Genomic DNA, 57,671 nt, shown 5'->3' with positions numbered 1-57,671 from the left:
CGACGGCGTGGCCGCCTACTCGCGCGTCCACTACAGCACGGCGTACGTCAACGCCTTCTGGGACGACGACTGTTTCTGCATGACGTACGGCGACGGTGACGGCGGCACGAAGGCGCTCACCTCGCTCGACATCGCCGGGCACGAGATGACGCACGGTGTGACCTCCAACACCGCGAACCTCAACTACTCCGGTGAATCAGGCGGGTTGAACGAGGCGACCTCCGATATCTTCGGCACTGGCGTCGAGTTCTACGCGGCCAACTCGTCCGACGTCGGCGACTACCTGGTCGGCGAGGAAGTCGACATCAACGGCGACGGTACGCCGCTGCGTTACATGGACGAGCCCGACAAGGACGGCTCCTCCTACGACAGTTGGTACTCCGGCATCGGCAACGTGGACGTCCACTACTCCTCGGGCCCGGCGAACCACATGTTCTACCTGCTCTCCGAGGGCAGCGGCTCCAAGACCATCAACGGCGTCACCTACAACAGCCCGACCTCCGACGGTGTCGCCGTCGCGGGCATCGGCCGGGCCGCCGCGCTGCAGATCTGGTACCGGGCGCTGACGACGTACATGACGTCCAGCACGACGTACGCCCAGGCGCGCACCGCCGCGCTGAACGCCGCCGCGGACCTCTACGGCAGCAGCTCCGCGCAGTACGCGGGTGTCGGCAACGCCTTCGCAGGCGTCAACGTCGGCTCCCACATCACCGTGCCGACGACCGGCGTGACGGTCACCAACCCGGGCAGCCAGTCCTCGACGGTGGGCACTGCGGTGAGCCTGTCGATCACGGCGAGCAGCACGAACTCCGGCTCGCTGACGTACGCGGCCACCGGCCTGCCGACGGGCCTGTCGATCAGCAGCTCCACGGGTGTCATTTCCGGCACCCCGACCACGGCAGGCACGTACAGCAGCGTGGTCACGGTGACCGACAGCACGGGTGCGACCGGTACGGCGTCCTTCACCTGGACGGTCAGCGCGACCGGCGGCGGCTCCTGCACCTCGGCGCAGCTGCTGGGCAACCAGGGCTTCGAGTCCGGCAACACCACATGGACCGCGACCAGCGGTGTCATCACCAGCTCCAGCAGCCAGGCGGCGCGTACCGGCTCCTACAAGGCCTGGCTCGACGGCTACGGCTCGACGCACACCGACACGCTCTCCCAGTCGGTGACGATCCCGAGCGGCTGCACGGGCACGACGTTCACGTTCTACATCCACATCGACACGGCCGAGACCACCACCAGCACGCAGTACGACAAGCTGACGGTGACGGCCGGTTCGACAACCCTGGCCACCTACTCCAACCTCAACGCGGCCAGCGGGTATGTCGCGAAGTCGCTGAGCCTGTCGGCCTACGCGGGGACCACGGTCGCCCTGAAGTTCACGGGCGTCGAGGACTCCTCGCTCCAGACGAGCTTCGTGATCGACGACACGGCGGTCACGACCAGCTGAGCCACCCCCCACGGGTAACGACAGTGGCACCCGGCGCGTTTCCGGCGCCGGGTGCCACTCGCTTCCCCAACATGATCGTGCACGATCTAATATTGCGAGAGTTACTTGTGAGCGATTAAGTGGCGGGCTACTCTTCCCGTGTCCTGACGACGACAACGTCGACGACGCCAAGGAGCAGCCGCATGTCCTCCCACTCCCGCAAGCCCTTCACGCGCCGCAAGGCAGCGATCGGCGTGGTTCTCCCCCTGACCCTGTGCTCGGCCCTCGCGTTAGCCGTCAACGGGTTCGCGACCACGTCGTCCAAACCCGAGCGGTCCGCGTCCGACGCGGCCGGGAAGAACGCCGTGGTGCTCGAGAAGGACGCTCAGGCGTTCCTCGACGCCACCGTCGGCCTCCCGCCCTTCCGCGACCTCTCCGCCGCCGAAGCCCGCAAGATCCTGGAGGACGCGCAGTCCGGACCGGTCGACAAGCTCCCCGCGGACATCTCCGAGCGCACCCTGCCCGTCGGTCCCACGGGCGAGGTGTCCATCCGGATCGTCCGGCCCGAGGGGGCCAAGGGGAAGCTCCCCGCGGTGATGTACCTCCACGGCGGGGGCTGGGTCCTGGGCGACGCCGACACCCATGACCGCCTGGTGCGGCAGATCGCGAACGGCGCCCACGCGGCCGTGGTGTTCGTCAACTACAGCCGCTCGCCCGAGGCCCGCTTCCCGATCGCCATCGAGCAGGCCTATGCCGCGACGCGGTGGGTGTCCCAGCACGGGGACGAGATCGGCGTCGACGGGGAGCGGCTCGCGGTCGCCGGTGACAGCGTCGGCGGCAACATGTCCGCGGCCGTCACGCTGATGGCCAAGCAGCGCGGCGGCCCCGCACTGCGCCAGCAGGTCCTCTTCTACCCCGTCACCGACGCGAAGTTCGACACACCCTCGTACAAGCAGTTCGCGAACGGCTTCTTCCTCACCCGCGACAACATGCAGTTCTTCTGGGACTCCTACGCCCCGGACCCCAAGGTCCGCAACGACATCCTCGCCTCCCCGCTGCGGGCGAGCCTCGACCAGCTCAAGGGGCTCCCGAAGGCGCTGGTCGTCACCGGTGAGGCGGACGTCCTGCGTGACGAGGGCGAGGCCTATGCGGCCAAACTGCGCGCCGCCGGCAACGACGTCACCACCATCCGCAACGCGGGCATCACCCACGACTACGTCATGCTCGACGCCCTGAGCAAGACCAACGCCGCGAGGGTGGCCGTCGACCAGGCCACCGCCGCCCTGCGCACCGCGTTCGACACCGAATCCTGACCGCGAGCAGTGCCCAGCCGCACGCCTGGTCCGCTCAGCGGTCAGGCGTGCGGCTCCATCCGGTCGTCACGGTCCAGGTGAAGGGTTTCGCACGATGCCCTCGCGCCGCTTCAGGTGACACGAACCGGATCACGAGACACTATGCCTCCGCGTTGCCCCTCATGTCCCGTTCCATTTCCAGGAGTTGCTCATTCGGGACCGCGCCGCCGAACCGCCGGTCGCGGGAGGCGAATTCGACGCAGGCGCGCCAGAGGTCACGCCGGTCGAAGTCGGGCCACAGGACATCCTGGAACACCATTTCGGCATAACTCGACTGCCAGATCAGGTAGTTGGAGGTGCGCTGCTCGCCACTCGGCCGGAGAAACAGATCCACGTCCGGCATGTCCGGGTAGTAGAGGTACTTCTGGACGGTCTTCTCGGAGACCTTCTCCGGGTCGAGCTTGCCGGCGGCGACATCGCGGGCCATCGCCTTCGCGGCGTCGGCGAGTTCGGCGCGACCGCCGTAATTGACGCAGAAGTAGAGCGTCATGGCGTCGTTGTTCTTGGTCTGCTCCTGGGCGATCTGGAGTTCCTGTACGACGGACTTCCACATCTTGGGCATCCGCCCGACCCACCGGATCCGGATACCGAGTTCGTCCATTTCGTCCCGTCGCCGCCGGATGACGTCACGGTTGAAGTTCATGAGGAAGCGGACCTCTTCCGGGGACCGCTTCCAGTTCTCGGTGGAGAAGGCGTAGAGGGAGAGATTCCTGACGCCGAGTTCCAGGCAACCCTTGAGGACATCGAGGACGACGCCCTCACCGACCTTGTGCCCTTCCGTACGCGGCAGCCCGCGCTCCTTGGCCCACCGTCCGTTGCCGTCCATGACGCACGCCACATGGTTCGGTACGAGCTCGCCGGGGAGCTTCGGCGCGGTGGCGCCGGAGGGGTGCGGTTCCGGCGTCTTGTACTCGCGGCGCTGGCGCCCCAGGATCCCGCGTACGGCCATGTGCTTCTCGTCTCCCTCAGTGCTTGCTTCTAGTTCTTCTCTACGTAGCGCAGGGAGCGCAGGCCGCGCTCCAGGTGCCAGTGCAGGTAGGCGGACACCAGTCCGCTGCCCTCCCGGACATAGCGCGGTTCGCACGCGTCCGCGGTCTCCCAGTCGCCCGTCAGCAGCGCGCCGAGCAGTTCGAGGGCCTGGGGAGAGGGTACGACGCTGCCGGCCACCCGGCAGTCGACGCAGACGGAGCCCCCGGCGGACACCGAGAAGAACCGGTTCGGGCCCGCCATGCCGCAGCGCGCGCAGTCACTGAAGGTGGGCGCGTAGCCGTTGACGGCGAGGGAGCGCAGCAGGAACGCGTCGAGGATGAGATGGGGCTCGTGCTCGGCGCGGGCGAGGGTGCGCAGGGCGCCGACGAGCAGCAGATACTGCTGTACGGCGGGCTCGCCCTCGTGGTCCGTGAACCGCTCCGCCGTCTCCAGCATGGCCGTACCGGCGGTGTAGCGGGCGTAGTCGGTGACGATGCCGCCACCGTACGGAGCGATGGTCTCGCTCTGTGTGCACAGCGGCAGCCCGCGCCCGACCAGCTCACTCCCCCGCGAGAAGAACTGCACGTCGACATGGGAGAAGGGTTCGAGCCGGGCCCCGAACTTGGACTTGGTCCGGCGTACCCCCCGGGCCACGGTCCGTACGCGCCCGTGACCGCGTGTGAGCAGCGTGATGATCCGGTCGGCCTCACCCAGCTTCTGGGTGCGCAGCACGACACCGTCGTCACGGAACAGGCTCATGGGGTCATTGTCGCGTACGGAACGGCAACCTCTGGCGGTGCCGTCCTTCTTACCGGTGAACGGGGTGGATTCAGCTGGCGCGGGACCTCCACGACCAGTAAGACTTTCAGTATGAGCCTTGAGCGCGTCACCATCACCATCCCCAGCGAGACACTCGAAGCCGTCAGATCGGCCGCCGAACGGGACGGGCTGAGCGTCTCGGCCTGGCTGTCGCGCGCGGCGGAGCGCGCGGCGAAGATCGAGGCGGGTCTCGCGGCGGCGGAGGAGGCCATGGCCCATGTGCCTCCCCCGACGCCGGAGCAGCAGGCGTGGGTGGACGACTTCATGGAGCGCGTCACCCACCCCGCCTCGTCGGACGAGCAGTCACGAGGTGCCGCATGAGCATCCTGAAGTCCGTGGTGTACGACGCCGGAGCCCTGATCGCCGCCGAGCGGAACGACCCCACATTCTGGCGAGCCCATCGCTCCTACCTCACTGCTGGAGGCGTGCCGTTAGCGCCCGCACCGGTCGTGGCGCAGGTGTGGCGGGACGGCGCCCGCCAGGCCCAGGTCGCCCGTGTCCTCAACGGATGCGATGTCCAGGACCTGAATCACACTCTGGCCCGGCGGGTCGGAGAACTGCTCGGGCGGGCCGGTACATCGGACCCGGTCGACGGCGCCGTCGCGGTACTGGCGGCGGACACCTCTGCCCTGATCGTCACCTCGGACCCCAAGGACATCCAGCACCTCCTGGACCACCTGGGCCCGGCCGGTAGGCATGCCGAGGTCAACTCACTGAACTGACCCCGCCCCACCAACCCCCTCAAGGAACCTCACCGCGGCTGCGTGCGTTGGCGTACGCCGTGGCCGCGCTCAGGCGTTCCGCCGGGGTCGCCGGCCGCAGGCCGTCCGGGGCCGCGTCCCACTCCCTGCCGCCGCCGTACGATCTCAGCTGGACATAGGGGCCCTCGTGCCCCATGACCAGGCCCACCTTCCCGGTGCGGGTGTCCATGACGTACGAGCCGATGTCCGGCCGCCCCGGCTTCCCCGGATTCCCCGATTTCGCCCGCACGTCGTTCATCGCAGGGCCGCCGCGATCCGGGCCGCCGTCTCGACGCTGCAGCGCCCCAATTCGATGAGCGGACGGGGTACTTCCCGGGCGACACTCGCCGCGTCCAATCGGAGCGTCGGCAAGGTAATCCCGGCGCTTTCCAACGCCGTCCGCAATTCCTTCACAGTTTCCTCCGCTTCTTCGACGCAGTCCGTCGAGCGTGCCGTCTGACGTGCCGTCACCGTGCTCCCCTTGCTAATCGAGTTTCACTCTTCGCACTTCTACGGTGACGTGTTGTGCCTACACTCGGAAGGCTCTGGGCGCAGCAACGACGGTGCAGTTGAAGGGGGTTCGGTTCGGTTATGGCCAATGGTTCACAGCGGCAGGCTGCTTGGGAGTTCTTCGGGGCCGAGTTGAAGCGGCGACGGGAGGAGGCGGGGTTAACGCAAGTGGAGTTGGGGGCGATGGTCTTCGTCTCGGGTGGTTACATCGGACAGTTCGAGCAGGCCATTCGTAAGCCGCAGCTGGATGTCGCGATGCGGATTGACGACGTCCTACAAACCGCAGGTTTTTTCGAGCGTACCTGGCGCAAGCTCATCGACGACAAACGCTACGCGGATTACTTCGCGGAGGTTGTGGAGCTTGAGCGGACGGCGACGAAGATCTGTGAGTTCGCCCCGACGGTGATCCCGGGGCTGCTACAGACGGCCGCGTACGCGCAGGCGGTCACGCTCGCGGCCAACCCGTTCGTCACGGACGACTACGTGGCCGAGAAGGTCGGAGCCCGACTGGAACGCGCGCGCATCCTCAAGGACGCTACAAGGCCCGAGTATTGGACGATCCTGCACGAGAACACCCTGTGTACGCCTGTCGGCGGGCCGGCGGCCATGGCCGAGCAACTGGAGCACATCGCGGCGCTCATGCGGGAGCGAACGGTGCTGGTACAGGTACTGCCGTACTCGGCTGGGGCATACGCAGTCATGACTGGTGATCTGCGGCTCATGGAGTTCGAGGACGCGCCACCAACGCTCTATACAGAGACGGCGTTTACGGGTGGCCTGCTCGACGATCCAGCGGTGGTGAAGCGAGCACAGCGCGCATACGATCTGCTCAGGGGCGCCGCACTGTCGCCGGAGGCGTCCCTCGCCCTGATCGAGTCGGCGGCTGAGGACTACAGACGATGCGCGAGTTCGACCTGAGCAACGCCCGCTGGCACAAGAGCAGCTACAGCAACGGCGAGGGCGGCAACTGCGTCGAGGTCGCGTACGACTTCATCAGCTCCGCCCGTTGGCGTAAGAGCACCTACAGCGACGACAACGGCGGAAGCTGCCTCGAAGTAGCCGACGGAGTCATCGGCATCGTGCCCGTCCGAGACAGCAAGGTCTCGGACGGGCCCGTACTGCTCATTGACGCGCTTGCCTGGACCGAGTTTCTCGGTGGGGTCAGGGAGTGAGCTGCCACCGCTGGATGTAGCCGACGTCGATCGCCGCCCGGTCCTGCACGCGGAGCGTCCACGTGCCGTTGAGGGGCTGGGCCGAGGCGTCGATCGTGAAGGTCTGGTCGACGTTGTCGGCGCCGCCGCCACTCCGGTTGAGGAGTGAGTAGACGGTGCCGTTGGGGCCGACCAGGTCGACGGTCAGGTCACCGCGGTAGGTGTGGACGATGTTGACGTAGACCGAGGCGGTGGCGGAGGCGTTGCCCTCGCGGCCCTCGATGGTGATCGGGGACTCCACGGCGGCACCGACGTCGGGGATGTCGACGCGGGTGGTGCTGGCGTAGATGTACGCGATCCGCCAGCTGAAGGTGTCCGTGACGGACGAGCCCGTGTCATCGGTGACCGTGAGGGTGACATCGCCGGTGCCGAGGGTGGTCGGCGTCCCGGAGATCAGGCCGCTCGCGCTGAGGGTGAGGCCGTCGGGCAGGCCGGTGGCCTCGTAGGTCAGCCCCGAACCGGAGTTGGTGGTGAAGGCGTCCACCTGGAGGCTGACCGCCTGGCCGATGCCGCTGGCCTGGTCGGCGACCGGGGCGACGTTGACGCCGAGGGCTATCCGGCCGCCGACGTTGATGGCGGCCCAGGCGTCGGCGACGGCGAGGTAGGTGGGGCTGTAGGCGCCGAACAGGTCACCGGCCGCCTGGAGGGTGGCGGTGCGGGCGCCCGCGTAGTTGGTCGACGACGTCATGTACGTCGTCAGCGCCCGGTACCAGATGGCGGCGGCGTTCTCGATGCCGATGCCGGTGACGGCCTGACCGTCGTAGGTCGGGCTGTCGTAGGCGACGCCGTTGACGGTCTTGGCGCCGCTGCCCTCGGAGAGCAGGTAGAAGAAGTGGTTCGCCGGGCCCGAGGAGTAGTGGACGTCGACGCTGCCCAGGGTGGAGCTCCAACTGTCGCGCGAGGCGCCGTCCTTGGAGGGCTTGTCCATGTAACGCAGCGGCGTGCCGTCGCCGTTGATGTCGATCTTCTCGCCGACGAGGTAGTCGCCGGGATCGGCGGCGAGGTCCGAGTGGAACTCGACGGCCGCGGCGAAGATGTCGGACGTCGCCTCGTTGAGACCGCCGGACTCGCCCGAGTAGGTCAGGTTGGCGGTGGCGGCGGTGACGCCGTGGCTCATCTCGTGGGCGGCCACGTCGAGGGCGGTCAGCGGGTGCGTGTTGCCCGAGCCGTCGCCGTACGTCATGCAGAAGCAGCTGTCCTGCCAGAAGGCGTTGACGTAGTTGTTCCCGTAGTGGGCCCGGCTGTAGGCGGCGACACCGTCGTTGCGGATGCCGTTACGGCCGTACACGTCCTTGTAGTAGTCCCAGGTGGCTGCCGCGCCGAAGGCCACGTCGACACCGGCGGTCTGGCGGTTGGACGGCAGACCGTCGCCCCAGACATCGTTGTCGTCGGTGAAGAGCGTGCCGGTGCCGGAGGTGCCCTGGTTCAGGTCGTACGTCTTCTGCCCGGCGCGGTCGGGGTCGCTGAGCTGGTACGTCGATCCCGAGAGCGTGCTGCCGACGGCGACCGGGCCGACGTACTGGCCGGTGCCTTCGCCGGTGTGCACCTTCTCGGCGGCGAGGAGCTGCTTGCCGGTGCTGGCGTCGGTGACGACCTGCAGTTCGCTGGGCGTGCCGTCGGGCTGGACGCCCTCGACCAGCGTCTCCCAGGCCAGGACGGGCTTGGTGGCACCGGCCCAGACGACGAGGCGGGCCGCGCGCTCGGCCTCGGCGCCGGTGACCTCGGCGCCCTTCGCCGCCGCGAGGGCCTTGCCGGTGGCGTTGGCGGCTGAGAGCTTCGGGGCGAGGGACGGCAGGGCAAGGGTCGCGCCGCTCGCCTTGGAAACGGTGGTGCGGTTGGCCTTCAGGTGGACGACCAGGTCGCCGCCGAGGACGGGCAGACCGGCGTAGGTGCGCTCGTAGCGGGTGTGGACGGTGCCGTCGGCGTCCTGGACGACGTCCTTGACGACGAGCTTCTCCTGCGCGCCGAGGGCGAGTTGACGGGCCGTGGTGCCGGCCGTGGTCTGCGCGCTCTTGATCAGCGAGGCGCGCCGGGTCGCCGTCAGGGGCACGGCGGCGGCTCCCGCGCGAGGCTCGGCGGTGATCTTCGCCGGGGCGGGGCCCGGGTCGGCCGGGGCCGCGGTCGCGGTGCCGACGGGGGCTCCCATGGCGAGCAGGGTCCCGATGGCGGTCAGCGCGAGGGCGGTGGCGCGTCTGCGCCGGAGGGTGGTGCGAAGTCGCCGGGGCAACGTGTTCTCCTTCTGCGGCGGTCGGCCCGTGGTGGGGGCCGAGGTGGGGGCGGACCGACATGGATGTGGCCGGTCCGGAGCGCTGCACGGCAGGCGGGTGGAAGGAGGTGGGGGGTGAGTGAAGTACATGAAGAAATGGTGAACTTCGGCAAGCAGCGTGGCACCGCGTGCCTCACCTTGTCATGTGAAGGCCAAAACAACGGCTTGAAATGAGCATGCTCAACTGGGAATCGTCCTGCTGGGCGCGCGTTTTCAGCCGCGGGAGCAACCAGTTCAGCTGGAGCGGCCGCTGAGTTCAGGCGGTACCGGTGCTGCCCGTCAGCAGGGCCCGCGCCACCTTCCGGAAGGCGGCGAGCAGACGGCTGCGGTCGTCCACGCGGGTGGCGAGGACGACATGGCTCGGTTCGATGCCGTGCAGGGGAACGGTGGTGAGGTCTGGCCGCAGCCGGCCCGCGCCCGTACCCCCCGGACGATGGCCACGGCCTGCCCGGCGGCGATGAGTTCGAACTTGTCCTCCAGCGCCCGGACGAGCGGCCCCTCCGGCGCCCGGCTGCCGTCCGGACGCGGATCGATACGCCAGAAGGCGTTCCAGGCCGCGTCCTCGCTCACCCGGGGCAGGGGTTCGTCGGCGATGTCGTCGAGGGTGACGGACTCCTTCCCGACGAGACGGTGATCGAGCGGAACGACCAGGACCCGGGGCTCTTCATAGAGGACGGTCACCTCCAACTCGTCGGTGGAGAGCGGGAGTCGGGCGATCACGACGTCGACCCGGTGGTCGAAGAGCGCTGTGCGGGGTTCGTTCCAGTCGAGGTGCACGGCCCGTACGTCGGCGTCGGGATACCGGTGGCGCAGCTCCCGTACGGCCGGGGTGACGATGAGATTCGACGTGTAGCCGATGACGAACCGGCTGGGCTCGGCGGCGGCGCGGGTCTGGGAGGCGGCCCGGGTGGCCGTCCGGAGCAACGCCCTGGCATGCGGCAGAAAGACCTCACCGGCCTCGGTGAGCCGACTCCCCTGCGGAGTCCTGTCCAGCAGCCGAGCCCCCAACTCCTTCTCCAGCCGCCGAATCTGCCGACTGAGGGAGGGCTGGGCGATCCGCAGGACCTCGGCGGCACGACCGAAGTGCAGCTGCTCGGCGACCACGACGAAGTACCGCACGAGGCGCAGATCGAGATCGGGGTCTGTCATGTGCCAAGCGTATCGGGCGAGTTGGCCACCTGAACCACGCACACCAGGACTGACCTGAGGTGATGCCTGATACGCATTGCCCATTCCGGAACAGGTCTTGGACCGGGAGGAGACCCGACACGCACGCTGAAAGCACACCGGCCAACACCAAGAGGCCGGTAGTGAGAGGGAGTTCACCATGCGTGTGTTCGTCACCGGGGCGAGCGGGTTCGTCGGGTCCGCCGTCGTACGGGAGTTGCTCGGCGCGGGTCACGAGGTGGTCGGGATGGCCCGCTCGGAGGAGTCGGCAGCGTCGCTGAAGGAAGCCGGGGCGGAGGTACACCGAGGCACCCTGGACGACCTCGACAGTCTGCGGGCCGGGGCGGCGGCCTCGGAGGGCGTGATCCACACCGCGTACGTCCATGACTTCCGCGACATGGCGGAGGCGGCGCGGACCGACCGGCGGGCCGTGGAGACGATGGGCGAGGCGCTGGCCGGCTCCGGCCGCCCCCTCCTCATCTGCTCCGGCACGGCGTTCTCGCCGGGTGTGCTGGCGACGGAGGACAACCCGGGCGACCCGTCGAGGTCCCACATGTACCGGCTCGCCTCGGAGACGGCGGTGATGCGGCTCGCGGAGCGCGGGGTGCGGGCATCGGTCGTACGGCTGCCGCCGTCCGTACACGGCCAGGGGGACCACGGCTTCGTACCCCGCCTCATCGACATAGCCCGCGCCAAGGGCGTCTCGGCCTACCCGGCCGACGGCACCAACCGTTGGGCCGCCGCCCACCGCTTCGACGTGGCCCGCCTGTTCCGACTGGCCCTGGAGTCGGCCCCGCCGGGGACCCGCCTGCACGCGGTCGCCGAGCAGGGCGTCCCGGTGCGGGAGATCGCCGAGGCGATCGGGCGGGGGCTGGGGGTGCCGGTGACGTCGGTACCGGCCGAGGAGACCCAGGACCACTTCGGCTGGCTGGGCAACTTCTTCGCCCTCGACCTGCCGGCGTCGAGCGCGGTGACGCGGGAGGGGTTGGGGTGGGAGCCGGTGGAGACGGGGCTGCTGGCGGACTTGGGGGCGGGGTACTACTTCGCCTCGGCGGCGGACGGAGACACGACGGCTCCCTAGGCGCAGGCGCAAAGGGTCCGGCATCGCTCAACCGACCTTGCGCAGCTCGCCATCCGCGAACACGGCGACCATCACCAGGCTGCCGCCCAGCGCCTCGACGTACCGCGCCACGACATCCGTACCGGAGACCTGACCGCTCTCGATCTGCGAGACGCGTCCCTTGGTGACGCCCATCCGCTCTGCCACCTGGGCCTGGGTGAAGCCGCGTTCCTGGCGCATCTCGACGAGTCGCCAGGCCCGCGCCTCGGCGAGCATGCGCTGGGCGCCTTCGAGGAACGCGTCCCGGTCACCCGCCAGTTCCTCCGCCCGCTCACGGTGCCCACTCGCCGACCACCTGACATGTCCGCTCACTGCCCCAGCTCCTTCTTCCGGTCGGCGACGTACTCCGCGTACCGCAACTCTGCCAACGGGATCGCCTCGTCGTACCAGGCGTGCCAGTTCCCGGACTTGTCTCCGGCCACCAGAAGGATCGCGGAGCGCCACGGGTCGAACATGAACAGGACCCGCACCTCGCTCCGCCCGGCCGAACCCGGGCGTAACTCCTTGAGGTTGTGGAGGGACGATCCCTTGATCCGATCGACCAGGGGACGTCCCTCGGCGGGCCCATGGCAGGCAAGGATCCAGATGGCCTGGTTCACGAGCACGTACGAGGCCGGATCGGCCTTCTCCAGGTCGTTCAGCCAATGATCCACCTCGTCGGTCAGGTAGACGTCCCACTGCTCTCCCACCTTCAACCCTTTCGCAAGTTTAGCATTCACTAAACCAACGGGAGTGGGACCCGCAAGCCTGAACCCGGGAGCTTCACCCGTACGGGACCACCGGGCATACCGTTCCTCGCCCCCGCCGCCCCTACCCGTCCCATCCCTGGGGGCTGCGCCCCCAGACCCCCGCTGTCGCGCTGAACGCGCTCGTCCTCAAACGCCGGACGGGCTGGAGATGGCCAGCCTGGGTGGGCGGGTAGAGGCGGGCTGAACAGGCCTCGTCTTCGAACACCGGCCGGGGTTGGTCTTTCAGCCCGTCCGGCGTTTGAGGACGAGGCCGTTCAGGCCGAAAGGGGGGTCTGGGGGCGCAGCCCCCAGGGATGGGACGGGTAAGGGCGGCGGGGGCGAAGAGCTCACCCGGTGCCGAGCGCCTCGGTCAGCCGGGTGCCCAGGGCCGGTGCGACCGCCTCCGCATACGCGTCCGCGATATGGCTGTCGTCGCGGTACACAACCGTGTCGCCCACCAGAACAGGGCAGTCACCCCCCTCCGTGCACAGCCACGGAACGGGGTCGATCACCGCCGTGCCCGACACCTTCGCCGCGTCGAGCGTCGCCCTCCTCCGGGCCCCGTCCCTGATCGCCCCGGGCAGACGGTTCGTACAGCGGTCCAGCCGGAGGGAGTACAGCGCCGCGCAGTCCACCGCATCCGTCTTCGGCCACGGAGTGTCCAGCAGCGCTACGACCTTCGCGCCCGAGACACCGAGCGCCTCGTACGTCGTACGGAGGCCGTTCGTCCACTGCTGGACCGGGTCGGGTTCCGGGTGGAGCGGGTCGCCCGCGTCCGAGGACGAGACAATCACCAGGTCGGGGCTCAGCGCAGCGATCCTCTCGATCGCCCGCGCCCGCCAGACATCACACTCCGCATACGGCCCGTCGAACCGCCGCAGAGTCACCTTCGCCGCCTTGCACGACGACTTCGTCCACGACACCAGCTTCCAACCACGCTCCCGCGCAAGCCGGTTGAGCGCCGGGAACCACTGGGCGGCATGGGAGTCGCCGAACAGGACCACGACCTTGTCGGAGGCCGGGTCGCCGTACTCGCACGGCGGGGTGCTCGTGCTGTCGTACGCCACATGGCAGCCGTCCCGATAGACCGCCGACCGCGCCGACTTGATCTCGGTGAGGGGCGGGGAGAGGTTGCTGGGCAGGCGACTCGACCGTGCCTCCAGCAGTTGGCGCAGGCGTAGTTGGGGGTCCGGTGCTTTCGCCACCTCCTGCCTCAACTCAACTGCCGGTTTACCCGAGTTGATCGGCGGCGGGAACGCGTACGCCGTCATCGCGATCACCGCCGCCCCCGCCGACAGCACCGCCCCGAGCCGCAACGCACGCCCCGGGCGGCCCCGGAACGCCGAGTGGAAACGTACCGGGTTCTCCACTACGCGCAGGGTCACCCAGGCCAGCAGCAGGGCGATCGCGCAGAACAGCAAAGCGAGCCAGACACTCGTAGTCTCCGGGAGTCTGCCCAGCGCCACGGGGCCGATCAGCAGCAGCGGCCAGTGCCACAGGTACCAGCCGTACGACAGGCCGCCCAGCCATACCAACGGCCGCCTGGAGAGGAGTAGTTGGGAGTCCCAGCGCGACGGGGCGCAGCCTCCTGCCAGGACCAGGACCGACCCCAGCACCGGCAGGAGTGCGTAATAGCCGGGGAACGGGGTGGAGTTGCCGTAGAGGATCGCCGCCACGAGGATGCAGGCCAGGCCCGTCCACGTCATCGGTGCCGCCAACTTCGGTGGCAGGCCGCGAAGTTGGTCGGCGGACAGGGCCAGCAGCGCACCTGCGCCCAGTTCCCAGAAGCGGGTGTGCGAACCGAAGTACGCCCAGGACGGGGCGCTCTCCGTCACGGTCACGCTCAGCCCGAACGACAGCAGGCACAGCACCGCGAGCGGCACCGCCACCAGCCCGCGCCGCCGGCGCGCTAGCCGCCAACTCACCAGGAGGAGCAGCGGCCAGAGGAGGTAGAACTGTTCCTCCACCGCCAGCGACCAGAAGTGCTGGAAGGGGGACGGCGGGCTCCCCTCCGCCAGGTAGTCCGTGCCGCCCGCCGCCAACCGGAGGTTCACCGCGTAGAGCGCGCTGCTCAGCGCGTCCCCGGCGTACTCCTCGAAGCGGACCCTCGACAGGAACAGCCAGGAACCGGCGAGGGTGACGAGGACGACTAGCGTCGACGCGGGGAGGAGGCGGAGTGCGCGGCGGGCGTAGAAACGGCGGATCGATATCCCGCCCCATGCCCCACCACCGCCTTCGCTCGTGGCCAACTCGCGTATCAGCAATGAGGTGATGAGGAAGCCCGAGATGACGAAGAAGACGTCGACTCCGACATAGCCACCGGCGAACCCGCGCACCCCGGCATGGCCGAGGACGACGAGCGACACGGCCACGGCCCGCAGGCCTTGGATGTCGAGCCGCAGTCCGGGGTTCTCGCTCGGCTGCGGGGTGGCCGGTCGCGTGGTCGGTCGCGTGGTCGGTCGTGTAGCTGCTCGGATCTTCACGCTCATCAGAGACGGTCGGTCCACTCGAACGGTTGTGGCCGTTTCCGTTCGGTCACCAGAAATTTTCCGCCCGGCCGCAAGCCTGGTCCACGAGAACACGACATAGGGGGACCCGCGGGAATTGGCCGGTCCGGCGCGTTTGCTACGCTCGCCGACGCGTCCCGTGGGGGAAGTCCGGTGAGACTCCGGCGCTGACCCGCAACGGTATGCACGCCCCCGGCAGGTGGGCGTGCGAGCCCGATCACCCAAGGTGCGCGTGCCCATGTGACTGCTCGCCGCGGACTGCGAGCCGAGGCGAAGGACGCCGCCCGTGCGCCGAATACCCGTCGTGCCGTTGGCCGTTGGGCTGATACTGCTCCTGCTCCTCTCCCTGCTGTGCGGGGTCGGTCTCGGCGCCTCCGGCATCGGCTGGGGGCAGGTCTTCCGCTTCCTCGGCGACGGGCTCACCGGCGGCACCATCCGCGCCGAGGACGTCGCCGCGTACACCATCGTGTGGGAGTTGCGGCTGCCCCGGGTGGTGCTCGCCGCCGTGGTCGGCGCCGGGCTCGCGGCCGTCGGGGTGGCCGTGCAGGCCATGGTCCGCAACGCGCTCGCCGACCCGTTCGTGCTGGGTATCTCGTCCGGCGCGGCCGTGGGGGCCAACGCCGTGATCCTACTGGGGGCCTTCGCCGGGCTCGGGGTCTGGGCGCTGTCCGTGTCCGCCTTCGTCTCCGCACTCGCCGCCATGGTCCTCGTCTACGCCGTGGCTCGCTCCGCCACGCACGGGCTCACGCCGCTGCGGCTGATCCTCACCGGTACGGCACTGGCGTACGGCTTCGAGGCCGTGACCACCGTGATGGTGTTCGGGGCCGCCCGGGGTGAGGCGGCCAGGTCCGCGATGATGTGGCTGCTCGGGAGTCTGGGCGGGGCGACCTGGGCGCAGGTGCCGATCGCCGCCGTGACCGTCCTCGCCGGGTGGGCGTGGCTGGCCCGGCGCGCCGAGTCGCTCAACGCCCTCGCCATGGGTGACGAGACCGCCGCCGCCCTCGGGGTCCAACCCACCAGACTCCGGCGGGAGTTGTTCCTCGTCACCGCTGCCGTGACCGGCACGGTCGTCGCCGTCAGCGGGGCCATCGGCTTCGTCGGGCTGATGGTCCCGCATGTCGTACGGATGCTCGTCGGCGCCGATCACCGGCGGGTGCTGGCGGTCGCGCCGCTCGCCGGGGCCGTACTGCTGGTGTGGGCCGACGTACTGTCCCGGCTGCTGCTCGCCCCGGCCGAACTGCCCGTCGGGGTGATCACGGCCGTGGTCGGCGTACCGGCGTTCCTGCTGCTGATGCGGCGCGGCGGCTACGCGTTCGGGGGGCGGTGACGGCATGCGGCTCGATGTGGAGGGTGTGTCGGTCGACGCGGGGGCGGTCCGGCTCGTCGAGGACATCACGATGCGCGTGGACAGCGGGGCCTTCGTGGGGCTCGTCGGGCCCAACGGGAGCGGGAAGTCGACCCTGTTGCGGTGCGTGTACCGGGCGCTGCGGCCGGCGGGGGGTGTGGTTCGCCTGGACGGGGACGACGTCCATGGCATGGATCCCCGAGGCGCCGCCCGCGTCCTGGCCGCGCTGCCCCAGGAGTCGTCCTCCGAGTTCGACTTCACCGTCGCGGAGGTGGTCGCGATGGGGCGGCTGCCGCATCAGGGGCGTACGGCGGCCGGGGACCGGGAGATCTGCGGCGCCGCCCTGGAGCGGACCGGCATCGCCCATCTCTCCGACCGCGGGTTCCTCGCCCTGTCCGGCGGCGAGAAGCAACGCGTGCTCATCGCACGGGCGTTGGCCCAGCAGCCCCGGGTCCTGGTCCTCGACGAACCCACCAACCACCTGGACATCGCCCACCAGTTGGACGTCCTGTCCCTGGTCCGCACGAGCGGCCTGACCGTCCTGGCCGCCCTGCACGACCTCAACCTCGCCGCCGCCCACTGCGATCTGCTGTACGTCATCGCCGGGGGCCGCCTCGTCGCGTCGGGCCCGCCGCACGACGTGCTCCAACCGGCGCTGCTGGCCGAGGTGTTCGGGGTCCGCGCCCATCCCGTACGGCATCCGGAGACCGGTGCGGTGCAGCTGCTCTTCGATCTGCTTCCCAAGCCGTCCCTGTAAGGGACCGCCTCCCTGTAAGGAACTCTCCTTATGCGCAAGCCAGTTGTCGCCGCTGCCCTGCTCGCGGTCAGCTCCCTCCTCGCCGCCGGATGCGGCGCGACGGTCGAAAAGCCCTCGGCGAAGGCCACAGCGTCCCCGTCCTCCGTCACCCTCACCAACTGCGGCCAGAAGGTGACGTACGACAAGGTGCCCGAGCGGGTCGTCACGAACGACGTCGGAATCACCGAGCTGATGTTCGCGCTCGGTCTGGAGGACCGGATGGCCGGGTTCGCCATGCCCGACGACAAGGGCGATCTGACCGGCGTGCCCTGGAAGGACGGCTACGCAAAGGTGAAGTGGCTGTCCAAGGACCAGCTGACCAAGGAGAACGTCCTGGACGTCCGCGGCGACTGGGTCTTCGCCGGCTGGAACTACGGCTTCCGTGACGACAACGGCTTCACCCCGGACACGCTGAAGAAGCTCGGCATCCCCTCGTACGTCCTCACCGAGTCCTGCCGCAACGGCCGTACGAAGACCTCGCGGGGGATCATGCCGCCGCTGGACGCCCTCTACACCGACCTCACCAACCTCGGAAAGCTCTTCGGCGTCGAGCAGCGCGCGGCCACCCTGATCGCGGACTTCAGGAAGCAGGTCGCGGCGGTGGCGGCCAAGGCGCCGACCGGGAGCGCGCGTCCGAAGGTGTTCCTCTACGACAGCGGCACGGACTCGCCCTTCACCTCCGGGCGGTACGCGGCCCCCGAGGAGGTCATCAGCAAGGCCGGTGGCGTCAACGTCATGAACGACGTCGACGACTCCTGGACGACGGTCGGCTGGGAGACGGTGGTCGAGCGCGACCCCGACGTCATCGTCATCTGCGACTACGGGGACGTCAGCGCGGAACAGAAGCGCGAGTTCCTGCTGTCGTACGCCCCGTTGAAGAACGTGTCGGCGGTCAAGCACAAGCGCATCTTCGTCCTCGACTACGTGGACCTCGTCGAGAGCCCGCGCAACCCGTCGGCGATCGCCCGGCTCGGTGCCTATCTGCGCTCGGTGGCGGACACGGACACCAAGCCCGCCTCGTAGGCGATGATCACGAGCTGGACGCGGTCACGGGCGTCCAGCTTGGCGAGCAGACGCGTGATGTACGTCTTCGCCGTGGCCACGCTGATGCACAGTTCGGCGGCGATCTCCGTGTTGGACAGCCCTCGACCGACGAGCGTGAGCACCTCGCGCTCACGGTCGGTGATAGCCGTCAACTCTCTTTGCTGGCCTTGCTGTTGGGGATTGGCGGCGAAGTCCTGGATCAGCCGACGTGTGACACTGGGAGCGATCAGGGCGTCTCCGGAGGCCACGATCCGAATGGCGGCGAGGATGTCGTCCAGGGCCATGTCCTTGACCAGAAACCCGGACGCGCCCGCGCGCAGCGCCCCGTACACGTGATCGTCGTCGTCGAAGGTGGTGAGGACGAGGATCCGGGTGCCGGTGCGAGTGCCTTGTGCCCCCGTCCCCCTGGTGATGCGACGGGTCGCCTCGATGCCGTCCATGCCCGGCATGCGCAGGTCCATCACCACGACGTCCGGGGCGAGTTGGGCGACGAGAGCGACCGCTTCCGCCCCGTCGGCGGCCTCGCCCACGACGTCGATGTCCGGCAGGTCGGCGATGACCATGCTGAGTGCCGTACGGATGAGTTGCTGGTCGTCGACGAGCAGCACCCGGACAGCCGACGTCGTCACTGGACCACCGCACTGAGCGGGATGGGCAGCCGGGCGGCGACCCGGAACCCGCCCTCGGGACGCCGCCCGGCCGTGAACTCCCCGTCCAGCAGGGCGACTCGCTCCCGCATCCCGGCCAGCCCGAACCCGGTGTCGGTGGCGCTCCCCCGGCCCCGCCCGTCGTCGGTGACCTCGATGGCGAGGGCGTCGCCGGCGCGGTAGTCGAGGGTGACCCGGCAGGACTGGGCACCGGCATGCCGTACGACGTTGGTCACCGACTCCTGCACGATACGGAACGCCGACAGGTCGACGTCCGGGGGCAGTTCGCGCCGTTCGCCCGCCCAGTGCAGGTGTACGCGCACCCCGGCGGCGCTCGTCACGGCGGCGAGCCGCTCGACGTCCGCCAACCCGACTGCGAGGGAGTCTTGTTGGTCTACGTTCTGATCCGCGTGCCGTAGCGCGACGAGCATGCGGCGCAGGCCCGCCAGGGTCTCGCGCCCCTCGTGCTCGACCGCCGACATCGCCTCGCGCGCGGCCTCGGGCCTGGTCGCGGCGACCCTGGCCGCCGCGCCCGCCTGGAGGGCGATGATGCCGATGCTGTGGGCGACCGTGTCGTGCATCTCCCTTGCTATGCGCAGGCGTTCGGCGGTGACGGCCTGCTCTGCGGTACGGGCGGCGAGCTGTTCGGCGTGCGTACGGCTGCGGTGGGCGGCGTCGCCGAGCAGCCACGCGATCAACGTGATGAGGGCGACGGCCAGTTCGGCCGAGGTGCCGACGACCCAGCCGTACAGGATCCGTACGGCCATGTAGCCCACGAGCAGCGCGAGCGAGAGGGAGACGGCGATGACTCCGGTACGGCGGGGGCGGCCGGCGGCGATGAAGTACACGGCGGTCTGCACGGCGAGGAACTGGGCGAGCGGAATCTCGACCGCGGCCAGGGTGGTCGTCTCGACGACGGCGGCCGTCAGCAGCAGACCTATGGCTGTCAGCGGACGACGGGACAGCAGGACGGCGGCGGTGAGCGCCAGGCCGGTGGACACGAGGAGGAACACCACACCGTCCCAGCGGTAGAGCTGGATGGCGGGCCAGTGATCGGGTTCCATCTCGCCGGGCAGCCGGACACGCGTGAGGTACGTGAACACCGTGCCCGCGCTCCAGGCGAACGCCGTCCAGACACCCGGCGGGACGCTCTTGAGGAGGGGCGGCGGCGGGTTGGCGGGCATGTGCCGATCGTAGGACGGCTGTTGGCGTGGGGCATCGCCCCGGGGACGTACAACCCTGGTTGACAGCGGGCGAGTTGGAGTGTCTGCCGCAGGCGGATGCCCGGACAGGTCCTGCGGCGGGACGGTGTTGCCGTGATTGAAGTCGAAGAACTGACGAAGCGTTACGGGACGACCACCGCCGTCGATCATCTCTCCTTCACCGTCCGTCCGGGGCACGTCACGGGCTTTCTCGGTCCGAACGGCGCCGGGAAGTCCACGACCCTGCGGCTGGTGCTCGGGCTGAACACCCCCACCGGCGGTGCCGTCACCGTCGACGGCCGGCCGTTCGCCGAGCGCGCACGGGGTCTGCGGCACATCGGCGCACTGCTGGACGCCCACGACGTGCACGGCGGCCGTACCGCCCGCGCGCACCTGTCGATGCTGGCCACGGGCAACGGCCTGCCTCGACGGCGGGTGGCCGAGGTCCTGGCGGAGGTGGGCCTGTCCGAGGCGGCGGGCCGCAGGATAGGCGGGTTCTCGCTGGGGATGAAACAGCGCCTGGGCATCGCGGCCGCACTGCTCGGCGATCCCCCGGTGCTGCTCTTCGACGAACCCCTCAACGGGCTTGATCCGGAAGGGGTGTTGTGGGTGCGCGGGCTGTTCCGGCGGCTGGCCGCCGAGGGGCGCACGGTGCTGGTGTCCAGCCACCTCATGCGGGAGATGGAGCAGACCGCCGAGGATCTCGTCGTCATCGGACGGGGTCGGCTGATCGCGGCGGAGAGCCTCGGGGACTTCGCCGCCCGCGCGACCGGACAGCGCGTGTCCCTCCGTACGCCCGACGCCGGTGCCCTTCCGTCGCTGCTGGCGGAGGAGGGTGCGGCGGTACGGGCGGAGCCCGACGGCTCGTACACCGTGACCGGTCTGCCCGCCGAACGCATCGGCGAGCTGGCCTTCGCCCATCGTGTACGGCTGCACGAACTGAGCCCGAAGGTGGCCTCCCTGGAGGAGGCGTTCATCGAACTCACCGCCGACAGCGTCGAGTTCACGACCTCGGCGGGAGCCGCCCCATGAGCACCGACACTGCCGGGGACACCGGCACGGCCACGGCCACGGCCGCTCCCCCGGCCCGCTTCCGGCATCTGCTCGCCGCCGAGTGGATCAAGTTCTGGTCGCTGCGCTCCACCGCCCTGGTGCTGGCGGCGGGTGCGCTGACCACCCTCGGGATCTGTGTGAACGCCGCCAGGGTCAACGCCGACCGGCTCGCCGACCAGCCGGAACTGCCACCGGCGCCGCCCGGCGGAAAGCCGGAACTGCCGCAGATGGTCTTCGACCCGCTGATCACCGCGTATGTGTTCCCGGCGTGGGCCCTGTTGATGGTCGTCGTGGCGGCGCTCGGGGCGAGCGTGGTCTTCGGCGAGTACACCAGCGGGCTGATCCGGACGACCTTCGCGGCCGTGCCCGCCCGCCGCGCGGTCGTCGCCGCCAAGGTCACCGTCGTCGGGGCGGTGACGCTCGTCCTCGGCGCGGCCGTCTCGGGCGGCTCCTTCGGTGTGACACAGGCGATCCTGCGCGACCATCACGGCATGTCCCTCGCCGATCCGGGGGCGCTGCGTGCGGTGACGGCGTCCGCGCTGCTGCTGCCGCTGTGCGCGGTCATCGGCATGGCGGTGGGCGCCCTGATCCGGCATGCGGCGGGCGCGGTCGTGTCGGTCATCGCCCTGCTGATCCTGGTGCCGCAGTTCTTCGGCGGGGAGCAGTACCGCTGGGTCGCGGAGACCGGCAACGCCATGCCGCTGACCGCCTTTTACCGGCTGGTCCTCAACCCGGCCCGGGACTACGACCTGGGCAAGTACCCATTGACGGTCACGGAGGCGTGGTGCGTGTACGGCGCGTGGGCGGGGGTGGCGGTGGCGGTCGGGGTGGTTGTGGTGGGCCGGCGGGATGTCTGAACGTCGCGTCTACCCGTCCCATCCTCGGGGGCTCCGCCCCCGAGCCCCCTTGTCCTCAAACGCCGGACGGGCTGAGTTAGTCAGCCCGTCCGGCGTTTGAGGACAAGGCCCGTTCAGGGCCGGAGGGGGGTCTGGGGGCGCAGCCCCCAGGGGATGGGAACGGGTAGGGGCGGCGGGGGCGAGAACAATGGACCCTCACCCCCGCACCGGAAAGTACTGCCGAGGCGTAATCCCCGTAATCCTCCGAAACGCCGCCACGAACGAACTCGCCGACCCATACCCCACCCGCCCCGCCACCACCTCCACAGTCAACCCCCGCTCCAGCAACGGCATCGCCGCCTGCATCCGCACCCGCTCCCGCCACTGCCCAAACGCCAACCCGGTCTCCGCAACGAACAACCGAGCCAACGTCCGCGCCCCAGCACCGACTTCGACCCCCCACTCGGCCAACGGCCGACCATCCGCAGGATCGGCGGCCAACGCACGAGCGACAGCAAGCGCACGCCCATCCCTGGGCTCGGTCACCGCGATACTCGTCACCGCCACCGGATGCAGCACATCGAGCAGCACAGCCTCCGCCCGCGAACGAGCGTCCGCAGAAAGCCCGTTGAGGGCCAGATGGTCGATGAGGGCACGCAGCAGAGGCCCGGCCGAGACCACAGTCGGCTCCACCCACGCCACCCGCCGACTCTGCCCAGGATCGACATACGCACTGCGCATGACGACATCCCCCACCGACTCCGTGGCATGCCGCACCCCGGCCGGAATCCACAGGGCGAGCGAGGGCGGCAACAGCCAGGTCCCGTGCTCGCTCCGGATCCGCAGCAACCCCCGCGCGGACCAGGCGAGTTGATGAAAGCCATGCCAGTGCGTGGTGAACGCCGTACCGCGAGGCATAGCGAAGTGCCCCACGAATATCGCGGTACCGGGGCCGACGTCATACCGCTGTCCGTCCCCCGACTGCCGCCCATCCCCCGACTGTCCGTCTCGCGACATGGCACGGCAGCCTAGGCCCTGTCGGCCACACCGGCACCTCCATAGCGTCGACGTATGCCGATGAACCGAATGCACCGCCGCCTGTGCAGCTCCGAGAAGTGGGCCCTGGCCGTACGGGACCGTCTGCTCCCGTGGGCCCTCCACGACGTCGAACTGGGCGACGACCTCCTGGAGATCGGGCCGGGATACGGCGCGAATCTGCGCGTCCTGGTCGAACAGGTGCCGCGTCTGACCGCCGTGGAGATCGACGCGGACACCGTCCGACTGCTGGAGGCCGCCGGCTGGGGCGACCGGGCCCGCGTCCTGCACGGCGACGGGGCCGAACTGCCGCTCCCCGACACCTCGTACGACTCCGTCGTCTGCTTCACGATGCTGCACCACGTACCCACCGACACCCACCAGGACCGCATCTTCGCGGAGGCCTTCCGGGTACTGCGCCCGGGCGGCACCTTCGCGGGCAGCGACAGCCTCCCCAGTTTCATGTTCCGGGTCCTGCACTTCAGGGACACGATGAACACCCTCGACCCGACAACACTCCCGATCCGCCTGGCGAAGGCGGGCTTCACGGACGTATCCGTGGACCGGCATCCGGAGGCCCGAGGGCTGCGATTCAGGGCGCGCAGGCCGTCATAACACACGGCAGGGCAGGCCACAACTTACCGACGAAACCGGCCAGTTGTGATGCATCATGACCGTCTACAGCACCCTGGCCTTGACCTTGAGCTGAACGAAACGGACGGACATGGCTGCATGGTCCACCCGGGCGGCCTGCCCTGCCGATCTGCCCCGGCTCCGCTCCCTGCTGACCGATTCGTTCGAAGCGGCGGCCATGCCGTCGGCGGCAGCGCTCCTCGCCGATGCCATCGACCGCGACCTGGTCCAAGTGGCCGAGTCCGAGGGCGAGTTGGTGGGCTGCATCGCCGCGGAGATGCCGTCAGCGGGGCACGCGCGTCTGTCGGTGATCGCGGTCCGGGCGGATGCGCGTCGGCAGGGCGTGGCCTCGCGGCTCCTGGCCGAGTTGGTGAAGGAGCTTCCCCGGAGATCGAGCGAGGCGCCTCTGATATCCGCCGTGGCGAGGACGGAGGAGCTGGCGGTGACCCGCCTCCTGCTGGCGTGTGGCTTCATAGGAACCCGGGTCATGCGCGTCGGCAGCACCGGCGGCAGCGGCGCTCTCCACATCCACTATCAGCACAAGGCGCGAGTCGAGTACGTGGATCCCGACGCACGGCATCTGGTGCCCGCCCACGCACGGGAGCAGCTCACGGAGTCCCTGACACCGTCCGACCAAGCCGTGACGGCGCTGGTGACCCTGGGCGGCAAACCCGCCTTCGAGATCGCCCGGTTCGTGCAGGACGACCCCGCGACCCTCCAGTCCGGCGAGGCCGCGGCCGGCATAGCCTTCTCCGGCTCCATACTCGCGGCGATCACCTTCCTCCTGGGGTTCGCCTTCTCGTCGTCCCGGTTCCCCAACGACGTACGGCTGCTCCTCATCGGAGCGACGTTCAGCACCGTGCTCTCCCTGATCATCTACGCGAGCGCCTCCGGCGAGCTGGCCCGGATCCGCTCGAACGCGTTCGGCAAGATCATGAAGTGGGGAAACGTACTGTCCGAGTACGGCGGTGTGTTCCCCTTCCTGATCTCGCTCCCCGTCACCTACGCACAAGCCAGCGGCGATCCGTGGTCGACCATGATCCTGGCCGTCGTACTCAGCGCCGCCATCGGCTGGTACGAGCACTCCGAGTTCTCGATAGCCCACCGGTTCCGGCGGTCCCGGCCCGAACTCGCGCTGATGGTGCTCACGGCGGCTTCGCCGGCGGTCGGCGCGGCGCTGGTGGTGGCGGATGCCACCAGCTGGCCGTGGACCACCGCCCTGACCGCCACACTCGCGGCCCGGACCTGGCTCTATCTCTTTCGCCGAGGCGCGGAGGCAGACGTCGAGGAGCGCCGGCAGTGGCAGATCAGGGAGTAGGTCCGGTAGATCCGGTAGATCCCACCGCCGTACGGATCCGCTCCGCGATCTCGCGGGCGCACCCCCACGACAGCGTCAGCCCGGCTCCGCCATGACCGTAGTTGTGCAGCAGCAGCGTGCCCGTGTCCCCGCATCGCTCCCGCTCAAGCCTGACCTGCTTCCGTACCGGCCGCAGCCCCACCCGCTGTTCGATCACCCGGGCTCCGGCGATCGACGGTTCGATGGCGGCACAGCGGCGGATGATCTCCTGGGCCGCCGCCTCGTCGGGCCGGCGTTCCCAGTTGCCCCGGTCCGCTGTTCCTCCCAGGACCAGCCAGTCGGCGTGCGGATAGATGTAGGTGAGGTCCTCGGCCCCCGGGGTGTCGTCACAGAAGAAGGACCGGATTCCGGGGTTCTCCACCACGACCAGCTGGCCGCGCACCGCCTCGACCGAGGCGTCGGCCGCCAGTGAACGGGCTCCGGCACCCGAGCAGTTGACGACGACCGGCGCTTCCCGCATTGCTTGCTCAAGCGTGTCGTAGCGGTGCCGTCGGATCGATCCGCCGGCCTGTTCGAGCCGTCGGACGAGGTGGTCGAGGTATCGGGGCATGTCGACGAGGGGTGCGCGGTAGTGCCACCCAGCCACGAACCCCTGCCGGAGTTCGTCCGGTGCGCACATACGCGCGCCCACCAGGCTGCCCCAAGTCGGCATGTCACAGGGAACTCTGGACTCCTGGGTACCTTCCACCAGCCGGATTCCGGTGTCCGCGTCGGTGCTCAGCGCGGTCAGCGCCGACAGGGTCTCCCGGCTCCAGCGCTCGACCAGGTGGCGGGGCTCGGCCAGATAGGGATCCCACATCGCGCCGGCGGCCGCCGAGGTCGTCGCCCCGGGGAACTGATCGGCGTCCACCCGGACATCCATCCCGGACTCCGCCAGACACACCGCCGTGGTGAGCCCTGACACTCCGGCACCGATCACCACCGCACTGGCCGACACGCTCGCCTCCACAACGTTGTCATCCGGGACTTTCGAGGCTAGCCGAACCGGCAACCAACGAAAGACCCACCGCGTCGATCACAGGAGAGATCGTCAACGGACAGAGATCGTCAACGGACCCCGAACGAAAGAGAGCAGAACCGTGAGATTCGAGCCGCCTCGCCGCACGGTGCTCGCGACAGCCGCCGCCACACTCCTCGCCACGGCCACCCCGGCCGCCGCCAACTCGACCCGTTCCACAGATTCCACAGATTCCACCGATTCCTACGACTCCAGCGTCACCGCACGCCTGCGCGCGCTGGAGAAGCGGTACGGGGCGCGCTTAGGCGTGTTGGCCCACCACCTCGCCACCCGGCGAACCGTCCGGCACCGCGCCGACGAACTGTTCCCGATGTGCTCCCTGTTCAAGACGCTCGCGTCCGCGGCCGTCCTGCGCGACCTCGACCGGAGCGGCGAGTTCCTGGCCCGCCGTATCCATTACACGGAGGCCGACCTCCCGGCGACGGGTTCCGACCGGACCAGGGAACACCTGGCCGAGGGCATGACCGTCGCCGAACTCTCCGAGGTGGCCATCACCTACAGCGACAACGGCGCGGGCAACCTCCTCCTGCGTGAACTCGGCGGCCCCACCGCGATCACCCGCTTCGCCCGCTCCCTCGGCGACCGGGTGACCCGCCTCGACCGCTGGGAGACCGACCTCAACTCGGCCGAGCCGTGGCGGAAGACGGACACGACGAGCCCGCGAGCGATCGGCCGCACCTATTCCCGCCTCGTCCTCGGCGACGCGCTGAACCGGCGCGACCGCGAACTCCTCACCCACTGGCTGCTGAACAACACCACCAGCGGCAAACGCTTCCGCGCGGGTCTCCCACCGACCTGGACCCTCGCCGACAAGACGGGCTCCGGCTCCTACGGCACCGCCAACGACGTGGGTATCGCCTGGACCGACACCGGCGCCCCCGTCGTCCTGTCCGTGCTCTCCACGATGCCCGACCAGGACGCGGTACGGGACGACGCGCTGATCGCGGAGACGGCGGCGCTGCTCGCGGAAACCCTCAACTGACCCGGAAGCACTGCCTCGGCCTCGGTGTCACCCCCACCGGCCGGTGAAACGCGGCGGGCCACCGACTGGCCCGGCAGGCCCGCCGCCTCACCCGAACCGCCGCACATACCGCCGCTGCCAGGGCGTCTCCACCGCCCGCCGGTCATACCCCGCCCGCACAAACGCCACCGCCTCCCCCGCCGGCACCCCGTCCAGCACCGCAAGACACGCCAAGGCCGTCCCCGTACGCCCCCGCCCACCCCCGCACGCGACCTCCACCCGCTCCCCCGCCGCCCGTTCCCACACCTCGCCCAGGACCGCGCGAGCCTCCACGTGGTCCTTGGGAAGGCGGAAGTCGGGCCAGGGGAGCCAGCGGAACTCCCAGGGAACTTGCGGGGGTTGGCTACCGAGGAGATAGACGGCGTACGAGGGGACAGGCGCCGTCGGGTCGAGGGGCCGGCGCAGGCCGCGTCCCCTGATCAGGCGGCCGGAGGGCAGCCGCAGTACACCTTGAGCCCGCTCGTCCCACAAACCAGCCACTGGCTCATCCACCCATCCATTCGAACCCGACCCCGTCCCCCGGGCAACCGATTCCGGGGAAACGGTGGTCTGGTGGGCGAGAGGGTGCTCGATGCAGGCCGAACCAGAGGCCCAGTTCCATGATTTCGTCAGAGCGCGGTGGTCCCATCTGGTGCGCACCGCGTATCTGCTGACCGGCGACGCCCATCACGCCGAGGACCTGACGCAGACGGCGCTGGCGAAGGCGTACCGCTCCTGGCGGCGGGTCTCGCGCAGCGACAACCCGGAGGCGTACGTCCGTCGGATGCTGGTCAGTTGCAACAGCGACCGGTTCCGCAAGCGGCGCGCACGGGAGTCGCTCACCGACGCACCGCCCGAGACGGCGGGCCACGACGGGGCCATCTCCTGGGCCGACGAGCACAGCGCGCTACTCGGCGCGCTTGCCCAACTGCCGCCCAAGCAGCAGGCGGTGGTGGTCCTGCGCTACTGGGAGCACCTCTCCCAGGGAGAGGTCACCGACACGCTCGGCTGCTCCCAGGGCACGGTCAAGAGCCAGGCGTCCAAGGGGCTCGCGATATGAGGGTGAAGGGGCACCGCACAGAGGACGGCGCCCCCTTTCATGTACCTGCGCCGGTCCCCAGTACCCGCGTACGCCGCACCCACCCTCACCCCACCCCCCGCGACTCCTGCGCCGCCCGCGCCTCGATCCCCCGGAAGTGCACCGCCAGTGCCCGCTGCGCGCCCTCCACGTCATGGGCACGCAACGCCGTGACGATGTCCCGGTGCCGGCGGGCCGTCAGTTCCGGTGCCGGGTCGTCGTGCCAGCCCCGGGCGCCCGAGACACGGCGGAACACCGTCCAGAAGGCGCCGAGCAGCTGCGGTACGAGGGCGTTGCCGAGGGGGCCGTACAGCGCCTCGTGGAACTCGCGGTCGAGTTCGGGGAAGCGCCGGCCCGCGCGGCCCGCCTCCTCCATCCGGGTGACTACCGAATCCAGCCGGTCCAGTTCCGCGTCGGACAGCACGGCCGCGACCCGGCGGATCATCCCGTCCTCCAGCACCTCCCTGACCTGGAGTATCTCGGCGAGCGCGGCTCCGTCCCCGTCGTGCCGGGCGAGCGTACGGAACGTCAGTCCGTCAACCAGCGGGGTCAACGAGGCCTGTCCGACGTACGTCCCGTAGCCGTGTCTGATCTCGACGATGTCGAGGGCCTGGAGCGCCTTGAGCGCCTCGCGGACGGAGTTGCGGCTGACCCCCAGGGACTCCATCAGCTCGACCTCGGTGGGCAGCGGTGCGCCCGCCCGGAGTTTGCGGTCGAGAATCAACTGCATGACCTCGCGCTGGACCTGGCCGCTCACCCGCCGCTCGGGCCGGCGCCGCTTCCCGGACTCCTGAGACATGCGGCGCATCGTACGCTCGCCGGACATCCCACGTCCCACCTCCAGGCATATCAAAATCCAACCACCCAGAATTCGCAGCTGTCTTGATACGCCGTCGGCCGAATTTCATATCGCCATTGGTCGCACCTCTGGCAGATACGCCATTCGTGTGCGATCTCTTGACCGGCCCCACCGCCCCTCTTATGGTCACGCTGCCCCCTATGACGTAGGACGTCGTATCTCCTCACCTTTTCGGACCCCACCCCGCAGGAGGAATCGTGCGCGACGTGACCCGCGGAACAGCCCGCGACGTATCGACCGCCCCGCACCGCCGGTCGTTCCTGAAGTACACCGGCGCGCTGGGTGCCGCCGCCGCCATTTCCTCCTCGCTGTCGGCCTGTTCGTCCGGGCCGGAGTCCACCAACGACACCGGGGGCGGCGCCGGGGGCGCGAACAGCACGCTCACGGCCGTGATCGGCTACGGCAACGACGGCAGCTGGGACCCCACGCAGACGGCCTCCGCCTTCTCCATGGCCGCCAACAACCACATCTACGAGGGTCTGCTCGACACCGATCCCATCTCCCGCGAGCCGTACGCCGCGCTCGCCACAGCGGTCCCCGGCGATCTCTCCAGCACCTCCTGGAAGTTCACGTTGCGGGCCGGGGCGACCTTCCACGACGGAAAGCCGGTCACCGCCGACGACGTGGTCTTCGTATTCGATCGAATCCTTGATCCGAACACGCAGACGCTCGCCAAGGGCTTTTTCGCCAGTTGGCTGAAAGAAGTGAGAAAGGTCGACGCGCAGAATGTCGAGCTCGTGCTGAAGTTCCCCTTCCCGGAAGGGGTTTCCCGGCTGACGCTCGCGAAGATCATGCCGAAGCACGTCTTCTCCCAGCCGGGTGCCTGGGACGACGCGATCAAGGGAAAGGCGATCGGCTCGGGGCCGTACCGGCAGACCGCGCACCACCCGAAGTCGAACACGACGTTCGAGGCGTTCGCTGCCTACAACGGTCCGCGCAAAGCGGCGTTCAAGAAAATGAACTGGATGACGATAGTGGATGCCGCGCCCCGCGTCGCCAAGATCTCGGGGTCCAGTGCCGGCGCGCAGATCGCCGACAACATCCCGTACGCCAACATCGAGCAGCTGAAGAGCGGGGGGATGGACGTCCAGGGCGGGGCGGGGATGAACAACCTGTTCCTGATGTTCAACACCAAGCGCAAGCCCTTCGACGACGTACGGGTCCGCCAGGCGCTGCACTACGCCATCGACACGGAGAAGATGGTGGAGGTGGCGCTCAAGGGCCACGGCAAGCCGTCGTCGTCCTTCCTCAACGAGGCCAACCCCAGCTACCGGGCAGCAAAGGTGGTCTACGACTACGACCCGGAGAAAGCGAAGGCGCTCCTGAAGGAGGCCGGGGTCAGCGGGCTGAAGATCGAGATCCTGTCCGTGAACGTCAGCTGGATCGTCGACTGCCTGCCCACCATCAAGGCGTCCTGGGACGCGATCGGCGTCGAGACGACCCTCAACCCCCAGGAAACCACCGCGGTGTTCACGAAGATGGACCAGAAGCAGGACTACCAGGTCGTGTCGGCCGCCTCGAACCCCAACCAGTTCGGCCTCGACGCGGACCTGATCATGCACTACAACTACGGCCCGCAGAACCTCTGGATGGGCTACGCCCGTTGGGCCGACAACTCCGTGGCCAAGCAGCTCTTCAAGGACATGGACCAGGCCACGCAGGAGCCGGACCCGGACAAGAAGAAGACGATGATCCAGGACTACATCGACATCGTCGCCGAGGAGGCCGTGCTCTACCCGGTCGTCCACAACGAGCTGATGACGGCCTGGGACCCGAAGAAGCTCGCGGGGATAAGGGCACAGCCGTATCCGGGCATCAACCTCCTCCAGGCCAAGTGGGTCTAGGCCCTCTTCGGGCTGCCGCCAAACACCGCTAGCTGTACGGGAGTTCGTACGTGGTCGCCATCGCCAGAATCCTGGCCCGCAGGATCATCCTGCTCGTCCCGCTGATGCTCGGCATCGTGCTGTTCGTGTTCCTCGTCATGCGGTTCTCGGACGTCGACCCGGCCTCCGCGTTCTTCCAGGGCGCCAATCCGACCCCGCAGCAACTGCACGACTTCCGTGAACAGAACGGCCTGTTGGACCCGTTCCCCGTCCGCTACTTCCACTTCATCGGCGACCTGCTCCAGGGCGACATGGGTACCAGCGCGCTGACCCGCGCGCCGGTGCTCGAACAGGTCGCCACCGCCCTGCCGCTCACCGTCCAGCTCACCTTCCTGGGCCTGACCATCGCGGTGGTCCTGGCCCTGCTGGGCGGCGTCACGGCGGCGATCTACCGCGACCGTCTCCCCGACCAGATCATCCGCGTCGTATCGCTCACGGGCGTCGCAGCCCCCGGCTTCTGGCTGGCGCTGCTGATGATCCAGTACCTGGCCGTCGACCTGGGCTGGTTCCCGACGGGTGGCTACATCAACCCGGCCGACTCCTTCACCGGCTGGCTGAAGACGATGACGCTTCCGGCCCTCGCGCTCTCCCTCCCGGTCGCGGCACAGCTCACGCGCATCGTCCGTACGGCGGTGGTCGAGGAGTTGGACAAGGACTACGTCCGTACGGCGATCGGCAGCGGCCTGCCCCCGAGGGTGGTGGTGGGCCGGAACGTCCTCCGCAACGCGCTCATCAACCCGCTCACGGTCCTGGGCCTGCGCGTCGGCTACCTGCTCGGCGGCGCGGTCGTCATCGAGACGATCTTCTCGCTCCCCGGGATGGGCAAGCTGATGATCGACGCCGTGAAGAACGGCGACCCGGCGGTCGTCCAGGGCGTGGTCCTGACGACGGCGACCGGTTTCGTGGTCGTGAACCTGGTCATCGACATCCTCTATCTCCTGGTCAACCCGCGTTTGAGGGATGCGACCTGATGTTCCTCCTGTTCACGTTCACGCGAACGAAGGGTGCGGCCGGATGTTCATGATGTTCGAACGGGGGCGCCTGGCCGCCCTCCTCTCCCGCCCCGGCATCCGCCTGCGCGGCTGGCGCCGCCTCCCGGTCCTCTCCCGGATCGCGGTCTGCTTCCTGGCGCTGGTGGTGTTCGTGGCGGTCTTCGCCCCGTACATCGCCCCCGACGACCCCCTGGACCAACAGCCCCTGACCGGCGGCACGGGAGCCCCCTCCGCCGAGCACTGGATGGGCCAGGACAGTCTGGGCCGCGACATCATGAGCCGGCTGATGTACGGCGCCCGCTGGTCGCTGGCGATCGGCCTGGGCGCGACAGCACTTGCTCTCACAGTGGGCGCACTGATCGGCGCGATCGCGGCGACGTCACGCAAGGCGGTCGACGAGACGCTGATGCGCTGCCTGGACGTGGTGATGGCGTTCCCCGGCATCGCGCTGGCGGCCGTACTCGTCGCGGTCTTCGGCGGCGGCATCACGGTCCTGATCTGCGCGATCGCGTTCCTGTTCACCCCGCCGGTGGCAAGGGTGGTGCGGGCGAACGTACTTGACCAGTACGGCGAGGACTACGTCACGGCGGAACGGGTGATCGGCGCGCGCACGCCGCACATCGTCCTGAAGCACGTGGCGATCAACTGCGCAGCCCCCGTCCTGGTGTTCTGCACGGTGCAGGTGGCGGAGGCGATCGTCTTCGAGGCGTCGCTGTCGTTCATCGGCGCGGGTGTGCGTCCGCCGGACCCGTCCTGGGGAAGCGTCATCGCGGACGGCAAGAACATGGTCCTGACGGGCGGTTGGTGGGCGACGGTATTCCCTGGCCTGCTGATGTTGATCACGGTCCTGTCGCTGAACGTCCTCTCGGAGGGCGTGTCGGACGCGTGGGCAGCTCCGGCGGCGAGGGACGTGGAGGTCCGTGAGGAGGAGGACCCCCTGGAGGCCCCCGAGCCGGGCACGGGCAAGGTGCTGGCCCTGCCGGGCCTGACGGAAGCGGCGCAGAGACTTCGGGGGCGGGCCCGCCCGGTCCCCACGGGCCAACCGGTCCTGGCGGTAGAGAACTTGACGATCGGCTTCGCCGCGCGCCACTCGGGCGTGAACATCGTCGACGGCATCAGCTTCGAGGTCCACCCGGGCGAAGTCCTGGGCCTGGTGGGCGAGTCGGGCTGCGGCAAGTCGCTGACAGCACTGACGGTGATGGGCCTGGAGCCGAAGGGCGCGCGGGTGACCGGCCAAGTCCGCTTCAACCAGCGGGACTTGCTGACGGAGCCGATGCGCGTACGCCGCAAACTGCTGGGCCACGAGATGGCGATGATCTACCAGGACGCGCTGTCGTCCCTGAACCCGGCGATGACGATCCGCTCGCAACTGAAGCAGGTCGTACGAAGGGGAGGCCACCGCACACCGGAGGAACTCCTGGGCCTGGTGGGCCTGGACCCGGACCGCACCCTCCGCAGCTACCCGCACGAACTGTCGGGCGGCCAGCGCCAGCGGGTCCTGATCGCGATGGCCCTGTCCCGGGACCCGAAACTGATCGTGGCGGACGAGCCGACAACAGCGCTGGACGTGACGGTCCAGGCGCAGATCATCGAGCTACTGCTGCGCCTGCGCTCGGAGTTGGACTTCGCCCTGATCCTGGTCTCGCACGACCTGGCCCTGGTGGCGGACGTGACGGACCGGGTGGTCGTGATGTACGGCGGCCAGATCGTCGAAACAGGCGTGACGGCGGACCTGGTCGGCTCCCCGTCCCACCACTACACCCGGGGCCTGCTGGGCAGCGTGCTGTCGCTGGAGTCGGCGGCGGTCCGCATGACCCAGATCAAGGGCACGGTCCCCTCCCCCGCCGACTTCCCCAAGGGCTGCCGTTTCGCGGACCGTTGCCCGATGGCGACGGAGGCGTGCCGTACGACGGCCCCCGATCTCCTGGGCGTAGCCACGCACTTGGCGGCCTGCCACCACCCGGCGATCGACCTGACGACGCCGGAGCCGACGGGAAGCGAGAGCGTGAAGTGAGCACCACGACAGCTACTTCTGTTACGTCCGTATCGACTCCGTTGGTGGAACTGTCGGACACGCACGTGGTCCACAAGGCCCGCAGCGGCGGCCTGTTCACCCGGGACCGCGTATACGCCCTGACAGGCGCCGACTTCAGGGTCGCGCCCGGCGAAACGGTGGGCGTGGTGGGCGAGTCGGGCTGCGGCAAGTCGACGCTGGCGAAGGTACTGGTGGGCGTACAGCCACCGACGTACGGCCAAGTCTCCTTCCGGGGCGCCGACTTGTGGACGATGAAGCCGGCGGAGCGCAGATCAGCCATCGGCACAGGCACGGGCATGATCTTCCAGGACCCGTCGACGGCACTGAACCGCCGCCTGACGATCCGCCAGATCCTCAGGGACCCGCTGGACGTGCACAGGCGGGGCACGACGAAGGAACGGGAGGAGCGGGTAAGGGAGTTGATGGGTTTGGTGGGCCTGCCGCGAGCACTGGCGGACGGCTTGCCGGGCCAGTTGTCGGGCGGCCAGCGCCAACGGGTGGCGATCGCACGTGCGTTGGCCTTGAACCCGGACCTGGTGGTGGCGGACGAACCAACAAGCGCCCTGGACGTATCGGTGCGCGCCCAGATCCTGAACCTCCTCCTCGACCTGAAGGAGCGGCTGGGCCTGGCGCTCGTCTTCGTGTCGCACGACATCCAGACGGTACGGCGGATGAGCGACCGGGTGATCACGATGTACCTGGGCCGGATCGTGGAGGAGTCCCCGGCGGACGAGGTGACGGACAGAGCGCGTCACCCGTACACAAGGGCACTCTTCTCGGCGACACCGGGCCTGCTGGACCCGATCGACCCGATTCCGTTGGTCGGCCCCGTCCCATCGGCGACACATCCCCCGTCCGGCTGCCCATTCCGTACGCGATGCTGGAAGGCGAGCGATGTGTGCGCGGAGGGGATGCCGGAGTTCACGGCCGCGTCAATCCCGGGTCACCGTTTCCGTTGCCATCACCCTGTGGAGGAGGGCCGGGCGACGCGGGATCTGGTCACCCAGGCGGTAGCCGCCGTGCCCGACATGGCCTCTGACCTGCGGAACACCTCCGCAGCACCACCGCCCACCCCGAAAGACCCCAGGGAGCCCTGATGACCTTCCCCACCCCCCTGACCGGTGTCGTCCCTCCCGTCTGCACTCCCCTGACACCGGACCGCGGGGTGGACGTACGCTCACTCGTCAGGCTGGTCGACCACCTGGTGGAGGCGGGCGTGGACGGCCTGTTCGTGCTCGGTTCGTCGTCGGAGGCGGCGTATCTGACGGACGATCAGCGCAGGCTGGTGGTGGAGACGGTGGTGGGCCATGTCGCCGGGGCGCTACCGGTCCTGGCGGGCGCGATCGACATGACGACACCCCGGGTACTGGACCACGTACGGTCGGTCTCGGCGGCGGGCGCGGACGCGGTGGTGGTAACGGCCCCCTTCTACACACGCACCCACCCCTCGGAGATCGCCCGCCACTTCCGCCTGGTGGCGTCGGGCAGCCCGGTCCCGGTGGTGGCGTACGACCTCCCGGCGTCGGTCCACAGCAAACTGCCGGCCGGCCTGGTGCTGGAACTGGCGGCGGACGGTGTCCTGGCAGGCCTGAAGGATTCGAGCGGCGACATGGCGTCGTTCAGGGCGGTGGTGACGGGGGCGCGGACCCACCCCGGGATCGGCGACTTCAGCGTGCTGACGGGGAGCGAGCTGCTGGTCGACTCGGCGCTGGCGATGGGGGCGGACGGAGCGGTACCGGGGCTCGCGAACGTCGACCCGGACGGTTACGTCCGCCTGTACCGGTTCTGCCGGGCTGGTGACTGGGAGCGGGCCAGGGCTGAGCAGGAACGGTTGTGCGTGCTGTTCGGGATGGTGGGGGCGGGGGATCCGGTGCGGATGGGGGGTAGCTCGGCAGGGTTGGGGGCGTTCAAGGCGGCGCTTTATTTGCGGGGGGTGATTGACTGCCCGGTTACCGCTGATCCACAGATTCCGTTGTCGGAGGACGAGGTGGAGCGGGTGGGGAAGTTTTTGGCGGGGGCGGGGTTGTTGTAGGGCGTGCTGAAGGCGTTTCTGCAGCCCGCCTCCGCTTTTGGGGAAGTGGTTATGCAATGGCGCACCACCTCCACGCCATGGTCTAGACCTATCGCGCTCTCCCGTGCTTTCCGTATGCCTCTTCGCCGCCGCCCAGACATCCGTACTCTTGAGGCATGAGTACATTGCGGGACGAGCTGCACAACCTGATCGACCGGCTACCCGAGGACCAGGTGGCGCCGATACTGGCCATCGTGCGGGAGAGCACACCGTCCGAGGACGGCGGCGAGGAGTGGCCCCTGCCTGATTTCGCCGGCACGCTGTCCAGCGGAAAGGGCGATCTCGCAGCCCGGTCGAGTGAGATCCTTCGCACCGAGTTGGGACATCAGCCCGAGTGATCATCTGGGATACCGGTCCACTCGTCGCGGCCACGGACGCCGATGACAAGGATCACAAGCGCTGTGTCGAACTGATGCGGTACACCCCACGCCCACTGCTGGTGCCGTACCCCGTACTCACCGAGGTCTGCTACCTGCTGGAGCGGGAGAAGGGCACCCGCGCCGAGGCCGCGTTCCTGCGGTCGATCAGCAACGGGCAGCTCAGCCTGGTCCCACTGGCCCGCAGCGACATCGACCGTATGACCGAGCTGGTGGAGACGTACGCCGACTTCCCACTCGGCGCGGTCGACGCTTCAGTCTTCGCCATCGCGGAACGACTCGGCGCGGACTCCATCGCCACCCTCGACCGGTGACACTTCACCGTCGTGCGCCCCAGGCCTCCCCGAACGTTCGCGCTGCTGCCATAGGACCCGACGGGAGCCGGGTCTTTGCAGGGCGCGGAACCGCTTCGCTGCGTTTACGGACGGGGCAGCGGGTTCAGAACTCGGTGCCGCCTCCTGCGAACCGTACAAGCGACACGAAGGCGATGCGGATCAGGCCAGGCTCCGGACGCGGGGCCTCGTAGACGTAAGTGGCAGTGAGGGCCGGGCGCGCGTCCGTGCCTTCGAGCGTGTCGTATAGATCTTTATGTCACCGGAGGTGCAGCGGGCGCATCGACCGAGCACCGAAGCTTTCTCCAGTTCGGCGCGCAGTGCTGCTGTTCGCCGGTCAACAGTCAGTCCCTCGGGCCGCGCGGATCTCTGCGACAGCCGAGTCGACAGCTGTATCGAATTCAGGATCCTGGCGGGCGCTGATCCGGCCGCGGAACTCCTCGACCAGGCGGACGACTCCGGTGAGGTCGGCGGGGTCGGAGTGGTTGATCTCGCGGGCCAGGTCGGCCTCGAAGTCGTCGGCATCGCCGGGGAAGCCGTAACCCATGGTGAGGGCGGCACGGAGTTCACCGATGGTACGCAGTGGGAGATGGGACGGGCCAGAGTCTGCCGGGTGTGTGGTCATGGCGGTTGCGGCTCCCATTCACGATGTCGGTGTCACGGCACCGGGGCGTGACGTGCTCCGTCTGACGTCTCTACTTCAGCAGGAGGCTGCTCTGACCCTTGGCTATGCCTCCGACGAAGGCTCGATAGTCGTCCTCGGAGACAACGAGTATCCGAGCATCTGGATCACCGATGTCGTTGGAGTCGCGCAGGGCAACCACGCCGTCGATGAAGGCGACCTCCAGGCAGTTGTCGCCGCCGTTGCTCAGGTCGCTCTTGACCCAGGCGGCGTTGGTGAGGTCGACCTTCTTGTTCATGAGTAGCGGTCCTTGATCAGATCGTGGATGTAGCGCTGAGTGGCTTCCGCGTCGAGCGCTTCGGTGCGGAGGTGGTTGAAGGCGGTTTCGTAACGTCCGATGTCGCTATCTTCCTCCAGGTACAAGGATGTTGTCATCGGCTCGATCACGGCCACGGGCGGCCCTGCGGGGAAGTGCAGCAGGTGGAACGGCCCGTCGACGCCTGCGTGGGCCCCGTACGCGAACGGGAGAACCTGGATCGCCACGTTCTTGTTCTGTGCGGTGACGTCGAGCAGCCGTTCAAGCTGGGCCTTCATCACGTGCTTCCCGCCCACTTCGCGCTGCAGCGCCGACTCGTCGAGCACACACCAGAGATGCAGCGGGTTCTCACGCGACAAAGCTTCCTGCCGGACCATACGAAGCTCGACGAAGCTGTCGATCTCGCGGTCGGTCTGCCACTTCCGGCTGCGTTCCACGACGGCTCGGGCATAGTCCTCGGTCTGCAGCAACCCTGGAACCACCCACGCGAACGTGTCGCTCTTGGAAGCCAGTTCTTCGAGGTGCAGGTACTCGGCGAAAGGGTCGCGGATGGACTGGCGGTACTGATCCAGCAGGTTCGTCCGGCGCCCAGAGTTCGCGAGCGACGCGAGCCTGCGAAGCTTGTCGACGCGGGCCTTGTCCTGGAGTCCGTACACCTCGAAGAAGCCGGCGAGCGCGATGGGAGGGACCCGTTGCTTGCCGTTCTCGATCTTGCTCAGCGCCGGGGCGCCGGACAGCGACAGTCTGTCGGCCGCCTCGGCAAGGCTCATTCCCGCCGCTTTGCGCAGCGACCGGAGCTCTAGTCCGAGGCGCCTTCTGTGCAGGTTGGGCTGGGCGTCGGTCATGTTCTACCTCCCTGCCGCGCAGGGTATCGCCGCACATGGACCGTAGACGCTGATTTCCCTCTGAGAACTCTTTCGAGTGAGATACCTTGCGAGAAATATTGCTCGTACGCAATCTTGAGATGACCACACCCGCCGATGACCGCCTCGTCAGGCCCATGGGCATCAAGTCCACGTGCACGACCGCACCGAGGGAGCCTTCATGCGACAACTGATCAGGAGACTCGTGGACTGGCCAAGGGTGTTCTCGTCACCTGGGCGGCACCGCAGGAAGTATCTATTGCCGCGTGTACCGCCGCAGGAATCTCCTCGCACCAAGCCCGGTGTCCCGGTCGCCCCGACTGTCCGCGCCTGGTACGAGCCCATCGACGGAGCCGACGTCGTACTCGTCCGCCCCTACCTCACGGCGTACGAGTACGAGGAGACGGCCCGACTTCAGCGGCTGCGCCGAGATACCCCGTGGTTCGCCGCCTACGGTGTCGACCTCGACGCACGCGACATTCACCGCCGGCTGGAGTTCGCGTGACGGACATGAGCGACGGCGAAGTGAATCATGCGGTGCGGCTTCTGCCCTGGACCGGCAGCGAGGGCCAACCCTGTCTCCTCGTCTCGGACGGCACCGGCCCTGTCACCCGGATCGCCGACCGGGTCGAGACCGTACAACTCGGCCTGGCGAACAGGCTTCTCGGTCGCGCACAGGAGTTGATCGCGGTACCAGAGTTGTCGATGAGTGAACTGGGCGTGCTTGCAGATCAGTTGACCGAAGCACTCCGTGACGCACTGCTCATCGCCGAGTGCCGTGGCGCTCGCCTCGGAGCAGTGGGGCATGGCGCCCACCACCTCGACAAGGACATCCACGACGTACTCGCACACACCTCGGCCGGCCTTCAAGCCCTCGCCACGCTCTCGCTCCCGGGCTCGAACTTCGCTTCGGCTCGCGTTGCCCGCCGCTGCGTACGGAACATGGCCGAGTTGCAGAACCTCCCTTCCTGCGCGGTGGACAATCTGGAAACGATCACCGGAGAGTTGGTGGCCAACGCCTTGGAACACAGCGACAGCCACACCATCACGGTCACAGTCACCCTGACCACTGAAACGGCCACAGTCAGCGTGACCGACGAGGGCGGGGGGCACGGGCTGCTGGTACCGGCGCCAGCAGGACCGAGACCGGAGGAAGAGTGCGGGCGGGGACTGCTGATCACTGAGGCACTCGCAGCCCGGCGGGGAAGCCGACGGACAAACAGGGGCCTGACGGTGTGGGCCGAGGTCGATACCGATATCTCGGACCGTGTCGAATGAATCCCGCGATCACCCTCACAGGGGCACCACCACAGCCTCATACCTGAAGCTGAAGAGCTGTGTGTGGGGCCGGAGTTCAGATGAACTCCGGCCCCACACGGCTACTCGGGCGGCTTGGGCTCCGAGCCCGTTATCGAGCCGCTGAGGTGATCGTTGCTCAGATCAGTTGTTGGGGTGGGCAATGGTGATGCCGCTGGCGCTACTGAACCTGATTGGGTGATGTCGGGACCAATCGACCGGCATGAGTCTCCCATCTCGCGGGCCTTTGGGTGTTGCCTGGCAGTCCATCGGGAGAGGATCTCCCCGTGAGTCAGCCCCTGCCGCAGTTACCGAAGCCCGAGTTCGTCTTGGTCTCCATCGAGGCCCCACCCGAGGTGCCCACCCAGATCGCTGTCGATCTCAGGGAGACTGGCATCCCAGGCGGGTTCATCGGATACGAGTACCGGCCGCTGAGTGAGCCGGTGCACTTCGGAGGCATCGGTGAGCGGGGGCTGGTCGCCATCGCGACGAGTGGCCTGTTCGGACGCATCGCCGTCGACGTGGCCAGTGGTCACGTGGTGCAGATTCCCATGACCGAGTCAGCGACATCCAGTCACGTGAACAGAGACCTCGGCGCCTTCAACCGATGCGTCTCCGCCGTGATCGAACACTTCCCGTTCTACGCGGAGGGCGACGAGGAGAGATACGAGGAGGTGGCGGAAGAGCTGCGCGACCTCGTCTCCCGCATCGACGAGACCGCTCTCGTGCACAACGGGTTCTGGGAGACCTTCTGCGACGACGTGGCGATCGGGGACTACCCGGACTGGCATGAGTGATCTGGGACTGGTCCCCGGCTTCGGTCAGCCGTCCAGGCTCAGGCCGTTAGCAGCGATGCAGCCGTCAACGAGGGCGGGGCGGTACTGGATTCCCCTTGAGTCGACGTTTCACGGCTCGGGTGATCTCGCCGAGGTCCGCGGCAGCCAGGTTGCCCAGGTCGCGATTGACCAGCGCCCAGATACCCTCGGTCAGATTGAGGCCAGGGGCGTAAGCCGGGAGTTGGAACACGGTCAGCCACTCGGCATTCGCGTCGATGAACTCCTTTATACCGGCGGTAAAGGGAGCTGGACTTTGTCTCAGACCAGCACGATCGGGCCCCCGAGCTGGATACGAGCGCGGACGACCAGGTCGCGGAAATCCCGCCAGCCGAAGCCCTTCAGCTCGTCCTTACGCCCCCGATACTCGCGGATCGCACAGACGAGCCGAGACCGCCGGCCCGGCTTGAAGCAGGCCATGCCCGCCATCGACACCCGCCCGGAGCCTCGGCCCCTCACCCGCACGACCGGGGTCTGACCCATCCGACCCCGGTTGGGCAGCCATTGCCGAGCGACCGCAACGACTTCAGGGCATGGGAGTTGTCCGGCGCGAAGGATGCTGTCGGCCGCGCCACGGTGATCGCGGACGGCGGCTACTGGGGCACCGGCCTGATCATCCCGCACCGCCACGAACCCTGCCAGACCGAACTCTCGGCCTGGAAAGAGGAACGCAACACCTCCCACCACAAGGCCCGTGCCCGCGTCGAGCATGCCTTCCCCGCATGAAGACCTGAAAGGCCCTTCGCGACTGCCAACTCAAGGGCGACGGAGTCCACCATGCCATGTTCGGCATCGCCCGCCTGCACAACCTCACCCTCACCGACTGAGAAAGAAGTAAGCAGGTTGACAAACACCTCGTAGATCATTTGCGGGAAAACGCTCAATCAGGCCGCACTTCTCGCAGTTCAAATGCTGCCCTCCTGGCCTCCTCCAGTGGGCCAGAGAGCAGCTTCTTCCGCTTCCCCCATGCCTCCGCTCTAGCAATGGCCTCATCAAGAAGGTCAAGCAATTCTTCTCGCGCATCCTTCTCGGGGTGCCTTGGAAGTGCTACCTGAACAACCAGCGATCGAAAATCCGCCAGAAATGATCCGATTCTAATACCGGAGAATTTTGGAACGTAAACTTCCCCTGGAACAAGGTAAGTAACCGTTAGATTGAACGGAACATTAGATGGCCTACCCAGTTCCGGCACCCCCCGCAAAGAATCGAGTACGGAGGTCCACCGTTTGTCCTCAATCCCTCCACCGATGATTGACTTCAGAGACAGGGGAACGAGGAGCACATTTGCGTCTCCATCAATTTCTGACATCACAACCCAAGATTCATTTTCCCCGCGTGCGATTCCTTATTGAACGGGCCAGGCCAACGCTGCACGATCCACTTCTCCAGATCAAGCATATCCGAGCGCGAGCCACTAGTTAGCACACGCATGCGATCTGCGCCCATTGTGGCCATATCTCTCGCCGAGTACCGGCCTGCCGGATCTTGAGTGATTCCAGTCTTGAGGTAACCCCCATTTGCATCTTCCAAAACGTACAGGTAGTTCGTCGCGGAACTGTTGCGCGAGTTTCCGTGAGTGGACGGAGTCGAATTCGGCCGCGGGTTGAGACTGGGACCCATCTGTCCATTGGCCAGCCTGGGCTGAGCCCCAGTAGCGCAAGCGCAAGCAGTCGAGTGATCTGCGGTGCTGCCTCCGCAATTGTGAACGAGTACCGGTGTAGCCCCCGCCAGCACATAGTACGTGTGGATGCTGCTGACGGTGAGGTTGTGGACCGTAGCGTCCTGTGCCGTCCAGCGCTGGATAGCGGTGATCTGGACGAGGGTGCCTGCCCCCGTCTGGAGCCACTGGCCGACCTGCAGATCCGTCGCGTCGAGCCACTCGCCCAACTCCGGAATCCAGAAAGGGTGGCCATCGGTAGCCGTGACCCCGGAGGTCTTCGACCCCCTCTTGCCGTCGGTGTCGATGGTGACGTCGACCAGGTGCTTGATGCCCTCGCCCTTGATCTCAGCGGTGACCGTCTCGGGTTTGGTCTTGCCCGTTTCCGGGTCGGTGGCCAGAACCTCGTCGCCGACCTTGACATCCTTGATCGCCTTGGTGGAACCGTCTGCCATCAGGACCCGGGTGTCAGGAGTGAAGCTGTTAGTCGCCGCTCCCCCGATTGGGCAGCTGCCGCCCGAGCTGGAGCCTCCGTCAGACCCGCCGCCCGAGTCAGAATCGTCCCGCCCCGACCCCCCACGCGACCCACCCGACTTGGACTCCGCCTTGCCCCCGCCGTCCGACCCCTTGGACTGCGAAGTCTTGCGAGCCTGGACCTGCGGAGCATTCCCCCGCGCGCCCTTGGACCCCGTATGGGACTTCTTCTTCGCAGCCTCAGCCGCCGCCTTGGCGGCTTCTCTCGCCTTGCGTTTCGCCTCCGCCGCAGCAGCCTCCGCCGCCTTCTTCGCCTTGATCAGCGCCGCCTTGGCCGCCTTCGCCGCCTTCAGGCCCGCCTCGGCGACCACCTTCGCCGCGCGCCACGCCTTCACCGCGCCCAGCGTGGCCTTGAAGGCCTTCCACATCTTCTTGCCCTTGGAGAAGACGCTCGTCCACGGAATCGCGTCCATCAGCAGGCTGCCGCACGCCCACAGGTCACCCTGCGAGAAGCAGCCCACGATGTCGTTCCAGCCGACGAACTCCTTGAACACCGCCCAGCCGACCGACAGGATCACATCACCCATCGACACCGACAGCGTCCGCTGATACTCCGCGATCTTCGCGTCCAGTGCCGCCATCGACGCGTCGAAACTCGACGCCGACGAGGTCAGGCCACTCGGGTCCGAATGCGTCACCGGGTTGTTGTTCGCGTACGAGTAGCCGTTCGCCTGGAGCGGGTCGCTCTGGTCCAGGACCGGGTCCACCGAGATGAAACGGCCTGTCGCCGGGTCGTACTCCCGCGCACCCAAGTGCACCAGGCCCGAGCCCGCGTCGTCGTCACCCGTCGCGTACGCCGTACGCGAGCGTGTCGCCACGTTCGACGTGCGGTCCTCGCCCCACGGGTCCTTCTTGCTCACCCGTACCGACTGGTCGCCGTCCAACTGCACCTCGGCCAGCGGGGTGCCGTTGTGATCGACCGCGTTCGCGAACACCTGCTCGTCCGCGCCGGACGTCGACGATGCCTCGCGGTAACGCGTCACCGTCGGGGCGCCACCATGGCCGTACGAACGCTCCGCCGAGCGCAGCTTGCCCGTCGGGGTCAGGGAGACCGTCGTGTCCGGGAGATGCAACACCGCGCCGGCGGCCGAGCGCTCCAGCACCCGGTTGCCCATCGCGTCGTACACGTACGTCGTCTTCGAGGCCGGCTTGAACACCTGGCCCGTCGCCGACGCCGAGCAGGTCGCCAGGACCAGGTCGATGCCGTTCGTGAGCGACGCGGCGTTCATGCACAGGCTCGTGCCCACGAGCTTGATCAGGCCCGTGTCCAGGACCTCCCAGTGCTGTGCCGTCGTGGCCTTGTTGCACGTCTGGATCTGCACCGCCGCGCCCGCCGCCGCACTCGTCGGCTGTGCGCAGCGGCCGCCGACCACGAACTGGCCGATGGCCGCGTTCTCGACCGTGCCGTTGTTGTCGGTGTCCAGCGCGTCGAGGCGGAAGTTCTGCGCCTTCGTTCCGTTGCACACGTACAGCTGGAGAGCCGTCCCTGCTGTGCTACTCGCACCGGTCAGGTCCAAACACATCTCCGACGCGCCCACCCACGCCCCGGAACCCTCCGGGCCGAAGCCCGTCACCGACTCGACCTGGCCGTCCCACGTCCAGGTCAGGCCCTGGGAGGTGTCGCCGCCGGTGGTGCGCTCCTTGAGGTTGCCCGCCGCGTCGTACGTCTGCGTGGAGCGGGTCTTGACCTCGGCCCCGGCCGACGTGTGGGTCGTGGTGTCGTACGAGGTCAGGGTGTGCGGCTGGTCGTTCTTGACCGTCGCAACATCACTGGTGCCGTGGTTGTAGTCCGTGGTCACGTCGTTGTTCGTGGCCACCGTCCCGGACGTGACCGTCGGGTCCGCCTTGTGGACCGTCTTCGACTTCCGGTTGCCCAGCACGTCGTACTCGTACGACTGCCAGTAACCGGCGTTGTTGGACGAGACGTTGATCGTGCCGTCCGAGTACACCGGCTCGGCCGTCGTCTTGCCGGCGGCCTTGCAGGCTCCGCCGTTCGGCGTCGTCCATGCCGTCTTCAGCTGGCCCAGTGCGTCGTACGTGAAGCACTGCTGGTCGGTGGTGGACGTGGCGCCCGAGCCGAGCTTGTCCGCGACCGACAGGATGTTGCCCGAAGGGTCGTACGAATAGGCGCGCTCGCTCACCTCGTGTGCGGCCACGACCGACGTGTCGGTCGCGTTCTCCCGGACCAGTGCGCTGGTGAGCAGTTCGCCCGTGGACTCGTTGAACGAGTTGTCCTGCCACAGGCGGTGGCCGATCTCGCCGACCGTGGAGCGCAGTACCTGCCCGTAGGGCGAGTAGTCGGTCTCGGTGACGTACCAGTCGTCGCCGGAGACCGTGACCGGGAGGCCAGCCTCGTTGTAGCGGGTGATGACGGACTCGGCGGTCAGACCGCCCACTTCGGGGGTGGTGTACTTCTCCAGCTGACCGTCGTCGTTGTACGTGTAGTTGTACGTGTAGTTGGTCTTGAAGCCGTCCGCTGTCGTGCCCGTTGTCGTGCCGTCGGGCATCGTCAGTGTCATCGACGTCGGCTGGTAGTCCGCCGTGTAGCCGGCGATCGACGTCGTGTACCCCTCGCCGTCCGTGTAGCGCTTGGCCGAGGCGAGCTGGCCCTTGCCGCCGGGGGCGGAGTCGTACACGTACGACTGGACTGCCCTCGAAGTCTCGCCCGCCGGGGTGAAGTTGACCTCCGACACCCGGAGGTAGGGCTCGTAGCTGTAGGCCAGCTTCCCGCCGAGGGCGTCGGTCGCGGAGGCAACGCGGCCCGCCGCGTCGTAGTCGGTGCTCGTGCTGCCGGCGTCGGGGTCGGTGGTGCCGACGACCCGGCCGAGGGCGTCGTACGTCCAGGTGCGGGTGTGGCCCACCTCGTCCGTGGAGGTGACCATGTCGCCGCGCAGGTCGTACGCGTACGTCGTGGAGATCGCGTTGGCATCGGTCAGCGCCGTGTCGCTGTACGTGTCCTGCTGGACCGTGCGGCCCAGCGCGTCCGTCCACACCCGGGAGCCGGGCGTGCCCTTGGGCTGGTGGACGATCGTGTAGTCCAGGCCGTACTCGTAGCGGGTGGTGCGATCCGTGCTGGGCACGGCCGTCCCGCCGTTGTCGTGCGTCGTGCCGTCCTGCGCGTACGAGTTGTGGTACGGCGTGACCGTCAGCACGCGGCCCAGGCCGTCGTACGTGTATCTCGTCTCGTTGGGGACCAGCGAGTCGGAGTCGGGAACGACCAGCTTGGTGCTGGGCTCGCCCGCCATGTAGTAGGCGTTGTTGGTCTTGCTGACCTGGCCGGAGGAGTTGTGGAAGGTGTCGGTGACCAGCTTGCCGCCGCCCACCGCCGGGGTCTGGGACTGGCGTTCGCGGCCCAGACCGTCGTAGATCGCGGTGGAGGCCGTGTAGACGGCCTTGGTGCCGTCGGGCGCCGAGGTGGGGTTCCGCTCCAGTGACTCGGTGACCACGGACACCGGCTCGTTCGCGACCGTGTTGTACGTGTAGCGCGCCGTGGGATCGTCCGTGGCGGGCTGGGTGGGGTCCCAGGCGGCCGTCGTGCGGCCAAGCGCGTCGTACTCGTACGACGTGGCGCGGCCGTTGGGGTCGGTCGAGGTCAGGGTGGCGCCGCGGCCGGGTTCCACCGTGGTGACCGAGGTCAGGCCGGGCTCCGCGTCGGTGACGTCATCGTCCTGGACCGTCGTGATCTTGTAGACCTGGCCGGAGGACGGTTCGTAGGACGTGGTGCCGGTCACCGCGGTGGGGCCCTTGACCTCCTTGACCCGGCCGAACTCGTCGTACGTCGTCCGCGACTCGGGGAAGGTGGAGTTCCAGCCCGTGCCCGCCTCCGTCGGCACCACCGTGCGGGTTGCCTGGCCCTTGGTGGGCGTGGCGGTCAGCGAGGTGGCGTCGTCGTAGAACACGCGCGAGCCGGTGACCAGCGTCGAGGCCGTCGCCGCCGACAGCGCCGTGGAGCAGGTCGACGTACCCGTCGTGGTGATCGTCTGGCTGACCAGGCCGATCAGGTAGACGCCCGTGACGGCGTCGGTTTCCTTGGTGTCGTTGTTGACGTACGTGGTGCGGGTGCACGACTCGTCGTTGGGCTGCGCCTCGTCGCCGTACTCGCGGACCTCGGTCGGCAGACCGTACGTCGCGTCGTAGTCGGTCTCCGTCCGGACCGTGCGCAGTTCCTCGTCGTCGCCCGGGCGGGTGCCCGAGGACTTGGTGATCGTCTTGACCGACCCCAGCGTCACCCGCTCCGACACCACGTCCGGGCCGTCCGTGCGGTCGCGGGTCGCCAACCGCACCGGTGCGTCCGGGTAGTTGACCGTGCGGGATATCCAGTCGGCAGTGGTGTCCGACGTGTAGTCGGGGTAGGTCAGGGACTCCGCGACCATGCCCGCGTAGGCCTTGAGGTCGTCCGCGATGTCCGCGCCGGTGATGTCCTTGACCTTCAGGGTCCGCTTGGTGCCGTCCGCGAGGACGTCGTCGCTCATGCCCCGCAAGTAGCGGGTGACCGACTTGGAGGCGACGGTGCCCGAGGGGGCACCCGTGTCGCCGGTGACCGTGATGGTGGTCGGATAGCCGCGCCAGTCGTCCCACGTGCGGGTCTTCGGACGGGAGAACTCCGCCTGGTTCTTGGCCCACAGCGCGCCGGCGACGAGGTCGGTCCCGTCGGTTTCGTACTTGTACTCCGTCGTCACGTCGTTCACCGCGTCCGCCAACTGGGCGTCCTCGGTGATCTTCTCCACCACGTACTTGTGGAACCAGGAGGTGTGCTCGTCGGCCAGGTTTCCGTCCGCGTGCCAGTAGGCCGGATAGCAGCGCAGCGTGTTCTTGTCCGGTGCGGGGAAGTTCGTGCCGGTGAGGCACGCCTTCTCGGGTGCCTTGTACGTGATGCGTGTGCTGCCGCCGTACTCGGAGACCACCGTTTCGATGCGCAGCCGGCCGAACAGCGGGTCCGTGTCGCCCGCGCCCTCCTTGACCCGGTTGGGCAGCGGCGCGCCGTTGTGGCCGAAGCGGACCGGGTTGAGGGGCTGGGTGTCGCCGTCGACCCCGTAGCCGGTGCGGGTGATGGACTCCAGCCACAGTGCGGTGTACTCGCCGGTCAGGCCCCAGGGGAACGACTGGGCGAGGCTCCAGGAGTCCACCTTCGAGAGGAGGGTCGTGCCGTACGTCGTGTCCGCGATGCCGCAGGCGTGGCGGGAACCCGAGTCGTCGGCCGGGTTGTACTCGGTCAGCGTCACGCCCTGCTCGCGCTGGGCGCACGCGGTGACCGTCGCGAGGCGCTTGCGCGACCAGAACGTCGGACCGTACGTCGAGCACTTCGCGCCCGTCTCACAGGCGAGGTCGGCCGGGGTGTCGTACCAGGGCCGGGTGAGATCGGACTGCTTGGAGTCGAAGTTGGTCTCGGAGCACTCCGGCGTCCCGACACCTGCGTCCTTGAAACAGCGTTCCTGGGCGGTGAAGTTGACGCGCCCCAGCGGTTCGGCGGTGAACAGGGTGCTCGCGCGCTGGCCGTAGTCGATGCGGGTCAGGTAGCCGGCTCGGTCGTACTCGACCGCCTTGGCCACCTTGTTGTTCTTGGCGTAGGCGTTGGTCTCCTTGTTCCACCACAGCGACATCGCGTTGCCGTTGAGGTCGACGACGTAGTCGAGCTGGAAGCGCCAGCCCTGGTCGCAGAAGGAGTCCTCGAACTTGGTGGCGTGGCACGGGTCGCTGCTGTGGTTGCCCGCGACCGGCACGTTCAGGACCGACTCGGTCTCCTCGTCGCCGGAGGACCAGCCCGGCAGACGGTTCATGCCGAAGTAGTACTGGGTGCCGTCGCTGGTGGTGACCCGCCAGAACTCCCCGTCGTTGTCACCATTGTTGGACGTGTGGGTGACACCGAGGATGCGCTTGTAGTCGTCGCTGGTGAGCAGTTCGACGCGGGTGTTGTCACCGCGGGCGCTCTTCCATTCACCGGTGTCGTCGTCCAACACCAGCTCGGTGGTGGTGCCGTTCAGGGACAGCACCGCGTTGTACGAGCCCCAGCACTGGTCGCCCGTGAACTTGCCCGCGTTGTTCGCGTTCGCCGTGTCGGCCGCGCAGCCCACGAACGTACGGGTGATCGCACCCGGGTTGTAGTCCCAGCCCTCACCGATCCACGAGACCTGGTTGTTCGTGGCCGACGTACGGCCGTCCGAGGACTGCGAGTTGTAGCTCAGCGTCACATTCGGCGACGGACCCGCGGGGACCTGCGGGCCCGCCATCGTGTACGCGTACGTGAACGCGCCCGACGAGCCGCCCTGCGACCAGGAACCGGCCGAGGCGATCGGCGTCGCGCCGAAGTCGCCGCCGGAGCCCGCCCCGTAGGAGGTGCCCATCACCAGCGCGCCGCCGACGGAGGAGGCAACCTGCTGTGCGCTCGCTGCCTGGCTGTCGCCGCGCCACACGGCCGAACTCACCGACGGGTCCTCGCCGTTGCTCGCGGCGGTGGAGGCGCCGGTGGTCGCGGCGGCCGCTACGGAGTTCAGGTCGGCCGTGTCCACGGTCAGGTTGAGGAACGTCTCCTGGACCTGCTCCTCGGTCTCGGCGCCCTCGGCCGGCTCGTCTGTCGCGGTGTCCTCGCCCGGGTCCGTCTCCGAGCCCGTGTCGTCGCCGGTCTCGCCGACCGGGACGGTCACCTCGTCGGCGGTGCGCTCTACCTCGGTGGTCAACGGGACGCCCGTCGAACACCCTTCCTCGTCTGGGGTGGTGAGGTAGCAGGCGGGCATCAGGGCGAAGGACAGCCGGTCCAGCCACTGCGCGCTGTACGCCTCGGCGAACCGGGTCGCGTCGATCTGGACGACCGCCTCGCCCGTGGCCGTGTCCGGCGGGGCGACCTCGAGAAGGAGCCCCTGCGCTCCGGCCGCCACCGCCTCGGCCTCGGGCTTGACCTCGACGGTCCACTCGCCCTCAAGGGCGTCGGCCTCGGCGGCCGTCGCGTCCTCGGGCGCGCCGACGCCGACGGTCACCGTGCCGTCGGTGGAGGCGGCGACCTGCTTGGTGGTGCCCGCGGCCAGGTCGGCGACCGGCACATCGGTGCCGATCGCCGCCGGCACCGGTACTACTGCCGCCGGGTTGTAGGCCTCTTCCGGCTCGGTCGAGGGGACGCCGTCGAGTTCCCCGAGCTTGTCGCTCGCGGTCTCGTCGAGGACGAGAGTGTCCGTGTCCTGGAGGTCGTCGAGTTCGACCTCTGTCGTACGGGGGTTGTTGTTGTCGGGCCCCAGGGCCACCGCGCCCGGCAGGACAGCGATGTTGAGGGCGAGGAAAACGGCGGCGACGACACCGAGCCGTGCTCTTCGGCGTATCAACCGCTCACGAGACGACCTGCGCGCCAGCGAACCTCTGCCGCACCACGACAAACCCCCACCCACGGCCAACCGACCTTCCCCCAGCCCGATCCACAACCATCAGAGACGTTCAGGCCGTTGGCACACGGCGATCAACGATGAGGACGAACTTGCGGGTTTGTGAAGATCCGCGTCAAGGCGAGATAAAGCTGTGTTAGCTATGTCACTTTCCAAATCTGAACAAAGACCAGCAAAAAAACGTGTCAGGCCCGCCACCCTCCCGCTCGGTCTATTTCCTTTCTCCACAAGGGTGTTGATCTCGTAGGGGTCGCCTGCTCATACTCCAACCGCCCGAGCACAGCGCGTCGCGCGTTCGCACGGTCTGTCACCGGACCCGAGGGCAACCCCCGACCAGTGTTGGAGAAGGGCCCCTTGAGCGACCTCGACAGCGCCGCCGAACCGAGCGAGGCGGCCCCCGCAGCGATACCCCCGAGCGCGACGACCGGCAGTGGGCGAGGGCGGGCGGTCGTCGCCGGCGTACTCGCGCTGGCGCTGCTGGTGGGGGGTGCCACGGTCCTGGCCCTGCGCGACGACAGCACGTCCAAGGCGTCGTCCGAGGCCGACGCCCGGACCAAGCGCAAAAGCGAACCGATCGACGAGGACACTGCTCAGCGGCAGGCCCGCAAGACCGGCAAGAAGGTCCAAGTCGCGTCGCTGACAGACGAGTTCTCCACCACCTACGCCAACCCCGACGGCACCTTCACCTATACGGCTTCCGCGCAGGCGCAGCGGGCGAAGAACGCCGAGGGGAAGTGGGCCCCGATCGACACCTCGCTGCGGCGAAGCGACGACGGCTGGTCCACCGTCAACAGTCTTTACCCGGTCACGTTCGCAACGGGCGACCCCGACCGCGCCCCGGTCACCAAGGCCCGGGCGAGCGGCGGAAGTTCCGCGGGCACGGTCACTTCGGCCGTTTATCGCACCACCGGCAAGTCCGCCGTACAGGCTGCCGATGAGACCGTCTGGACCCCGTTGCTGACGATGACCGCCGAAGGCCACGAGCTACAGGTCGAGTGGCCCGGCACGCTGCCCGAGCCGGTCGTCGAGGACAACAAGGCGCTGTACGAGAGCGTGTTCCCGGACGTCGACCTGATGCTCACCGCACGCGACACCGGCTACACCCACGTCCTGATCATCCACACCCCGGAGGCCGCCGCCGCACTGGCCGCCGACCCGCCCCGCTACCGCTTCACCTCGCCCACCCTCGCCTTCTCCCTCGACGCCGCCACCGACGTCCTGCGCGGCAAGGACAAGGACGGCAACGAGATCACCGTCTCGCCCACCCCGTTCCTGTGGGACTCGGCCGGCACGCACGACACGGACACCCCGTCCGCCGACCCGGACGCCGCCACCGGCACCAACGAGAACCCGGAAGTCGTCGAGGAGTGGTCCGGGAACGGCGGCTCCTCGGACAGTGACGCCTCGGAGGACGGGGGCACGGACGACCCGATGGCCCCCTGGAACAACAGCCCCGTCGAGTCCGACGCCGACCCGGCCGCGTACGCCGTTCCGGCCGCCGCGAGCGAGACGCTCGCCCTGCCCGCCGTGCACGGCCCCGGCGAGGGCGCGCACGCCACCACCGCCAAGGCCTCGGTGGACAACGACGGCGTCCTGACCATCACCCCGCCCGACGCCTACCTCACGGCCGCCGAGGCCCCGGTGTACCCGGTCTTCCTCGACCCCTCGACCATCGGTCTCAGGAGCAACTGGACCACCGTCTACAAGAAGTACCCCAACTCCAGCTTCTACGACGGCGCCAACTACAACGAGGACACCAAGGAGGCCCGGGTCGGCTTCGAGAAGGACACCTGGGGAACCGCCCGGTCCCTCTTCAAGTTCCGGTTCCAGAAGTCGATCAAGGACGCGACCGTCACCAACGCCACGCTGAAGATCCTGGAGACCCACTCCTGGTCGTGCAGCAAGCGCACCATGCAGGTGTGGCACACCGGCCCGTTCTCCTCCGGCACCACCTGGAACAGGCAGCCCACCTGGAGCCGGAAGATCACCTCGAAGTCGTTCGCCTACGGCTGGAAGTCCAACAGCTCCTGCCCCGACACGAACGTCCACTTCACGCTCACCTCGCTGGCCCAGGACGCCGCCGACAACGGCTGGTCCACCCTCAACATCGGTCTGGTGGCGTCCAATTCATCGGCCGCTCCCACCTCCAACGCGACCAGCCTGGAGACGGACTCCTACTCCTGGAAGAAGTTCAAGGCCGAGGAGGACGGCTCCCCCGAGGTGTCCGTCACCTACAACCGCAGGCCCAACGCCCCGACCGCGATCGACATGCAGCCCGGTTCCTGCGACACCAGCGCCAAGCCCTACATCCGTCTCGGCAAGACCACGCCCTACATCAGTGCCAAGGCGACCGACCCCGACGGGGTCCTCACCAAGCTGGAGTTCGAGATCGGGCGGGACGGCACCGACGACGCCGACAACTACAACAACACCAAGCGGAGCATCTACAGCACGATCAGCAACGGTGAGACCGGTTCGGCCGTCCTTGAGAGCCTGGTCAACGGCGTCACCTACCAGTGGCGGGTACGTGCCTGGGACGACCAGTCCAGCAGCAGTTGGGGGCCCAGCGGCGGCACCAAGTGGTGCCGGTTCACCTACGACACGACTCTCCCCTCCTCGCCCAAGGTCAGCTCGGCGGAGTTCCCCGAGGACACCGACATCAACGGCGACAGCGAGGTCTGGTCGGACGAGCCGTTCGGCACCGCCGGCGCCTTCACCTTCAAGGTCGGTGACACCAAAGACACCGACATCGTGAAGTTCGTCTATTCCATCAACTCGACGAACACCGCCAGTTGGATCTGCGCCATCGGCACGAGCGGAACCACGGACGGCCTGACGAAGTCCTGCAGCGCCACCAGCACTCCCGTCACCTCGCTCACCGTCACGGGCGTCAAGCCCCCTTCCGCCGGCCCCAACACCCTCTACGCCAAGGCCGTGGACGCGGCGGGCAACATCTCCCCCGAACGCAAATACAGCTTCTACGTCACGCCACGCACCAAGGCCGACGCCGCAGGCGACCTCAGCGGTGACGGTGCCCCCGACTTCGCCTCCCTCTCCGCCGCCGGAAACCTGCTGATCACCGCGGTGTCCAAGAGCGGTACGTGGATATCCGGTTCCTGGGGCATCCACGAGCGCTGGAAGCTGCTGATGGACGAGGGCACCGCCCCCCACCTCTGGGACGGCGCCTCCACCAACCCCCAGTACTCCCTGATCACCCACAACGGCGACTTCGCCCCCGCCGACGGCGCGACGGACTGGGTGATGCGCACCCCCGACGGCGGACTCTTCATCTACCCTGGCGACGGCTACGGCGGCCTCGACGTCAGTCGGCGCATCGAGGTACGGCTCCCGGCCAACGCCCCCTCCCCCAGCACCTTCTCCGAGATCAAGTCGGCAGGCGACATCACCGGCGACGGCCAGCCCGAACTCTTCGTCGCCGGTGGCGCAAGCGGTTCCGAGCTGTGGGTCTTCTCCGGCTACAGCGGCGGCTACTTCTCCACGGCCACCCAGATGACCACCGCCGACTGGGGCACCCGCGACTTCGTCACGATCGCCGACTACAACGACGACGGTGCCGCCGACATGATCTACCGCATCGCAAACGGCACCCTCTACCTCCGTAAGGGCATCCTCGAAAGCGACAAGACGGGCACGGTCCTCACCAGCCTGGGCACGTCCGGCGCAAGCCTGGACGGGGACGACGTCTACGCCACCGGCATGACGCCCGCCCTCTTCCCCCAGCTCTACGGCAGCCCGGACAACACCGGCGACGGCAACCCCGACATCTGGGCGACCAACTCCGCCGGGGCCCTGCTGCTGTACCACGGCGGTGCCACCGCCATCGGCAGTGCCAGCACACTCCGTACCAGCGGCTACAGCACGGTCGTGCAGTTGGGCTGACGGTACGACAACCAGGTTGGCCCAAGTCCTTCTTCCCGTGCCCCCCGCCACGCGAGAATGCTGGGCCTGGACAGGTCATGTGCGGCAGGTTGAGGCGGGGGCGGCTGGCGGGATGACGGTGACCGACGGGGTGGCGGCGGGACGGTTCGGCGGGCGGCGGCGGTTCATGGTGCTGGGGGCCGGGGGACTCGCGGCGGTGGCCGGCGGAGTGGGGACCTGGCGGCTGCTCGACGGCGACGCGGAGCAGTGGCCGTGGGAGCAGGTCTGGTCCGAGCCGGTGGACGGGGTGTATCCCTCGGCGCTGAACGCGCACGCCGGAGTCCTGTATCTGTCGGGGTTCGGCGGGGTCACGGCGGTGGAGCAGTCCCGCGGCGGCAAACGGTGGCAGGCACTGTCGGACCTCGACAGCCAGTCCGCCCCGGCGTTCGGCGCGGATGTCGTCTGTATCACCGGGGTCCGCACCGGTGGGCGGACGGTGGTGAACGGTATCGAGGCGTCCTCGGGCCGCATGCTCTGGGAACGTGAGGTCGACGGTCTGACCCAGTACGCCCCGACACCGGCCGGCGACATCATGCTCGTGGTGATCGGAAGGGTCTCCGTGGCCTCGGACACCGTCGTCCACGCGTTCGACGCCAGGTCCGGCCAGGTCAGGTGGAGCACCCGACTGCCCGCGAAGACCGTGGGGCCATCGGCGCCGGTGACCGGGAACGGCCTGGTGCACCTGACCACCGGGGTGTTCACCGAGGGCTCGATGGCCTGGACGCTTGACCTGGCGACGGGCGCGCTGCGCTGGAAGTCCCCCTCGGAAGGCTTCCTGGGCGCCCCGGTCCTGGCCGGACGCGAACTCCATATGACCGCGAGCCCCAGCAGCGGCAGCGCCGACGAGGGGCACAACGCGTTCGTCACGCTCGACGCCGTTTCGGGGAAGGACCTGCGGCGGGCGGGGAACCTGCCGGTCGGCAGCGAACTCAGCGTCCAGCGGGTGGGCGGCACGCTGTACGCGGCGGTCCGCCGTTACGGCGACCAGTACCACAGCACCCTCGTCGCCGTCGACGTGTCGACCGGGCGCCTGCGCTGGCAGGCGGACACCGACATCGACATGGTACGAACCTTCCGCGTCTCCGGTGACACGGTCCTGGCCGGGGGCAAGGAGCCCCCGGAGACGACCGGTTCCTATCTCGTCCAGGTCTTCGACGCCGACACGGGCCGGCGCCGCTGGACCCGCGACATGGGGACCCACGTCAGCTTGGAGGGCCCCGTCCTGACCGACGGCACGGTCTGCGTGCCCACCCGCGCCAAGGAGTACACCAACCGGGGCACGCTCAACTTCCTGGACCTCGCGTCCGGCACCACCCGCTGGCGCCACCCCCTGTCCACCAGCGGTAATGCCATTGCGTGCCCGGACGGCCGCACGCTCTACGTCCTGGCCATGCCGTTCCCGCAGTCCTCCGAAAACACGCTGGAGAGCCGCCAAGTCCCCACGCTGTACGCGTTACGGCGCAGGGACTCCTGACGACACCGTCCCCACCCCCACCCGCCGGAACTCGATCGACTCGTACGTCCCGTCGGTCCCCGTCTCGTACAGCACCCCCACCAACCGCCGGTCCACCCGCACCAGGTCCGAGTAGGCCGCCCGGCGGTTCGACAACGTCAGCACCTTGGTGAACGTCTCTCCGCCGTCCCCGCTCCGCCAGATCGCCATCGACCGCCGTGCCGTGGGTTCCGAAGGCCCCGAGAACAGCAACGCGCCCGAACCTCCCTGGAGTTGAAGCACACTCCCCTGCACGATCGGGACGTCGTTCAGCGTCGACTGGACCGTGTACGGGCGGTCCAGGGACTTCGCGCCGTCACTGGAATAGGAATCCAGGCGATTCCCGAGCGCCACTCCGTTCTGATCCCTCGACGAGAAGTACAGCCTGCCGTCCGGGAGTTGGGCCGCGCTCGTCTCGTTGGCGTTCTCGATGCCGTCGTACGAGTCGTCCACGAAGCCCAAGCGCCAGGTGCGGCCCGCGTTGTCGCTGTAGATCGCGTGGCCGCCGTAGTACTTGGACTCCTGGCCCGTGTCCGTCGAACCCGTCGGCGGGGCTGCCGAGTGGTTGGCCGGGATCACGATCCGGCCCGCGTGCGGGCCGCGAGTCAGATACACCGCATGGCCCGGACCCGTCGCGTACCAGCGCCAGTTCGGGAGCTTCGTCTGGGCCGTGATGTCTCTCGGGCGCGTGAAACGGCGTCCGTCGCTCACGCTGGTGCTCGTCTGGACGAAGACCCTGCGGCTCTGCTCCGGCGTCGCCTCACCCCGCATGATCTGGGCCTCCGTCACCGCGCCGGAGTTGTACGACGTCACCAGCACGATCCGGCCCGTCCGCTGGTCCACCACCGGCGCCGGATTGCCCCGCGTGTCACCGTTCCCGGCCGCGACCACCGACAGCGGGCCCCAGGTGCAGCCGCCGTCCGTGGAGCGGCGCAGGACCACGTCGATGTTGCCGCTGTCCCCCGCGCCGTCGTGTCTGCCCTCGGCGAAGGCCAGGAGGGTGCCCTTGCGGGTCATGACCGTGGCCGGGATGCGGTAGGTGTCGTAGCCGCCCTTGCCCGCCGTGTAGGGGACCGATGACGTGCAGTACGAGCGGGTGGCCGCGGCCCGGGCCTTCGTCGCGGTGAGGTCGGTGGCGATTCCGGTGCCGGTGATCAGGGCCGCGCCGGTGGTCGCGGCGAGCAGCGTACGGCTCAGGGGCGTCATCGCTCTCCCTTGCGGAGTGGAATGGGGGGTGTGCCCGTGCAACTCGATGCGACAGTAACTCCGCTGACGGATCGTCACCACTCGTAGCACGTACGGAACATACGTACCCGCACGCCACCACACCCCTTTGCGCCACTCCCCTCTACGCCACTCCCCTCTACGCCACTCCCCCCGGCGTCACCAACCCCGACTCGTACGCCACGATCACCAGTTGCGCCCGGTCCCGCGCGCCCAGCTTCCCCATGATCCGGCTGACGTGGGTCTTCGCGGTCAGCGGGCTCAGGCCCAGGGTCTCCGCGATCTCCGTGTTGTTGAGGCCCCGGGCGACCAGCCTCAGCACCCCGCGTTCCCGTTCCGTCAGGCATTCGGGGCCGCCCGTCGGCGTCGGCGCCTCGGCGCTGCGCAGCAGACGGGCGATCAGGCTCGCCGTCGGGCCCGGGGAGAGCAGGGCCTCTCCCGCCGCCACCGTGCGGATCGCGTCCAGGAGTTCCGCCGGTTTCGTGTCCTTGACCAGGAACCCCGACGCGCCCGCGCGCAGCGCCTCCACCACGTGCTCGTCCGTGTCGTACGTCGTCAGGACCAGCACCTTCACGCCCGCCAGATCCTCGTCGGCGGCGATCAGCCGGGTCGCCTCGATACCGTCGAGGTCGGGCATGCGGATGTCCATGACGACCAGGTCGGCGCGGGCGCTGCGGGCCAGTTCGACGGCCTGCCGGCCCGTACCCGCCTGTCCTACGACCTCCATGCCCGGCGCCGACTCGACGAGCATCGCGAACGCCGCCCGTACGAGGGTCTGGTCGTCCGCGAGCAGTACGCGAATGGCGGTCACCTGACCCCCTCCCTGTTCACCGGCAACGGCAGTACCGCGTTCACCCTGAACCCCCCGTCCTCCCCCGGGCCGGCGTCCAGCGTGCCGCCGACACTCCGCGCCCGTTCCCGCATCCCGACCAGCCCGAAACCACCCTCAGACGTATCCTCCCCGCCCCCGACCCCGTCGTCCGTCACCTCCACCCGCAGCGCGCCCTCGCCCCCGTACAGCCGCACCCGTACCGTCAGCTCCTCCCGCCCTCCGTGCCGTACGGCGTTCGTGAGCGCCTCCTGGACTATGCGGTAGGCCGCCGCGCCGACCGCC

The 57,671-nt window shown here is 68.5% G+C and carries 49 protein-coding genes and 3 pseudogenes (2 of these 52 running past the window's edge); 29 read left to right on the top strand and 23 right to left on the bottom strand.

Features of this window, described 5'->3' with window-relative positions:
• Positions 1-1,453 carry the 3' portion of a M4 family metallopeptidase gene (locus LUX31_RS34645; RefSeq protein ID WP_235479248.1) on the top strand. Its footprint begins 1,010 nt before the window's first position, so 1,453 of the gene's 2,463 nt are visible here — the last part of the coding sequence; the start codon falls outside the window, past its left edge; its stop codon occupies positions 1,451-1,453.
• Between the two features lie 182 nt (positions 1,454-1,635).
• Complete coding sequence (locus LUX31_RS34640; RefSeq protein WP_235479247.1) at positions 1,636-2,745, top strand: alpha/beta hydrolase; 1,110 nt, start codon at positions 1,636-1,638, stop codon at positions 2,743-2,745.
• A gap of 139 nt (positions 2,746-2,884) precedes the next feature.
• Here the strand turns inward: LUX31_RS34640 and LUX31_RS34635 are convergent, their stop codons facing one another.
• Both LUX31_RS34635 and recO read right to left on the bottom strand, forming a co-directional pair.
• Positions 2,885-3,733 (bottom strand): isoprenyl transferase, encoded by an 849-nt coding sequence (locus tag LUX31_RS34635; RefSeq protein WP_235479246.1) that lies wholly within the window; start codon positions 3,731-3,733, stop codon positions 2,885-2,887.
• A 29-nt stretch (positions 3,734-3,762) separates the two neighbouring features.
• Complete coding sequence (gene recO, locus LUX31_RS34630) at positions 3,763-4,512, bottom strand: DNA repair protein RecO (protein WP_235479245.1); 750 nt, start codon at positions 4,510-4,512, stop codon at positions 3,763-3,765.
• Positions 4,513-4,623: 111 nt separating this feature from the next.
• Here recO and LUX31_RS34625 point away from each other — a divergent pair, with 111 nt between their 5' ends.
• Positions 4,624-4,893 (top strand): hypothetical protein, encoded by a 270-nt coding sequence (locus tag LUX31_RS34625; RefSeq protein ID WP_235479244.1) that lies wholly within the window; start codon positions 4,624-4,626, stop codon positions 4,891-4,893.
• A complete protein-coding gene (locus tag LUX31_RS34620) occupies positions 4,890-5,294 on the top strand; it encodes a PIN domain-containing protein (RefSeq protein ID WP_235479243.1) in 405 nt (134 codons plus the stop codon). Before LUX31_RS34625 ends, LUX31_RS34620 begins: the two co-directional genes overlap by 4 nt.
• 19 nt (positions 5,295-5,313) lie before the next feature.
• Here the strand turns inward: LUX31_RS34620 and LUX31_RS34615 are convergent, their stop codons facing one another.
• Positions 5,314-5,502 carry a hypothetical protein gene (locus LUX31_RS34615; RefSeq protein ID WP_443046089.1) on the bottom strand — a complete coding sequence of 63 codons (189 nt, stop codon included), beginning with the start codon at positions 5,500-5,502 and terminating at the stop codon, positions 5,314-5,316.
• Positions 5,503-5,903: 401 nt separating this feature from the next.
• Between LUX31_RS34615 and LUX31_RS34605 the strand changes: the two genes are divergently transcribed.
• Both LUX31_RS34605 and LUX31_RS34600 read left to right on the top strand, forming a co-directional pair.
• Positions 5,904-6,740, top strand: a complete 837-nt coding sequence (locus LUX31_RS34605) for a helix-turn-helix domain-containing protein (protein ID WP_235479240.1) — start codon at positions 5,904-5,906, stop codon at positions 6,738-6,740.
• Positions 6,722-6,994, top strand: coding sequence for a DUF397 domain-containing protein (locus tag LUX31_RS34600; protein WP_235479239.1), 273 nt, complete (start codon positions 6,722-6,724; stop codon positions 6,992-6,994). The genes LUX31_RS34605 and LUX31_RS34600 overlap by 19 nt, the downstream gene beginning before the upstream one ends.
• On the opposite strand, the gene LUX31_RS34595 is transcribed toward LUX31_RS34600, so the two are convergent.
• Positions 6,984-9,260, bottom strand: coding sequence for a M4 family metallopeptidase (locus LUX31_RS34595; protein WP_235479238.1), 2,277 nt, complete (start codon positions 9,258-9,260; stop codon positions 6,984-6,986). The genes LUX31_RS34600 and LUX31_RS34595 overlap by 11 nt on opposite strands.
• A 295-nt stretch (positions 9,261-9,555) precedes the next feature.
• Positions 9,556-10,448: pseudogene (locus LUX31_RS34590) on the bottom strand (LysR family transcriptional regulator).
• A 178-nt stretch (positions 10,449-10,626) separates the two neighbouring features.
• Here LUX31_RS34590 and LUX31_RS34585 point away from each other — a divergent pair.
• Positions 10,627-11,547, top strand: coding sequence for an SDR family oxidoreductase (locus LUX31_RS34585; RefSeq protein WP_235479237.1), 921 nt, complete (start codon positions 10,627-10,629; stop codon positions 11,545-11,547).
• Positions 11,548-11,574: 27 nt separating this feature from the next.
• Here the strand turns inward: LUX31_RS34585 and LUX31_RS34580 are convergent, their stop codons facing one another.
• The 3 genes from LUX31_RS34580 to LUX31_RS34570 all read right to left on the bottom strand — a co-directional run bounded on the left by LUX31_RS34580 (position 11,575) and on the right by LUX31_RS34570 (position 14,821).
• Entirely contained in the window at positions 11,575-11,898 is a 324-nt protein-coding gene (locus LUX31_RS34580; RefSeq protein WP_235479236.1) for a helix-turn-helix domain-containing protein, read from the bottom strand.
• Positions 11,895-12,275 (bottom strand): type II toxin-antitoxin system RelE/ParE family toxin, encoded by a 381-nt coding sequence (locus LUX31_RS34575; RefSeq protein WP_235479235.1) that lies wholly within the window; start codon positions 12,273-12,275, stop codon positions 11,895-11,897. The genes LUX31_RS34580 and LUX31_RS34575 overlap by 4 nt, the downstream gene beginning before the upstream one ends.
• 386 nt (positions 12,276-12,661) lie before the next feature.
• Entirely contained in the window at positions 12,662-14,821 is a 2,160-nt protein-coding gene (locus LUX31_RS34570) for an acyltransferase family protein (protein WP_268828244.1), read from the bottom strand.
• A 286-nt stretch (positions 14,822-15,107) separates the two neighbouring features.
• On the opposite strand from LUX31_RS34570, the gene LUX31_RS34565 reads away from it, so the two are divergent.
• From LUX31_RS34565 to LUX31_RS34555, 3 genes are read left to right on the top strand one after another with little or no spacing between them, the layout of a single operon-like run.
• A complete protein-coding gene (locus tag LUX31_RS34565; RefSeq protein ID WP_235479234.1) occupies positions 15,108-16,148 on the top strand; it encodes a FecCD family ABC transporter permease in 1,041 nt (346 codons plus the stop codon).
• A 4-nt stretch (positions 16,149-16,152) separates the two neighbouring features.
• Positions 16,153-16,923 (top strand): ABC transporter ATP-binding protein, encoded by a 771-nt coding sequence (locus LUX31_RS34560; RefSeq protein ID WP_235479233.1) that lies wholly within the window; start codon positions 16,153-16,155, stop codon positions 16,921-16,923.
• 30 nt (positions 16,924-16,953) lie between these two features.
• Positions 16,954-17,985, top strand: a complete 1,032-nt coding sequence (locus LUX31_RS34555) for an ABC transporter substrate-binding protein (RefSeq protein ID WP_235479232.1) — start codon at positions 16,954-16,956, stop codon at positions 17,983-17,985.
• Here the strand turns inward: LUX31_RS34555 and LUX31_RS34550 are convergent.
• Together LUX31_RS34550 and LUX31_RS34545 are read right to left on the bottom strand one after the other, a co-directional pair.
• The gene (locus tag LUX31_RS34550; protein WP_268828243.1) at positions 17,940-18,635 is read right to left on the bottom strand and encodes a response regulator; all 696 of its coding nucleotides are present in this window, start codon (positions 18,633-18,635) and stop codon (positions 17,940-17,942) included. The two genes, LUX31_RS34555 and LUX31_RS34550, sit on opposite strands and share 46 nt — an antisense overlap.
• Positions 18,632-19,837, bottom strand: coding sequence for a sensor histidine kinase (locus LUX31_RS34545; RefSeq protein ID WP_235479231.1), 1,206 nt, complete (start codon positions 19,835-19,837; stop codon positions 18,632-18,634). Before LUX31_RS34545 ends, LUX31_RS34550 begins: the two co-directional genes overlap by 4 nt.
• A 132-nt stretch (positions 19,838-19,969) precedes the next feature.
• On the opposite strand from LUX31_RS34545, the gene LUX31_RS34540 reads away from it, so the two are divergent.
• Both LUX31_RS34540 and LUX31_RS34535 read left to right on the top strand, forming a co-directional pair.
• A complete protein-coding gene (locus tag LUX31_RS34540) occupies positions 19,970-20,887 on the top strand; it encodes an ABC transporter ATP-binding protein (RefSeq protein ID WP_235479230.1) in 918 nt (305 codons plus the stop codon).
• A complete protein-coding gene (locus tag LUX31_RS34535; protein ID WP_235479229.1) occupies positions 20,884-21,765 on the top strand; it encodes an ABC transporter permease subunit in 882 nt (293 codons plus the stop codon). The genes LUX31_RS34540 and LUX31_RS34535 overlap by 4 nt, the downstream gene beginning before the upstream one ends.
• A gap of 195 nt (positions 21,766-21,960) precedes the next feature.
• Here LUX31_RS34535 and LUX31_RS34530 read toward each other — a convergent pair whose 3' ends face one another.
• Positions 21,961-22,761 carry an AraC family transcriptional regulator gene (locus LUX31_RS34530; protein ID WP_235479228.1) on the bottom strand — a complete coding sequence of 267 codons (801 nt, stop codon included), beginning with the start codon at positions 22,759-22,761 and terminating at the stop codon, positions 21,961-21,963.
• Positions 22,762-22,815: 54 nt separating this feature from the next.
• Here LUX31_RS34530 and LUX31_RS34525 point away from each other — a divergent pair, with 54 nt between their 5' ends.
• Positions 22,816-23,394, top strand: a complete 579-nt coding sequence (locus LUX31_RS34525) for a class I SAM-dependent methyltransferase (RefSeq protein WP_235479227.1) — start codon at positions 22,816-22,818, stop codon at positions 23,392-23,394.
• A 109-nt stretch (positions 23,395-23,503) separates the two neighbouring features.
• The gene (locus LUX31_RS34520; protein WP_235479226.1) at positions 23,504-24,730 is read left to right on the top strand and encodes a GNAT family N-acetyltransferase; all 1,227 of its coding nucleotides are present in this window, start codon (positions 23,504-23,506) and stop codon (positions 24,728-24,730) included.
• Here the strand turns inward: LUX31_RS34520 and LUX31_RS34515 are convergent.
• Positions 24,720-25,706, bottom strand: a complete 987-nt coding sequence (locus tag LUX31_RS34515; protein ID WP_235479225.1) for an FAD-dependent oxidoreductase — start codon at positions 25,704-25,706, stop codon at positions 24,720-24,722. The genes LUX31_RS34520 and LUX31_RS34515 overlap by 11 nt on opposite strands.
• A gap of 142 nt (positions 25,707-25,848) precedes the next feature.
• Here LUX31_RS34515 and bla point away from each other — a divergent pair, with 142 nt between their 5' ends.
• The gene (gene bla, locus LUX31_RS34510; RefSeq protein ID WP_235479224.1) at positions 25,849-26,769 is read left to right on the top strand and encodes a class A beta-lactamase; all 921 of its coding nucleotides are present in this window, start codon (positions 25,849-25,851) and stop codon (positions 26,767-26,769) included.
• Between the two features lie 87 nt (positions 26,770-26,856).
• On the opposite strand, the gene LUX31_RS34505 is transcribed toward bla, so the two are convergent.
• On the bottom strand, positions 26,857-27,288 hold the full coding sequence (locus LUX31_RS34505) for a protein-tyrosine phosphatase family protein (protein ID WP_235479223.1): 432 nt from the start codon (positions 27,286-27,288) through the stop codon (positions 26,857-26,859).
• Positions 27,289-27,379: 91 nt separating this feature from the next.
• Between LUX31_RS34505 and LUX31_RS34500 the strand changes: the two genes are divergently transcribed.
• Positions 27,380-27,847 (top strand): SigE family RNA polymerase sigma factor, encoded by a 468-nt coding sequence (locus tag LUX31_RS34500; protein ID WP_235479222.1) that lies wholly within the window; start codon positions 27,380-27,382, stop codon positions 27,845-27,847.
• 85 nt (positions 27,848-27,932) lie between these two features.
• Here LUX31_RS34500 and LUX31_RS34495 read toward each other — a convergent pair whose 3' ends face one another.
• Complete coding sequence (locus LUX31_RS34495; protein WP_268828242.1) at positions 27,933-28,664, bottom strand: FadR/GntR family transcriptional regulator; 732 nt, start codon at positions 28,662-28,664, stop codon at positions 27,933-27,935.
• Positions 28,665-28,921: 257 nt separating this feature from the next.
• Between LUX31_RS34495 and LUX31_RS34490 the strand changes: the two genes are divergently transcribed.
• The 7 genes from LUX31_RS34490 to LUX31_RS34460 all read left to right on the top strand — a co-directional run bounded on the left by LUX31_RS34490 (position 28,922) and on the right by LUX31_RS34460 (position 36,396).
• Positions 28,922-30,568, top strand: a complete 1,647-nt coding sequence (locus tag LUX31_RS34490) for an ABC transporter substrate-binding protein (protein ID WP_235479221.1) — start codon at positions 28,922-28,924, stop codon at positions 30,566-30,568.
• Positions 30,569-30,618: 50 nt separating this feature from the next.
• On the top strand, positions 30,619-31,578 hold the full coding sequence (locus tag LUX31_RS34485) for an ABC transporter permease (protein ID WP_235479220.1): 960 nt from the start codon (positions 30,619-30,621) through the stop codon (positions 31,576-31,578).
• A 52-nt stretch (positions 31,579-31,630) separates the two neighbouring features.
• The gene (locus LUX31_RS34480) at positions 31,631-33,613 is read left to right on the top strand and encodes a dipeptide/oligopeptide/nickel ABC transporter permease/ATP-binding protein (protein WP_443046088.1); all 1,983 of its coding nucleotides are present in this window, start codon (positions 31,631-31,633) and stop codon (positions 33,611-33,613) included.
• Between the two features lie 44 nt (positions 33,614-33,657).
• Positions 33,658-34,731: an oligopeptide/dipeptide ABC transporter ATP-binding protein gene (locus LUX31_RS34475; protein WP_235479219.1), complete on the top strand. Its 1,074-nt coding sequence runs from the start codon at positions 33,658-33,660 to the stop codon at positions 34,729-34,731.
• On the top strand, positions 34,731-35,666 hold the full coding sequence (locus LUX31_RS34470) for a dihydrodipicolinate synthase family protein (RefSeq protein WP_235479218.1): 936 nt from the start codon (positions 34,731-34,733) through the stop codon (positions 35,664-35,666). The genes LUX31_RS34475 and LUX31_RS34470 overlap by 1 nt, the downstream gene beginning before the upstream one ends.
• A gap of 155 nt (positions 35,667-35,821) precedes the next feature.
• A complete protein-coding gene (locus tag LUX31_RS34465; protein ID WP_235479217.1) occupies positions 35,822-36,043 on the top strand; it encodes a hypothetical protein in 222 nt (73 codons plus the stop codon).
• Positions 36,040-36,396 (top strand): type II toxin-antitoxin system VapC family toxin, encoded by a 357-nt coding sequence (locus LUX31_RS34460; protein ID WP_235479216.1) that lies wholly within the window; start codon positions 36,040-36,042, stop codon positions 36,394-36,396. The genes LUX31_RS34465 and LUX31_RS34460 overlap by 4 nt, the downstream gene beginning before the upstream one ends.
• A gap of 355 nt (positions 36,397-36,751) precedes the next feature.
• Here the strand turns inward: LUX31_RS34460 and LUX31_RS34455 are convergent, their stop codons facing one another.
• From LUX31_RS34455 to LUX31_RS34445, 3 genes are all read right to left on the bottom strand, one after another.
• Complete coding sequence (locus tag LUX31_RS34455; RefSeq protein WP_235479215.1) at positions 36,752-37,039, bottom strand: hypothetical protein; 288 nt, start codon at positions 37,037-37,039, stop codon at positions 36,752-36,754.
• A gap of 70 nt (positions 37,040-37,109) precedes the next feature.
• Positions 37,110-37,334, bottom strand: coding sequence for a DUF397 domain-containing protein (locus LUX31_RS34450; protein ID WP_235479214.1), 225 nt, complete (start codon positions 37,332-37,334; stop codon positions 37,110-37,112).
• The gene (locus LUX31_RS34445; RefSeq protein WP_235479213.1) at positions 37,331-38,197 is read right to left on the bottom strand and encodes a helix-turn-helix domain-containing protein; all 867 of its coding nucleotides are present in this window, start codon (positions 38,195-38,197) and stop codon (positions 37,331-37,333) included. The genes LUX31_RS34450 and LUX31_RS34445 overlap by 4 nt, the downstream gene beginning before the upstream one ends.
• Positions 38,198-38,474: 277 nt before the next feature.
• Between LUX31_RS34445 and LUX31_RS34440 the strand changes: the two genes are divergently transcribed.
• The 3 genes from LUX31_RS34440 (at position 38,475) to LUX31_RS34425 (ending at position 40,308) form a co-directional block, all read left to right on the top strand.
• Entirely contained in the window at positions 38,475-38,720 is a 246-nt protein-coding gene (locus LUX31_RS34440; protein WP_235479212.1) for a hypothetical protein, read from the top strand.
• 5 nt (positions 38,721-38,725) lie between these two features.
• Positions 38,726-39,493, top strand: coding sequence for an ATP-binding protein (locus LUX31_RS37745; protein WP_328285739.1), 768 nt, complete (start codon positions 38,726-38,728; stop codon positions 39,491-39,493).
• A gap of 305 nt (positions 39,494-39,798) precedes the next feature.
• Positions 39,799-40,308: an SUKH-4 family immunity protein gene (locus tag LUX31_RS34425; protein ID WP_235479211.1), complete on the top strand. Its 510-nt coding sequence runs from the start codon at positions 39,799-39,801 to the stop codon at positions 40,306-40,308.
• Positions 40,309-40,332: 24 nt separating this feature from the next.
• On the opposite strand, the pseudogene LUX31_RS38040 reads toward LUX31_RS34425, so the two are convergent.
• Positions 40,333-40,833, bottom strand: a pseudogene (locus LUX31_RS38040) (transposase); the annotation flags it as partial.
• A gap of 3 nt (positions 40,834-40,836) precedes the next feature.
• On the opposite strand from LUX31_RS38040, the pseudogene LUX31_RS34415 reads away from it, so the two are divergent.
• Positions 40,837-41,171, top strand: a pseudogene (locus LUX31_RS34415) (transposase); the annotation flags it as partial.
• Positions 41,172-41,224: 53 nt separating this feature from the next.
• On the opposite strand, the gene LUX31_RS34410 reads toward LUX31_RS34415, so the two are convergent.
• Together LUX31_RS34410 and LUX31_RS37595 are read right to left on the bottom strand one after the other, a co-directional pair.
• Positions 41,225-41,626: a hypothetical protein gene (locus tag LUX31_RS34410; protein ID WP_235479209.1), complete on the bottom strand. Its 402-nt coding sequence runs from the start codon at positions 41,624-41,626 to the stop codon at positions 41,225-41,227.
• A 26-nt stretch (positions 41,627-41,652) separates the two neighbouring features.
• Positions 41,653-49,845: a ricin-type beta-trefoil lectin domain protein gene (locus tag LUX31_RS37595; RefSeq protein ID WP_268828241.1), complete on the bottom strand. Its 8,193-nt coding sequence runs from the start codon at positions 49,843-49,845 to the stop codon at positions 41,653-41,655.
• A gap of 411 nt (positions 49,846-50,256) precedes the next feature.
• On the opposite strand from LUX31_RS37595, the gene LUX31_RS34395 reads away from it, so the two are divergent.
• Both LUX31_RS34395 and LUX31_RS34390 read left to right on the top strand, forming a co-directional pair.
• Positions 50,257-53,802, top strand: a complete 3,546-nt coding sequence (locus LUX31_RS34395) for an FG-GAP-like repeat-containing protein (RefSeq protein ID WP_235479208.1) — start codon at positions 50,257-50,259, stop codon at positions 53,800-53,802.
• A gap of 112 nt (positions 53,803-53,914) precedes the next feature.
• Positions 53,915-55,315, top strand: a complete 1,401-nt coding sequence (locus LUX31_RS34390) for an outer membrane protein assembly factor BamB family protein (protein ID WP_235479207.1) — start codon at positions 53,915-53,917, stop codon at positions 55,313-55,315.
• Here the strand turns inward: LUX31_RS34390 and LUX31_RS34385 are convergent.
• The 3 genes from LUX31_RS34385 to LUX31_RS34375 all read right to left on the bottom strand — a co-directional run.
• On the bottom strand, positions 55,295-56,539 hold the full coding sequence (locus LUX31_RS34385; RefSeq protein WP_235479206.1) for a sialidase family protein: 1,245 nt from the start codon (positions 56,537-56,539) through the stop codon (positions 55,295-55,297). The genes LUX31_RS34390 and LUX31_RS34385 overlap by 21 nt on opposite strands.
• A gap of 157 nt (positions 56,540-56,696) precedes the next feature.
• Entirely contained in the window at positions 56,697-57,368 is a 672-nt protein-coding gene (locus tag LUX31_RS34380) for a response regulator (protein WP_235479205.1), read from the bottom strand.
• Positions 57,365-57,671 carry the end of a sensor histidine kinase gene (locus LUX31_RS34375; RefSeq protein ID WP_443046024.1) on the bottom strand. The gene runs 932 nt beyond the window's last position, so 307 of the gene's 1,239 nt are visible here — the last part of the coding sequence; its start codon lies off the right edge, out of view; it ends in the stop codon at positions 57,365-57,367. The genes LUX31_RS34380 and LUX31_RS34375 overlap by 4 nt, the downstream gene beginning before the upstream one ends.

The organism is Streptomyces sp. GQFP (assembly GCF_021545335.1).
Lineage (GTDB): Bacteria > Actinomycetota > Actinomycetes > Streptomycetales > Streptomycetaceae > Streptomyces.
Note: the sequence above shows the minus strand (reverse complement) of the source record. Positions and strands in the feature narration are given on the sequence as shown.

What these genes read in the sequence shown, in the direction of transcription:
- LUX31_RS34640 (WP_235479247.1), top strand. Translation starts at nt 1,636, where the DNA reads ATGTCCTCCCACTCCCGCAAGCCCTTCACGCGCCGCAAGGCAGCGATC.
- LUX31_RS34635 (WP_235479246.1), bottom strand. Translation starts at nt 3,733, where the DNA reads ATGGCCGTACGCGGGATCCTGGGGCGCCAGCGCCGCGAGTACAAGACG.
- recO (WP_235479245.1), bottom strand. Translation starts at nt 4,512, where the DNA reads ATGAGCCTGTTCCGTGACGACGGTGTCGTGCTGCGCACCCAGAAGCTG.
- LUX31_RS34625 (WP_235479244.1), top strand. Translation starts at nt 4,624, where the DNA reads ATGAGCCTTGAGCGCGTCACCATCACCATCCCCAGCGAGACACTCGAA.
- LUX31_RS34620 (WP_235479243.1), top strand. Translation starts at nt 4,890, where the DNA reads ATGAGCATCCTGAAGTCCGTGGTGTACGACGCCGGAGCCCTGATCGCC.
- LUX31_RS34615 (WP_443046089.1), bottom strand. Translation starts at nt 5,502, where the DNA reads ATGGACACCCGCACCGGGAAGGTGGGCCTGGTCATGGGGCACGAGGGC.
- LUX31_RS34605 (WP_235479240.1), top strand. Translation starts at nt 5,904, where the DNA reads ATGGCCAATGGTTCACAGCGGCAGGCTGCTTGGGAGTTCTTCGGGGCC.
- LUX31_RS34600 (WP_235479239.1), top strand. Translation starts at nt 6,722, where the DNA reads ATGCGCGAGTTCGACCTGAGCAACGCCCGCTGGCACAAGAGCAGCTAC.
- LUX31_RS34585 (WP_235479237.1), top strand. Translation starts at nt 10,627, where the DNA reads ATGCGTGTGTTCGTCACCGGGGCGAGCGGGTTCGTCGGGTCCGCCGTC.
- LUX31_RS34560 (WP_235479233.1), top strand. Translation starts at nt 16,153, where the DNA reads ATGCGGCTCGATGTGGAGGGTGTGTCGGTCGACGCGGGGGCGGTCCGG.
- LUX31_RS34555 (WP_235479232.1), top strand. Translation starts at nt 16,954, where the DNA reads ATGCGCAAGCCAGTTGTCGCCGCTGCCCTGCTCGCGGTCAGCTCCCTC.
- LUX31_RS34545 (WP_235479231.1), bottom strand. Translation starts at nt 19,837, where the DNA reads ATGCCCGCCAACCCGCCGCCGCCCCTCCTCAAGAGCGTCCCGCCGGGT.
- LUX31_RS34535 (WP_235479229.1), top strand. Translation starts at nt 20,884, where the DNA reads ATGAGCACCGACACTGCCGGGGACACCGGCACGGCCACGGCCACGGCC.
- LUX31_RS34530 (WP_235479228.1), bottom strand. Translation starts at nt 22,761, where the DNA reads ATGTCGCGAGACGGACAGTCGGGGGATGGGCGGCAGTCGGGGGACGGA.
- LUX31_RS34525 (WP_235479227.1), top strand. Translation starts at nt 22,816, where the DNA reads ATGCCGATGAACCGAATGCACCGCCGCCTGTGCAGCTCCGAGAAGTGG.
- LUX31_RS34520 (WP_235479226.1), top strand. Translation starts at nt 23,504, where the DNA reads ATGGCTGCATGGTCCACCCGGGCGGCCTGCCCTGCCGATCTGCCCCGG.
- LUX31_RS34500 (WP_235479222.1), top strand. Translation starts at nt 27,380, where the DNA reads ATGCAGGCCGAACCAGAGGCCCAGTTCCATGATTTCGTCAGAGCGCGG.
- LUX31_RS34495 (WP_268828242.1), bottom strand. Translation starts at nt 28,664, where the DNA reads ATGTCTCAGGAGTCCGGGAAGCGGCGCCGGCCCGAGCGGCGGGTGAGC.
- LUX31_RS34480 (WP_443046088.1), top strand. Translation starts at nt 31,631, where the DNA reads ATGTTCGAACGGGGGCGCCTGGCCGCCCTCCTCTCCCGCCCCGGCATC.
- LUX31_RS34470 (WP_235479218.1), top strand. Translation starts at nt 34,731, where the DNA reads ATGACCTTCCCCACCCCCCTGACCGGTGTCGTCCCTCCCGTCTGCACT.
- LUX31_RS34465 (WP_235479217.1), top strand. Translation starts at nt 35,822, where the DNA reads ATGAGTACATTGCGGGACGAGCTGCACAACCTGATCGACCGGCTACCC.
- LUX31_RS34455 (WP_235479215.1), bottom strand. Translation starts at nt 37,039, where the DNA reads ATGACCACACACCCGGCAGACTCTGGCCCGTCCCATCTCCCACTGCGT.
- LUX31_RS34450 (WP_235479214.1), bottom strand. Translation starts at nt 37,334, where the DNA reads ATGAACAAGAAGGTCGACCTCACCAACGCCGCCTGGGTCAAGAGCGAC.
- LUX31_RS34445 (WP_235479213.1), bottom strand. Translation starts at nt 38,197, where the DNA reads ATGACCGACGCCCAGCCCAACCTGCACAGAAGGCGCCTCGGACTAGAG.
- LUX31_RS37745 (WP_328285739.1), top strand. Translation starts at nt 38,726, where the DNA reads ATGAGCGACGGCGAAGTGAATCATGCGGTGCGGCTTCTGCCCTGGACC.
- LUX31_RS34390 (WP_235479207.1), top strand. Translation starts at nt 53,915, where the DNA reads ATGACGGTGACCGACGGGGTGGCGGCGGGACGGTTCGGCGGGCGGCGG.
- LUX31_RS34385 (WP_235479206.1), bottom strand. Translation starts at nt 56,539, where the DNA reads ATGACGCCCCTGAGCCGTACGCTGCTCGCCGCGACCACCGGCGCGGCC.